Here is a 57,671-nt window from a genome sequence, read left to right as displayed (position 1 = left end):
GGCATGTGCCGTCTGCCGCACCGCGCCCGCCACCGTCCTCGACCACTGCCACGAACACGGCTACGCCCGCGCTCCCGTCTGCCAGTCCTGCAACACACAAGAACGCCCCGACCACCTCTACAGCAACGACATCCGCGTGGCGAACCGCTACACACGCCTCTTCCACACCGACACCGACAACTGGCTCCGCCACTGGCACCGCTGCCCCGGCTGCCGCGCACGCACCACCCTGCCCCTGCCGCACCTCGCCGCATGGACCGCTCACGTAGCCTGCCGGCCGCTGCGCCCGACCCACCCCGCCTCCCGCGGACGCAAGCCCTGCGGCATGCTGCGCGTGTCCTGGACGGGCAGTCAGCAGGCGCCCCGTTCCTGCCTGCTCACGGTCGCCGTCGACTTCTGCCCCTCCGGCGAACACCGCGTCCTGGCACAAGTCCCCTACCGCGAAGCCGCCGAACGGTTTCGCACCTGGCTGGCTGAAACCGCCCCTGCCGTGGCCGCCGCGGCCGGCCCCGACCGCCTGGACGGCCTCCCCACCCAGCCCCGGCCAGTCATCGCGGACACCAGCGGCGAGGGCCTGGCACTGTTCTGACCGGACACCGGGAGACCCGACACCCCAACGCCACCTCGCAGCCGGCCCCCGACACGGGCACCCCGCACGCTCCATCGGAATGCGCAGCAGAGTTACCCCGGACCGCAGGCCGTTGCCGTTCCCTCAGGAGGCCCCAGGGCAGCCGCACGGCTTCGATCTCCGTATCGCCGACCAAGGCGTTGATCAGCGCCGCGGGTCCGACGATCTTGGTTTCCCACAGGTCGTAGTCGGTGTAGACGATCCACGAGCGATCCTCGGGCCACAGGTTGGACGGGCTGAAGTCGGGCCTCCGGGTGCCCGCCTCGGCCTGCCGGGCGTGGGCGGAGACCGGGGACAGCAGCTTCCAGGCGTCCCAGCCGCCGCCCGATGCCGACTGGTAGACCTCCCACGTGCGGTCCCTGTTCCACTCGCGGGCGGTCAGACGGAGCCTCCCGTCCGCGAGTTGCTCCACGGTGCTCGGCTGGCTCAGCCCTGCGTTCGGGTCCGGGACCCGCCCGGTGGATCGGACCGGGCCCCAGCCGTCGTCGGCGTTCCCGCTGGTGACGCAGCTCCATCGCGTTGCCGTTTCCCGGCCCCGAGGCGAAGGCGTCGATGCTGCCGTCCCGTTCCTTGAACAGCACGACTCCACCGTGGTACGGCGACGGTGCGAGGCCGAACGTCTCCGGGGTGCTCCAGCCTCCTTCACTGTTGTCCTCCACCACGTGGCAGAACGTGCCGAAGGTGGGGAACAGCAGTTCCAGCTCGCCCGCGGAATTCTCGATCGCGGCGACCGAGTAGTTCTTCGGGCCCACGGTCGTCGTGCCCACCCGCTGCCAGGGCCCGTACGCGCCGCCCGGCGCGTCCTGCTCACGGTGCCGGACGAAGGGTAGGCCCCTGGTCGCCGTGGCGTCGTAGATGAGCTGGAACTGGGCTATCCGGCCGTCCGCACGGGCCACAGAGACCAGGCTGCCGGAAACCGCACTGCTGGCCAGGCCCTTGGCGCCGGTGTCCGTGGAGCACGCCGTCCCGGAGACCGCTCCGGACGGTGCCGCCGGTGCGGGCGTGCTCGCCGCTGCGGGGGCGGTCACGGCCCCGGCGCAGGCGAGCGCCAGCGCGACCGCGCCATGCGACAGTGCCCCAACCCGTCCGCCTCGCAGCCTTCTTCGTCCTAAAGCCGTCCGTTTCCCACCCCTCAGACCGGCCCCATACGGCAGGGGAGCATCTTCGTAGCGCGAGGTGGCCGCCGCCAGCCTGTGATTCCGGCCAGATGTCCACCGGCCGGTCGCTGCGCGGATTCCGAGCGCGGATTCCGAAGAGGCAACCCATGTCCGAAATAAGAGGACATCGTTAGATGTGGTGGAGCCAACAAGCCCAACTCTGCCGAAAGAGAGCCCCATGAGCGCTGTCACCCAGCCCCGGCCCGCGGTCCGCGAACTGCGCTACGCCGCGGACCTCACACTTGCCGACGTGGACGCCCTGGAAGCGTTCCTCACGTCGCAGACCGACGACGTGCGGCGTGCCCACGGCTTCGGCAATGGCGTCTACTGCACCGTCGTGTCCTTCCAGCATGCTCTCTTCCTCCTGTGCCTGGAACTCCGGGACGTATTCGAGTGCGACGACGGTTCACGCAGTGCGCTGCGCGCGAAGTTCCGCCTGTGGAACCAGCTGTGCGGAATCGCCGGACCCTGGGCCGACACCATCGGTTACGACAATGCCCGTTGGCGCCGCGTCGACGGTTACGACGCGGTGGGGGAGACCGGGAGCGTGAGGTACCGGCGCAAGCGGCTGTGGTGACGCGCCCCCGGTCAGAGCCGGGGCGGGCCCAGTTCGGCGCGGCGGTCGTCGGGACGGCATCGGCGGAAGTAGGCCACCAGGTCGCGCACCTCGTCCACCGGCGGTGTGCGGCCGTGCTTCGCGGACTCGAAGGGCGGCACCGCGCCGTCCTCATGGGCGGCACGCCGCATGGGCCTGCGGGTCGGCCGGAAACCGGCGACCCACACCGGCGGGCGCGGGTGCTGCACGGGCCGGGGCGGCAGTGCCACGTCCTCCGTGTGGAAGTGGCCGCCTCGGCGGGTGACCCGCTCGCCCGTCCAGCACCGCTCCAGCAGGCCCAGCCCCTCGTCGAGACGCTCGGCCGGCACGACCTCGTCGATGGGCTCGCCGAAGCCGCCGTACTCGTCCTCGACCGGCCCGCCCAGGCCCGCGTGGGCCGCGAGGCGCTGCACCGCAATGGTTCCGCAGCCGGGCCACTGTGGGTGCGAAGTCCTCCATATACAAGGATTCCCCTATGGGCAAGATCGACATCATCCCTATGCAGCTGTCCCAGCTGAACGGCGGTAGCCAGCAGTCATGGGTGAAGGCCTCGTAGGCGGGCTCGTCGAAGAGGACGAAGCGGACCTCTTCCACGGCTGTGTCCGTGGTGCGGACCGCCTCGACGGCGATGCGGGCCGCGTCCTCCAGGGGCCAGCGGTAGATGCCGGTGGAGATCGCCGGAAAGGCCACCGTCTTGGCTCCCAGTTCGTCCGCTACCCGCAGGGATTCGCGGTAGCGGGAGGCCAGAAGGTCGGCTCGGGGTGGGGCAACGCACCACACCGGGCCCACGGTCTGAAGCGTTGACCCACTCCTGAGTCCCCGTTCATGGTCCTGCGCCCGTCGCCCCCGTGCGCTGCACATTCAGCGTCGCCGCGCCGGTCATCGGCGTCCTGCTGATCGTCTTCGGCCTCACCCTGCCGGCACTGGCCTGGCCCATCAGCCAGCTGGCCCGCAAATGCTGGGAAAACCCGCTCCTACAAGGCTCTCGCACCCCTGTGGAGCGAGCTCGTCGACGTCAGCCCCGACATCGTGCTCGCCCCCACCAGCTCCGGCGAAGTTGCCGAAGACGACGCGGACTTCTTCCTCCACCGCCGCGTCATCGAGATCAACGACGGTATCCTGACCCTGCGGGCCTACCGCTCCGGACGCGTCCAGCAGGCCACCCGACACGCCCTGACCCAGCTCGGTGAAGCCGACACCCTCCGCAGGCATGCCGCGGTGGAAGCGGCTGTGCTCAAAGACGCCGTCAGAGCCAAGCACCGCGGCCTGAAGCCCAACGCTGACATCGCCCGGCCCGCCCCCGGCACCGACGAACGCGATGGCAACCTCAAGGCCGAGACCGAGTGGCTGCCGCTCGTCGCCCAGGCATACGCCAACAGTGACGTCGTCCGCGCGACCACTCACTAGAACGCACACGCAAAGGAAGCCGTCCCTACACCATGAGCGATCCGCTGTCCTGCCCCGAGTTCCTCCAGAACCCCTACCCCATCTACGACGAACTCCGGGCGGCAGCCCCCGTCACCCCGGTGCCCACCGGTTCCGCGGGCAGGCCCAGCTACCTGGTGACCGGCTACGCCGAGGCGAAGGCGGCGTTCACGGACCCGCGACTGTCCAAGGACACCGCACGGTTCTTCGCCGACCGCCCCTCCGACCGCAACCTGCACCCCGCGGTCGCGCACACCATGCTCGCCACCGACCCACCCCAGCACACCCGGCTGCGCCGCCTGGTGACCAAGGCGTTCACCACCGGAGCCGTCGACCGCCTGCGCCCGTACATCGAGCACACTGTCGACCAGCTCCTCGACGGCATCCCGAAGACCGGCGAGGCCGACCTCGTCGCCGCTCTCGCCATCCCGCTGCCGGTCACGGTGATCTGCCAGATGCTCGGAGTACCCGAGGCCGACCGCGCGCAGGTCCGCACCTGGTCGAATGACCTCTTCTCTGCCGGACAGCCCCAACGGATCGACGCTGCCTCCCACGCTGTGGCCGACTACATGGCCGACCTCATCGCGGCCAAGCGCCGCGCCCCGGACGACAGCCTCCTGCACGACCTCATCACCGTCCACGATGAAGGAGAGCAGCTCAGCGAAGACGAACTCGTCTCCCTCGCCGTCCTCCTGCTCATCGCCGGCCACGAAACCACCACCAACTTCATCGGCAACGCCATCCTGGCGCTCCTCCAGCACCCCGAGCTCCTCGACCGCGTCCGCGCCGCCCCTGGTCAGATCAACAGCATGCTGGGCGAACTGCTGCGCTACGACTCACCGGTCGGCATCGCCACCTTCCGGTACAGCACCCAGGCACTCACCCTCGGCGAGACCGAGATCCCCGCCGGAGTCCCGGTGCTCATCTCGCCCGGAGCCGCCAACCGAGACCCCGCCCAGTACCCGGGCCCCGACCAACCCGACGCAGACCGCGACGCCAGGGGCCACCTGGCGTTCGGCCACGGCATCCACCGTTGCCTGGGCGCGCCACTGGCCTTCGCCGAGGCGGAGGCCGCCCTCCGCGCGCTCCTGGCCCGGTTCCCTGAACTTCGCCTCTCGGTGCCGTCCGGAGAGCTTCGGTGGCGGCATACGCGACTCATGCGAGGGCTGGAGTCCTTGCCGGTGTTCGCGCTGTGACCGCGATTCCTCCGTCACAGCATTGCATGCGCTCTTTTGAGGTTTTCTGGCGTGTCGATGGCGATTCCTTTATCTGACCCGGGAAGCGTTCGCACCCTGTATCCGTGCTCGATGAGCCGAATCATCTCTATGCCTTCGGCGCGCTCCACCGGCCCCTGTCTGAGCTGTCGAAACAGATCGAGTCCGTTGCGCGTGAAGCCATAGAGACCGAGCTGCCGGAAGTAAGTGGGGTGCTCATTCCGCGGGTACGGGATCGGCTGGCGGGAGAACATCAGGGCGTTGTCGTTTTCGCCGATCACGACCTTGACGACGTTGTGGTCGAGGACCGCAGCCGCGTTGTTCAGCGCTGTGTACGCGTTGACCGCCAAGGGTGTCGGCGTCAAGGTGGGTGAGCGCCTCCGATACTGTGTCGATCGCCGCAGGATTGATGAACGGCTCGTCGCCCTGAACATTGATGTAGGCGTCGGCCTGAAGGCGCTGTGCGCACTCGGCGACCCGGTCGGTCTCGGTGAGGTGTTTGCCGGTCATGATGCAGGGGATGTCGAGTCGGCGGCAGGTGGCTTCGTCTGTCGCGACGACGGCATTGGCGAGCTGATGTGCCTCCTGACAGCGTCGGTGGACGTGCCAGAGCAGTGGCATGTCGCCGAGTACGGCGAGGGGTTTTCCGGGAAATCGGGAGGCACTCCAGCGGCAGGGGGATCACCGCTACGTGGCGGCGTGTGGCCCGTGGGGGCCTTGAAGGCGTGGTGCAGCAGCTGGCCCATGCGGAAGCTGCCGGAAAAGCCCAGGGCGTAGGGGCCGTTGCGGAATACTTTCGGGTTTTTGCGGACGGTGAGCCTGCATCTGGAGATGCCGACGGAGTCTCCGCCGATGTGTACGCGGCCTTCGTCGATGAGCCCGACGATCACGGTCACGATGTGCTCTCCTGTCAGTCCTGGTCGAGTTCGTACAACTCTGCGCTGATCATTCGCCGCAGAGCATCGTGGTGAGGGCGGAGGGCGTGGTGCTCGTCCGCCCACAACATGCTGTCTCCCCTGTGTCTCTTGGCGTCAGGCGTCTGCGGGTTTCCCCTTCCTGGGTGCGGGCACGGACCCGTTCCCGTACTGGGCCGCCTGGAGTTCGTACAGCTCCCGGTAGTGGCCGCCGGTGAGGGCTGTCAGCTCGGCGTGCGATCCGGATTCGAGGAGTCGTCCCTGGTTGAGGACGTGGATCACGTCCGCGGTGGCGGTGGCGGCGAGCCGGTGGGTGATGAGCAGCACGGTGGTGATGCCGTCGTCGGTGAAGGAGCGCAGCGACTCGAACATGTCGATTTCGGCTTTTGGGTCGAGGGCGGCCGTCGGTTCGTCGATGATCAGCAGGTCGCGTTGCCGGTAGACGGCGCGTGAGACGCCGATGCGCTGCCACTGGCCTCCCGAGAGCCGTACGCCGCGTTCGAAGTCCTTGACCGCGATGGAGTTCCACCCGTGGGGGAGTTCTTCGACTACGGTGCGGATGTCGGCTCGTTCGGCTGCGGCTTCGATTTTCTCCTGGTCCAGTGGCCGGCCGACGTCGCCGATGTGGATGTTGGCCCGGACGGTCATCGGCCAGCAGTCGACGTCCTGGGGGAGCAGGGCGACCCGGTCGAAGACGCTTTCACGGTCGGCCTCGCGGACGTCGGTGCCGTTGTAGGAGACCGTCCCCGCGGTGGGGAAGTAGAGGCCGGCGATGAGGCTGGCGAGCGTGGTCTTGCCGGAGCCGTTCTCACCGACCAGGGCCACCACCTTGCCCTTCGGAAGGGTGAGCGACACCCCATGGAGTGCGTCACGTTCGGCACCCGGGTATCGGAACGTGACGTCCTGGAGGACGACGTCGACGCCTTCGCCCTCGACGCTGGCGCCGTGGTGGGGGATGGCGTGCTGGGCGCCGAGCTGGATGGCGTTGTTCGTACGACTACCCCGCGGCATCCCGGCTGCTGATCACCGCGGACGCCGGAGGCTCCAACAGCTACCGTTACCGGGTATGGAAGGCCGAACTGGCCGCGTTCGCCGCCGATGCCGGCCTGACGGTGATGGTTTGTCACTTTCCGCCGGGTACGTCGAAATGGAATAAAATCGAGCACCGGCTGTTCTCCCACATCACTATGAACTGGCGCGGACGTCCTCTCACCAGCCACGAGGTCGTCCTCAAGACAATCGCCGCGACCACGACCCGCACCGGCCTGCGCGTCGAGGCCTCCTATCCGACCGGGCTTGCGGTCAGCCGTGAGCAGGTGCAGGCCCTGCCGATCACCGCGCATGACCAGCACGGCCGGTGGAACTACAGCATCGCCCCGACCGGCACCGCCGCCCCCGCACCGCGCGCCGACGAACGGGCAAAGGCCCGCGCACAAGTCCTGCAGATGCTCGCCGACCCCCGTCTGACCGGCATGAGCACGAACGAACTGAACGCACTACGCGCCGAGTTGGCCCCGGCCCAGGCGGCAGCGGCCGAACAACACCGAGGGCGTGATGGCGGTGCGCTCGGCGGTGTTCGGCCAGGGCATCCGCCGAGCACCAGCGCCGTGTTCGTCGCGCTCTCCGAGCTTCAGGCAGGTGCATGCGGGGCAGGCCTGCGCACGAGGCCATCGCGTCCAGCAGTCACTCCGCGAGTAATTCTCTCAGCACTTCGCCCAGATCCTCCTTGTTGCGAAGGAAGTTGTGCCGCTACTTAGGACGTGGTCATGTCTGGCGATCCGCCTGGACCAGTGACGCAGAGGGGAGGAAAGGCGCTATGCATAGTCGGCAGCGAGGGTGCTGCGAGACGTCTTTACGGATTGATATATAGTCAATTCTTTAACCGGCAAGGAAGGGGATCTGGTCGGCGGATTGGTGGGGCGGCACCGTGAAACGGCGGCCCTTCCAGCCTCCACTCGATCGATGAACGCGGTAAGGGTGCACCGCTGTGCGGTCGCCATCGCCCGGCCCAGGCGTGAGGCCTGGGCAGCGAGGAGGGTGATCAGTTCGTCGCGCCGGCGGCGGACAGTGAACTCGGGCACGTTGTCGCCGCTGGCTGTATCGGCCAGATGCTGGTCGTAGCGCAGCGAGTTCGATCTTGTGTTTGTCGAAGTGCTTCTCGAACTCGCGCTACTCGCAGTCGGCGACGGGGCAGTATTTTCCTTGCGGCCGCATCGTGCGGCGGTGAGCGAGGTGGTCTTGGTAATGACGTATGACGTACTTGTCACAGACCCCTAATTGAGCAGGCGGAGGTCAAGTGTGTCTACATGACCGTCATGATCCTGATGCTAATCCCCCTAACGACTCCAGAAAAACCGTTCACTGGCCCCTGTCTCTCTTTCGGGATGCTGTTGGCGATCCTTACTTGATCAACTGCTAGTCGGGGGTGCGGTGTTCTGACGGTCCGTTGGAACGGTGTGACTGTCCGTCGCGGGTCTGAGGTGTGGTGCCGTGAGGGAAGCACTCGCTGAGACGGACGATGTTGACGCCAGCGGCGGTGAGGACGTGCTGGATGTATGTCTTCGCCAGCCCGCGATAGCAGCAATTATAGATTCTCGCTTCAGCGTCACACTGACGCCTCATTGGAATGTCCTCGGATCAATATCTCTATGGGTTGGTTAGTGCCGGTGAGTGAAATCCTGATTGCTGTCAAATGAGACCTTCCAGCGCATTGGGTTGAGAATTCCAATAGGAAGTGGCACTTGACCTGCGGGTTTGTGGTCCCCAGGTTGATCAGCCTCGTGGACTGGAGCCGGGATGCGGGTGTTGTCGTGAATCGCCGTCCACGGCCGCCCGGTCCGGGCCCCTTCCCCGAGACCGTGACCGAGCTGGGCACCACCTACACCGGGCCCCTCAGCACGATCATCTCCCGGGCCCCGCCGCCCCACGGCAGACCGGCTGAAGCAAGTCCCAGGCGCCGCCTCACCTCCGAATTCGTTCACGCCCTGTCCTACGGCTGCGACCCCTCCGCGTCGATGAAGCGGGCCCTGAAGGGCAACAGCCGTGACCTGCAGATCCACTTCGGCGAACGCAGAACCCTCGAAGAGGAAGGCTTCGAGCTGACCCTGCTGTGGACCCGGAGCGAACCCGTGGCTGCCGCCCGCGCCCGGCTCGCCGCCCTCACCCCTGATCCCGCAGCGGTTCGCGCCCCGCGCGACCATATGATCGAGGCCTTCGACGGCATCGACCGCTGGGTCCCGCGCCCGGTCCGCATCGATCTCACCGACCTGGTCGACCGTAAGGCCGCCACCATTCGGCAACTCCAGCTGGCTGACGCCCACCCGAGCCATCCCGCAGCCCTTGAGGCGCTCGCCCGCTGGAGTCACACCAGCCCGCTGCGCCGCGCCGCGGCAGCCGTCCTGGCCCATTTCGAAGCCAGTGCCCGGCCTCTCGACTCCGTCTACCTCCACGGCGAGCTGGTCATCGGCAGCCGGTACCGCGACACGGTGTGGCGGACTGGTGTCGGATTCGGCTGGCGTTACTACCGCGGCATCGTCCACCACCTGCAACAGGGCACTGACTGGTTCGAGGTCGTCCGCCCGACCCGCACTCAGGCGCTGCACATGCTCCACATCACCGTCCAGGACCGCACTGCCCTTCCCCGCTGGTGACAGGCACGTCCACTCGTGTGGTGTCCTATCCCCATCCCGGTCGCGGGTCGGGGGGTGACGTGCTTGTCGGCCGCCACTGCATTCCCCACTCTGAGCGAGCAGACGTCCTTGCGGGGTAGTGGGGACGGCCTGCGTCTTGATCCGGCCCTGGCGGAGGTTCTCGGCGGCTTTGTCGTTATCACATTCCTTACATGAATGTTTATGCGTGCTCAGTCATGAAAGGGGGCGCGAGGGCCGCAGGGTATGGTCCAGCAGGCGTTCCATGGCGTGGCGATCAGGCCCCGGGGTGAAGTGCCGCAGTGCAGCCCGTGCCTGTTCGGCGTACTGGGACGCCAAAGTTCGTGCCGTTGTGTCGCCGTGACCCTCTTTGACGAGCCGGATGACGGTCCGGATGTCTTGGTTCGTGCCGGGGCATCTGACGATCAAGGACTTCAGTCGCGTGCCGAGTTTGCTGTTGTGGTGCAGTACATGCAGGACGGGGATCCCGAAAATTCCGGATGCCAGGTCCGAGGCCAGTGTCGTGCCCAGCCGCGTTGGCTGACCGGTTGCGCTGCGGGCTTCCTCGGTGAGCTGGAAGGCCAGACCGAGGTGGCGGCCGTAGGCCTCAAGGGCGGCTGCTTCGGCTGTCGTGGCGCCGGCGAGCAGGGCGCCCAGCTTGCAGGGAAGCGCGAATAGCGTAGCGGTTTGCTGGGTCAGGATGGCGGTGTGTTCAGCCTTGGTCAGGTGGAGGTCGTGTGCATGGCGCACGTGGCGGATTTGACCTTCGGTGGCGGTTGCGAGTGATTGGCTGAACATCTGGCTCACGGCGGTGCCTGCCTGGGCCGCAAGCTCGTTGGCTTTGCCAAGCAGGAAGTCACCGACCATCAGGGCCAGCATGTTGCCCCAATTCGCCAGCCTGCCATCATGCTTGGGATCTCCGTCACGGGATTCCTCGACGACGCTGAGCCCGGCCAGGGCAGCCAGGTAACCGAGCTCCACCGAAGCCGCGGCAAGGACGGCGGAGTCCGGCGCGCGCCCGGGGGCGATGAGCTGGCCGGCGAGCAGAACGAAGAGGGCCGGGCGCAGGGGAATGGTGGGCATGCTTCGCCCCATCGCAGTGATGCGGCCGAGGAACGGCCAGTCGGTGCGTACGGCGTTCAGGAGTACCTCGCTGACGGCGAGCAGATCTGTCCGCAGCCGGGGCGACTTGTCGGCAAGGATGCCTGTGGCGTCGTCCAGGACGCGGGTCACGCGGGCCTCGTCGAAGCTGTCCGGGAAGAGGAGTGCCTGCCGGCCCAGTGTGAAAAGGGGCCGCTCGCTGTCGAAGGTGCTGTGCAGCGTCCGCCAGACCAGCAGGTGGCGGCGGGCGGATCGGTTGCCGTCCTCGAAGTGGCCGACGTAGCTGCTTTTGAGGCTGCGGATGTAGTCCGAAAGATCCGGTGCAGACGGTTCCCCGGGCCGAAGCCGGGCGTGGATGGTGAGGGCTGCCAGGCGGCCGGATTCCATCGCCGGACCGATCCCCTGGCCGGTGAAGGGGGACGTCATCCCCGCGGCATCGCCCACAAGCAGCAGGCCGGGAGCGGCACACCGTTCAGGAACGAAGTCGAAGCGCATGGGAGCGCTCTGCGGGGAGCCTTCTTGGCGCAGTCCCGTGAACCGTGGGTCGGTGTCGCGCAGCGTACGGACGAAGGTGTCCCAGAGGGTGGTCAGGTGGCTGCCCGGGTATGGTCCGAGGACTCCGACGCCGGCGTTGGCGGTGGACGATCCGGTGGGGAAGACCCACCCGTAGGAAGGGGGAAGCCCGCATCCGTAGGGGGACGTGACGGGGGTGTAGATCTCCAGCATGTCGGTGAGCCCGGTCAGGCCGGACAGATGGCCCCGGACAGCTTGTCCGCGGCCCGCTGCGGCATGGTCGGACGCGGCGGGGATCAGCGCGTCGACTGCGGCCCCGCAGGCAACCACCACGACCGGGGCCTGCAGCCGTGTCCGTCGGCCGGCCCGCGATGCCTCCACGCCCACCACCGTGCCGTTGTCCCGCAGGAGGCGGACGGCTCGTGTGCGGGGCAGCATGGCGGCTCCGGCAGCCCCCGCCTGCTGCCGGATGGCCTCGTCCAGGATGATCCGTGGCACGAGCAGCCCTGAGCGCCCGCCTTCGTGAGTGAAGGTGCGCCATCGCTGGTGCATGCGCACCCGCATACCACGGATGTGCCGCAGATCCCCGTTCTCGTTCTGCAGGCGGTGCAGCACTCCCATCTCTTGCAAGAGGCTTACGGCCGACGGGCCGAGCGCGTTCCCGCAGGTTTTGGGCCGGGGAAACTGCTGTCGGTCCAGCAGCAGCACACGCCGGCCGTAGCGCGCCAGCCAGTACGCCGTGGTGGCTCCGGCCGGTCCCGCACCCACCACGATGACGTCTGCATCCATTCCGCGACCCGCCCGTCAGCTCGATCTGATGAGGACGTGCCGGGCCAGGTTCTCCATGGACTGGCGTGGTGGCCCCTCGGGAAGGACCTGGAGAGCCTCAAGGGCCCTCATCGCATAGGAGCGGGCCACTTCGAGTACTGCTGAGCCGGCGTCGGTGCTTTCCACCAGCCGGTACACCTCGGCCACCTGCTCTACGGTCATGTCCTCCCGGCCGAGCAGGTCTTTGAGCCGCACGGCGACGGCACCTCCGGTGCGTACAGCACGCAGCACCGCCAGACAGTAGACGCCCTCGCGGACATCGGTGCCGGCCGGCTTGCCCGACCTGCGGCCTCGCCCCGGCAGGTCCAGCACGTCGTCGGTGAGCTGGAACGCCAGGCCGAGGTGCTGTCCGTAGGCCTGGAGCGCGGTCGCACACCGCCGTGGTGCCTTGCTCAGCAGGGCACCCAACACGCAGGGCAGCTCGAACAGTGTGGCGGTCTTGCGCGCAAGGATCTCCAGGTGCGCCGCTTCGGTGAGGTCAGTGTTGTAGACGTTCTCCACCTCTTGGAGTTGTCCGGTGCACAGCTCCAAGAAGGCCCGGGCCGCCACGTGATGGGGCTCGTTGCCCAAGCTCACGAGCAGGCTGTTCGCCCGGGCGAACAGGTAGGTGCCGGTGAGAGCGGCCAGCTCGTTGCCCCAGCAGGCGTTGACGCTCTGCCCGTGTCGTCGCGTGGATGCCCGGTCCATCACATCGTCGTGATAGAGGGAAGCGATGTGCACCAGTTCGAGTGCCGCTGCCGCGCGCAGCAGCCGGGTCCACTGGTACGAGCCGTAGGAGGCGGAGAGCAGCAGCAGGGCCGGTCTGAGCCGTTTGCCGCCTCGCTGCACCAGATGGCCGGCCATCATGCGCAGCAGCGCGTCGTCCGCGGCGGTCGCCTCGCGCAGGATGCTGTCGAGCCCGGTGAGGGCCGCTCGGGTGCGTGCGCAGGCGAGCCAGTCCTCGCCGGTGGTCCGGCTGGTGGTCACGGTTCGGGCTGTTGAAGGAAGTCGATCTGGGAGACCAGTTGTTTCACCTGGTTGTACACCGCGGGGGCGTTGAGCGCCTGGAGGATCTCTCCGGGCTTTAGTCCCTGGGCGCGCTTGACAAGGTCGAAGAATCCGTCCGCGACCGCGGCTTCCTCTGTGGTCATGTGCTTCTTGGCGAGTTCCAGGGCCTGCCGCGCTTCGGTGAGGTGCTCGGCCGACAGGCGCGTGTCATCGGCGTAGGGCCGGGCCATGATCCGTGTGATCAGTTCGGAATAGCGGTCGTACAGACTGCGCGCATGAGCCCGGTCCTCTTCGCTCGGCCGGGCCTGCCGCGCCCGGTTCACCAGCCGTTCCTGGTTGGAGAAGAACACGTCGATCAGGTACTTGCCGACGCGGGTCTGACTGAGGTACCGCTCCCGGAACTCCTTCTCCAGTTGCTGGTGAACAGAGAGGTCCTCACCGAGCATGCTGGACGCCATGGAGATGAGGAAGCAGCTACCGCAATGGTCTTCGTTGCCGCCCGCACCGCCCTGGCAGACGAGGGACCCCGAGTCCCCGCCGTCGCTGAGCCAGGCGGTGGCGATCTGGCCGTCGAACGTCGCTTGGCCGAAGTTGTAACCGACCTTTGTGGTCACGTCGATCTCCAGGACGGTCGAGGTGGTGTACTCGGTGGTGCGCCCGACCTTCTCGACGTTCATCCCGAGCTCGGCGGTGACGGTCGAGTCGGCGCCGGCGGGAAAGGCGATGTTGAGCTTGGCCAAGACGTCCTGGATCGGGTTGAAGAACGTACGGTTGCAGCTGCCGGCGAAGAGCAGACCCACAGCCCGGTGACGAGGGCTCGGGACGGGCATCAGGTTGTTCATCATCTGGTCCACGACGTCGCCCGGGTTCGTCACCTGGGCGATGGCGGCGTCCACTCTGTTGCCGGACATGCCGATGGAGATGAAACGCTTGAGCGTGGCGATGGTGTCGCCGGGCGTGGCCGCGTTCTCGTTGGCCAGGACGTGGTTGTTGCTGAGGATGCACAGGCTTGAGTCGGTGTTGTCCCGTACCAGGCATCCCAGGGTTCCTGCGGTGACGAGGGTGTGCCCGATGCTGATCCCGGAGGGTGCCGGCCGGGTGCGTCCCGTGAACGCCAGCGGATAGACGGGCCCGGTCTCCACCACGTCGACCTCGATGTGCTCCCCTCCCACGGGCAGGCGCTGAGGCAGCTCACGGGAAGGGGGGAGGAAACGAGAGGAGATCTTCCGGGCTACGTAGATCAAGACGGCTGGTTCGTCGGTCCGCTGCCCGCCGCTGATCCGCTGCCCGAAAGCCATGCCCACGATGTTGGGGTCTTGCTCGTAGGCGGGCCAGTACGTCCTTCTCACGGCCTGGGACAAGGACCGGGCCTTTGCATAGCGCTCGTCCACGACGGGTCTTCTCTCGTTTCCGCCCACTACTACCGGCTTAAAGTATTCTATTCAGCGCATTTCGCGACTTCTTTTGATCGGCCGTGTCAGTGACGTCCTCGCATGTCCGCTACGTCCCAGCCATCCGGGCAGCACCACAGGGCGGCCGGTACGCTCGGAAGCCACGGTCCGCACGTCCGTCGCAGGCCAGGCCAGAGAGCCCCTCATGAGCGAGCCGAACACCCTTGACCACGTCCGCCGCGTCCTCGACCGACACAAGGTGCACATCCTGGCGACCTATCGGGCCGTCGGAGTCGGGATCGGAGTCGGAACCGGACAGGCGACCTCGCCCGGCACCGCATACGTCATCACCGTGTATCTGCAGTCGAGCACTGACCTTCCCCAGGAGCCGGTGGCCCTGGACGGAGTGCCCCTGCGGTTCACGGTCACCGGCCCCATTCGTCCACTGCACCCGGGCGAGGGCTTGGGATAGCCGGTAGCGCGCGGACAACTGTCCGCGCGCCCCGGGGTAGCCGGGTCATCGGCGGACGCCGTCGCGGCAGCGGCGAAGGCCGCCGACGCGGCCCGGGAGCGCGCTGCCGAGTACCTGCTGACGGTGCGGCTGGAGCAGTTGCGCGTGCAGACGGCGGCCCGCACCGAGCAGGCCGTGCCCGCGCCGTGGGCGGACCGGCTGCCCGGACTCGCCGCCCGCTCGCTGGACGACGACGTCACCGGGGCGGTGATCGCATGACCACCGAGTCGGAGCTGAGCGGCATGGACCTCGCGCGCCAGGCCCTGGTCGCGGCCCGGGAGGCGGCGAAGAAGAACGGCACCACCAGCCCGAAGCCGAAGCGGCGCACGGGCACCGTCGTACGCCATGACGGCCGCGAGCCGCTGGGGCTCGGCGCGGCGATCGGCATGATGATGACCGACAACCGCTCCGGCAAATCGAAACGGCCCGCCGAAGAAACCGACGGACCGTCACGAAAGATCGAGATTAGCCGCAAGACCAGTGACTTAACGGTCCCAGCTTCTGGGGATTTTGGTTGGCGGGTTGGTCGGGGTGGTGCGCCAGTGGGGTGCGATGGTGACGGCCTCGGCTGGGTCGCGGGTGGGCTGGGGGCTGTGCCGGTGTTCGTCGCGTTTCACGCCGAAGTTGGACATCTTGCGTTTGACGACACGGGGGTTGGAGCGCCTGCGGCGGGCGGGTAACGGGCGTGCGGCGATCTCCCGGATGCCGTCCGCGAGGGCTGCGGCCAGGTGGTCAGGGGGAAAAGGCCGCCTGCGCGGTGACCTGTCGGCGGGCGAGGCGGATGCTGCGGATGAAGGAGAGCCGGTCGGGATCGAGGCCGACCTGGCCGGCGGTGTCGTGCATGAGGGTGCGGATGGCGTGGTGGACCAGCAGGTGTCCCCAGACCTCGCGTCACAGCCCGTCCAGCCGGTCCTGCACCCATATCGCCGTCGTGCCGCCCGGGTTGCTCGCCCGCGCGACCTGCGCGGTCAGGGGCGGGACGTGGTCACCGGAACGGGGGCGCAGGAACAACGGGCACCTCGACAGCTTCATCGGTCGGCGGAACTACCCGAGTATGCCCGTCGACCATGCTGTCGCACCGGGAAACTCCAAGATCCCCGGCAGAGTCAAGCTAGGGCGTGTACCGGAAGTGGCTTGAGTGGCTGCTGGTTCATCAGTCCCGAGGCAGGGCTGCGAGCCAGCGGTCGTCCTGGAACTCGGCAGGGACTTCGTCCTCCCACGGCTCGATCCCACGGCGTTCCAGCTCGCCGAACCATCGGTCCCGCTGTGACTCGGGGAGACGTCGTCCGCACCAAGGGCAGAAGTCGATGGTGATGCTCGATGTACCGCCGTCGTGGATGATCAACCCGTACTCCTGGAACTTGGCGCTGAAATTGATCAGCGCGTCCGGGCAGGCGAAGGGGTCGTCGTGCTGGTCGCAGCGCACGTTCACGCGGCGGCTCATCTCCACGCAGCAGTGGTTGGTCATGACCTCGGCTTCTCGTTCATCGGCACCATGCCCAGAAGTAGATCACGGTCTGTGATGATCACCGGATGGCGCGTGGAGATCTGGCGGATACGCAGTGGGCACGGCTGGAGCTGTTGGTGCAGGCGAGCGACAGCCACATCCATTCCCACGACTCCTCGCCGTGGAACTTCGCCCCCGACCAGGATTCGTGGGGGTGGCTGGTTTTGTTTGGCCGGTGAAGATCTCGTGCGAGGGCCTGTTGAGATCAAAGAATCCGCTCATCCGTATGACAATGGGGGAGTTCTGATGAGATTGAACACCTGTGGACGACGTTCGGCTGCCGTGGTCGGTGCGGTGACCGCGGCCGTGCTCGCGCTACCGGCCTCGGCGCAGGCCGCACCGGCTGGCGACCATGCCGCCACCAAGGCGGTCCTCAGCGCCTATCAGGCGGAAAGCGGTCCGGGAGCGGGCCTCTACGCTGGTGACGGCAAGGGCACATGGAGCCTCTCCGTCGGCACCGGCGCGGTCAACGCCACCCAGCCTATTCAGCCCGCCGACCGCTTCCGCATCGGTAGCCAGACCAAGGCGTTCACCGCCTCCGTGGTCATGCAGCTGGCCGATGAGGGCAAGGTCTCCCTCGGAGCACCGATCGAGCAGTACCTGCCGGGCGTGGTCGCCAGTAACGGACACGACGGCAACGCCATCACCATCAGGCAGCTCCTCCAGCACACCAGTGGCATCCCCACGAACGACAAGCCGCAGGCGAAGGCCAACCCGGACGGGACCTACGCCCTGGCCGAGGTGGTGCGTGACGGCCTCCGCCTGCCCTCTGCCTCCAAGCCCGGGGTGGAGTTCCACTACTCGAACACCAATTACCAGATCCTCAGCATGCTCGTTGAGCGGGTTACCGGCGCGCCGTTGAGCAAGGCGGTCACCGACCGGATCATCGAGCCTCTCGGCTTGACCCGGACCATCTACCCCCTCGCGGGCGACCGCTCCCTGGCCACCCCCTACGTCCACGGATACAATGGCGGCCGCCTCGGCCCGTTCTTCTTCTGGACCGATGTCACTCCGAACTTCGAACCGTCCCAGTACAGCGGCGCGGGAGCCATAATCTCCACGCAGCAGGACCTGACCACCTTCTACCAGGCGCTTATTGGCGGCAAGGTCGTATCCGCCGCGAGTCTGGCCGAGATGCAGACCACCTTCCATGCCGGGCCGGGCTTCGACTTCGGCCTCGGCCTCACCAGCCGCGCCCTGTCCTGCGGTGGCACCGCCTGGGGAATCAGTGGCTCGGTGCTGGGTTACACCTCGCTGACCATGGTCACCGCCGACGGCCGCCACGCCACCGCCGTCACTAATGCGACGTCGCCGTCACTGAAGGTGTTCGACGCAGTCGACTCGGCCCTCTGCGAATAGGCTGTGGTGTGCGACATCCCGGGAGTTTCCCTGAGAGGCCATGCAGGAACCGAAGGGCACCGCAGCTCTCATCATCAATTCGGCCGGTGAGTACCTGCTGCACTTGCGGGACAACATCGAAGGTATTTGTGATCCGGGCACGTGGTCGCTGCTCGGAGGGGGCCGGGAGGGCGAGGAGACGCCCGAGACGGCTATTGCCCGGGAGCTGAAGGAGGAGGCGGGCCTGGTCCTGCCGGAGCTGAAGAAGTACGTCGTCGTCACGGCGCGTGGTCCGGATGGGACGAGCGGCGAAATCACGGTCTTCCTGGGGCACTGGGATGGTGAGGCCGATGCGCTGACCCTCACGGAGGGGATCATGTTGCATTGGTTCGCGGCCTCAGTGATCCCGCGTCTGGTCATGTGCCCGTGGGCGAATGCCGTCATCGAGCAGCACCAGCGAGACGGGGCCGTCTGAACGGCTCGTCGGAGGATCACCGGGGACGGGTTTTCAGACGTCGGTTTACCAGTCGTCGGTTCACCGGTCCCCGGTGAACCAGGCGTGATTACTAGCTTGACTCTGCCGGGGATCTTGGTGGTTGAGGTCAGGTGCCGAGGGTTCGCCAGGACTTCGAGCGGGGGATCCCGTGTTGGTCGAGGTAGGTCTGGAAGGCGGTCGGCGGTCTTGGTACGGGGGGCCTCGGTTGCTGGTTGGCCACTGAGCCGTTCGATGTTCACGGCGATGGCCGTGAGCACGTGCTGCAGATGGGCTTTGGGCTGTCCTCGGCAGCGGCGTATTCCGTGTCTATGGGCGAACTCGTTGGCGGTGCCCTCGACTCCGGAGCGGACCGCGTAGCGGGCCTTCCACTCGGGCGTCTGCTGTTCGGCGCGGACGCGCAGTTGCAGGTCGCGGAGTTCTCGCGGAGGAAAGCCCACGTTCCTGGCCGGGGCGCTGGTGCACCGGGGCCGGTCCGGACACGGCTGGCACTGGCTCTTGGCGAACCGGGCCACGATCAGGGGTGCGCCGGCGGGCTCGGAGGTCGGGTACGGGCCGTGCCAGCCGGCGCTGACCTGGCCGTTCGGGCAGGTGACCTGCTGGCGGTCGAAGCCGATGTGAAAATCGTCCCGGCCGAAGCCCTCGCCCAGGCGGTGCTGGCGGGTGGGGTTGATCGTCAGCGGTCCGCTGACGGTGACCTGATGTTCGCGTGCGGCTCGTTCCAGGTGGACCAGCGAGGTGTAGCCGCCGTCGACCAGGTGCTCGGCGGGCAGCAGCCCACGCCGCGCCAGCCGAGTGTGGAGGCCGGGCAGCACCTGGGCGTCGCTCGTGGCGGCCGAGGTGGTGGCCACATCCGTGATCACATTGACGCTGCCGGGAGCGCACGTCTTGGTGAGGTGGGCGGCGAACCCCTTCCAGCGGATGATGTGCCCATGGCGGACGTAGCGAGCGGTGGTGTCGTAGAGAGACGATCGCTCCTGATGAGGGCGGCAGCCCGCCGTCCTCGGCGGTGCGCCAGCGCAAGCGGCCTCCCGCATCACGGTAGTAGTTCTGCACCATGATCCGACGCAGGGTCTCGGCCTGCGGGCCGGGTCGGCAGCCCAGTCCGTGCCGGTGGAGGCGCTCCAGCAGTCGGCAGGGGTCGTCGCCGGTTGCGAGGATCCTGGTCTTGGGCCGGGTGGGGTTCTTGCCCAAACGGACCGGCCGGCCGTAGCGCCGCCCCCACTCCTCGTCGGCCAAGCCGATCAGCAGATGCCCGGCCGTGCGGGCCACTTCTTCCAGCGCGGCACGAACCGCTTCAGTGACCAGCTCCAGCCGGGTCAAGTCGCGCACCGCGGCCAGAACGTGGGTGGAATCGGTGCGCTGCGTGGTGCGATCGCGTACGAGTCCGGCCTCTTTCAGGCGGGCGAGCGCGAGGTCGAGGAGGCGGTCGGCGCGGTCGTCGTGGTGAGGCGCTCACGGAAGTCGGCCAGCACGCTGTGGTGGAAGCCGGGGTCGTCCAGTTCCATGGCCAGAGCGTACGTGAAATCGATGCGGCAGCGGACCGCTTCCGCTGCCTGCCGGTCCGGCAGGCCGAGCAGGAACTGCAGCACACAGACGGTGGCCGGCTGGGCGGGCGGGAGACCGGGGCGTCCGTCGCGCGGGTACCAGCCGGCGAAGTCCTCGTCGCACCACAGCCCGTCGAGGCGGTCTCTCACCCACATCGCCGTCGTACCGCCCGGGTTGCTCGCCCGCGCGATCTGCGCGGTCAGAGACGGGACTTGCTCACCGGAACGGGGGCGGAGGGACAACGAGCACCTCGGCGGAAGAATGCGGTCGAGCTCTACCTCACCGGCGCGGGCATCGCGAAGTCCTCCGCGTGGATCTGCCGGATCTCGCTGACGACATGGGGATGGATGCTCGCCGGCGAACCCGCGCCGACCGGGCCCGCCCGCCGGGGCGCAGAGCCGCCCGTCTTCTCCGTCGCCGCGATCGACGACCCGGCACTGCTGGAGACCCTGGCCGAACTGGCGGAAGAGCGGGCGGACGAGATGGACGCCGACACCGTCAACCGCGAACTGTCCATCGCCCGCAAGGCGATCGGCTGGTGGCAGCGCCAGGGCTGGATCGACTGCGACTCGACGATCGGCATCGAACGGCGGCCGGCACCGCCCGACCGCACCAAGGCCCTTGCCGAGAACCAGATCACCGCCCTGTGGCGCCTGGACGTCGCCCTGCGGGAGAAGACGTGCTGGAAGATGCTCTACGAGTCCGCCGCACGAGCCGACGAGGTGCTGTGCCTGAACGTGGAAGACCTGTACCCGCAGGACAAACGCGGGAAGACCACCGCGAAGGGCGGGGCCACGGAGTGGATCCACTGGCAGTCCGGCACCGCCCCAACTCCTGCCTCGCCTCACCTGAGGACATCGAGGATCTGGACGGCTGGACACTCCACCGGCTACGCCACAGCGCCCTGACACACGACGCCGAGGACGGCACCTCAACCCCAATGCTGCCGGCCCGCTCCCGCCACTCCTCGGTCCGTTCCCTGGAGCGATACGCCCGTCCCGGAGTCGACGCGGTCGCCCGTCACGTCTCGGAACGCGAACCCGCCGCGCGTCGCCGCACGTGACACTCGTTGTTTGCGGCTGGTGACAGCGTTCTTACCGGCACCCCGATATCGCCGAGATCGTCCGCCAGTTGCAGGACGAAGGAGAGAAGGTCGACCCGGAGGACCTGGCGCAGGTCTCGCCGTACCTGACCGAGCACATCCGCCGCTTCGGCGAATACTCCACCCGCGAGTTCGCCGACGAATCCGACGCCTACGCCCCGCACCTGGACGTCGACTTCACCCCGATCCGCGGCGACGGCCCGCCGACCGACGGATTTAGCCAGGCCGCGTGAGCCGGCCAAGGGCCGGATGCCTGAGCCGGCCGGGTGGGTGTCGGCGGGCACGGAGCCTTGGCACCGCGTCCGAGGGCTGATCCCGGGGATCGGGTTGAGGTCACAGCAATCGGTCGACCAGCCCGTCGACGTAGTCCGGGGTGAGCGGGACCATGCCGAACAAGACACGGATATACATCGGGGCCAGGATGTGGTCCAGCACGCCGAACGCGTCGGGTGCCTGCTCGCCACGTTCGCGGGCGCGATCGAGCATGACCTGCAGTTGCCGGGTGCGTTCGGCGCGGAGGTCGTCACCCGCCTGCAGGCCCTGCTGACCATTGCTCGACAGGGCGACGGCCAGGCGCACCACCATCAGACCGTCGGGTCCGGTGATCTCGCGGGCCACGTTGGCCGCGTAAGTGCGCAGGTCGCCGGCCAGGCTCCCGGTGTCGGGCATCGGCGACTGTGCGTTGAGGCGGGTGAGCGCCACGTCGGTGAGCAGGGTTTCCAGGCTGCCCCACCGGCGGTAGATGGTGCTGTCGGCTACGCCCGCGCGGGCTGCGACCTCGCCGACGGTGAAGTTGCCGTAGCCGCGCTCGCTGATCAGTTCGGTGACGGCCTGGTGCACCTCCGCGCCGACGCGGGCGCTGCGCCCGCCGGGCCGCCGGGCTCGCTGTCGTTCGTTCATGCCCCCATCTTAATGCAGTCGTGACTTGCGTTTGTGGTGCAACCCTCCTTACAGTCTCCTAACGCAGCCACCGACTGCTTTAGAGCGCCCAGAGGCTGACCACGTCGGCCGTGGAGAGGCGCAACTAACGATTGAGAGGAATCCCCATCGCTGCATCACGTGCGACCGCAGGCAGTCGACCAAACCTGGCCGTGCTGCTCACGGTGACCTGCCTGGGCCAATTCATGATCCTGCTCGACAACACGATTGTCGGAGCAGCGCTGCCCGACATGCAGCACCGGCTGCACACGCAGCTGACCGGTCTGCAATGGATCGTCGACGCGTACGTACTGCTGGTCGCCATGCTGCTGCTGTCCGGCGGCGTCTTCGCCGACCGGTTCGGCCGCAAGCGGGTGTATCTGACCGGCGTGGCGGTGTTCACCGCCGCGTCGGTGCTGTGCAGCCTCGCGCCCTCGGTCGGCTGGCTGGTCGCCGGCCGGGCGCTGCAGGGCATCGGGGCCGCGGCGCTGAGCCCTGCCTCGCTCGCCCTGCTCGCCGCCGCCTATCCCGTGCCGCAAGAACGAATCAAGGCGATCGGGCTGTGGGCCGGATTCAGCGGAATCGGTCTGGCCGCAGGCCCCGTGGCCGGCGGCGTGCTGACAGATGCCTTCGGCTGGCCCGCCATCTTCCTGGTCAATCTGCCCATCGGCGTGGTCCTTCTGCTGGTCGGTCTGCGCAGCCTTGAAGAGACCCGCAATCCGAGCGCCCCCGCGATCGACATCCCGGGGACGGTGCTGTCCGTTCTGGGGGTGGGGGCGCTGACCTACGGTCTGATCGAGGGTGGTGCCCGCGGCTGGACATCGCCGGTGATCCTGGGCAGCTTCACCGCCGCGGTGATCCTCCTCGCCGCTTTCGCCGCTGTCGAAGCGCGTCGTTCCGCTCCGATGCTGCCGCTGAGGCTGTTCCGGCAGCGCCTGTTCACTGTGTCCAACACCGCCATGGTCGTGGTGGGGTTCGCGCTCATGGGTTCGTCGTTCTTCTTCTCCCAGTTCTTCGTGTACGTCCAGGGCAGCTCGATCCTGCGCGCCGGCCTGCAGACCCTGCCGCTATCCCTCGCCATGGTGATCGTCAGCCCGTACGCGGGCCGGCTCGCCGCCCGGTACGGCTTCCGAATCGTGGTTACCACCGGCCTGGCCCTGGCCGGCCTGGGACTGCTGGCGCTCGGTATGGTGCACGCCGACACCGGCTACGGGAACGTGTGGTGGCGGCTGGGAGCCGTCGGCATCGGCTTCGCCTTGACCCTGTCCCCACTGACGGGAGCCGCCATCCAAGCAGTCAGCCCGCAGGAAGGCGGCCTCGCATCAGGCATCATCAGCACCACCCGGCAGATCGGCGCGGTGCTCGGCGTGGCGGTACTCGGAGCCATCGTCCGCACCCGGCAGTCCGGCGGCGCCTCCTTCGAGACCGGCCTCAACAGCGCCTTCCTCGCTGCCGGCACCGTCACTTTGGCCACCGCCGTGTTCACCGGCCTGTGGCTGGCGAGGTCCAAGCCCGCAGAAGGCTCCGCGGCGCCGCAACGTTCCACCGATCCAGGTGCGGTCACCACCTCGAAAGAGACATCCGCGAACAGCCGTTGACGGCGACACCGATCTGGTGGCGCAGGAGAACGGGGCCGACTACTGCCTGTCCGTGCATGCGTTCCGCGGGACCAAGTCGGCCGGGCTGAGTGCGGCCGATGCCACCCGCGCGCCGAGGTGAGACTGATGACCCCTGGGCCGCCGCTGTCCTGGATCTGGCCGCCGTGATGGTCCGTGACCGCGGAACCGTTGCCGACGAACAGCTGGCCGCGGCCCGGTGTGCCGGCCTGTCCGACGGGCAGATCGTCGAGGTCATCGCACATGTCGCTCTCAACGTGTTCACCGACTGCCTTGCCACGGCTGCCCGTGTCGACATCGACTGGCCGCTCGTGCGCCACACCGACCGAAAGAACGCGAACGCGATGACACGGTCAGAGCTGGATCGCCTGAACCGGGTTGCCCCAGCCCCCTCCAAGCCCCCTCCGCCGCGGTGCTTCGACCGACGAGAGCACGCCCTCACGCCATCGCGAATTACGACCGACCCGACCACGAAAGCCATCACTTTGCCCACATCAGTGCAAGTCAGTCCACTCCAGCGTGCTTCGGTCGCCGAGGCCGCCGCGTGGCACCAGGTCGTCGCGGCCTCGACGGCCCACGACCTGCCCGGAGTGCCGCCGCCTGCGCCAGGGCAGATCCACGCCCAGCTCACCCAGCCCGCTCTGGACAGCCGTCGGTTGGCCTGGCTGGCCACCGGTGCGGACGGCGTCCCGGTCGCAGTCGCCGGCCTGCGGGTGTTCACCTCCCCGGGCCAGCATCACCTGGCCGAACTGGAACTCCACGTCGCCCCCGCACACCGCCGCCTGGGAACCGGCTCCCTCCTGCTGTCGGCGGCCGTGGCAGCCTGCCGCACCGAGAACCGGCGCAGCCTGATCGCCACAGCCGCGGCCGACGGTCCGGGCGAAGCCTTCAGCGCACGGTGGGGCTTCCGCCGCGCACTGACGTTGAATCACCTCACGCTGCGCCTCGACGAGATGGGGCAGGCCGACCTGCTCCAGACCGCCGATGCCGAGCACCCCGGCTACCGGCTGACCGGATGGACCGGAGCGGTTCCCGACGGACTCGCCGACGCCTTCGCCACAGCCAAGAACGCGATGAACGACATGCCCGTCGGAGACCTGGACTACGGCAGCGTGGCATGGGACGCAGACCGCGTCCGCGCCATGGCCACCGTGGTCGCCGACCGCGGAGACACCCTGCTGACCGTCGCCGCCGTCCACGACGACGGCACCATGGCCGGCTACACCGAGATCGTCCTGCCCCATGGCGCGCCGTCGCGCGCCCAGCAGTACGACACGGCGGTCGTGCCCGAACACCGCGGCCACGGCCTGGGGTTGTGGGTCAAGGCCGCCATGGTGCGCCGCCTGCGAGCCGAACACCCGGGCGTTGTCGAGATCGAGACGGACAACGCCGACGACAACGTCCACATGCTGGCGGTCAACCACCGACTGGGCTTCCGCTCCTACCGGCGCACACGCGAATTCCAGCTCGACGTGCCCGCAGCCTGACCCGCAACCTCATCCTCCTCACAGAATCGACAGCCCATGCGCAAGCTGACCTATTACATAGCCACCACTCTCGACGGCTTCATCGCGGGCCCGGACGGCAGTGACCCCACCGGTCCGAACGGCTTCTGGCCCATAACGGAGGACTACATACAGCACCTCGTGGCCCAGTACCCGGAGACGCTGCCCGTCCAGGCCCGGCAGGCCCTGTCCGTCACGGCGGAGGGCACGCACTTCGACACTGTGCTCGAAGGGCGGCGCAGCTACGAGATCGGTCTCGCGGCCGGCATCACCGACGCCTACCCCCACCTGCGTCACCTGGTGTTCTCCAGGACCCTGACCGAGGCCCCGGACCCGGCCGTCGAACTGGTCGCCGACGACCCGATGGCGACCGTGCGCGAGCTCAAGCAGCAGGACGGCAAGGACATCTGGCTCCTCGGCGGCGCCGAGCTCGCGGGCTCTCTGTACGCCGAGATCGACACGCTGATCCTCAAGGTCGGCCCGCTGACCATCGGCGACGGGCTCCCGCTGTTCTCCCACAAGGCCGTCTTCGACCCGCGCACCTGGACACTCGCAGACCACACCGTTCTCAAGAGCGGCGCGATGTTCCTCACCTACACGCGCGTCAGCAGCTGAGTGAGCGGGCGGGCGGCGCTTGTGGAGGCCGGGCGCGGGCGCGCTCGGAGCGCCACACGGGCGCAGCGCGCCTGGGACTTGCGGCACGACCCGGGTCGTGCCGCAAGATCCCCAGCTAAGGCCAGAACCTGCGGAAATGGGAGAAACGAAGTGCGTGTTGACATCGACGACCGGGACGAGTTGGAACGCGGCGAAAGGTCGCGCGAGGAGGGGCCGGTGACGGACGCCGACGTGATCATCGTGGGCGCAGGGCCGGCCGGCTTGATGCTGGCCGGTGAGTTGCGGCTGGCCGGGGTGCGGCCGCTGGTGCTGGAGAGGCATCCGCAGCCCCGGGACACACCGAAGGCCAGCGGTATCGGCGGGCGGATCCTGGACCTGCTGCGGTACCGCGGCATTCTGGACCGGTTCGAAGCAGCCAGCAGTGACCCCAACATCGCTCCCCGATTCCCGTTCGGCAGTCTGCATCTGGACCTCACACGGCTTGCAGATCCTCCGATGCGGGCGATGCCGATCTCACAAGCAGAAATCGAGCGACTCCTCGGAGAACGCGCCCGCGAACTCGGCGCCGACATCCGCCGCGGGCACGAGGTGGTCGGGGTGGGCCAGGACGATGCCACCGTGACCGCGGAGGTGCACGGGCCGGATGGGCCGTGCCGGGTGACCGCCCGATACCTGGTGGGCTGCGACGGCGCGCGCAGCCGAGTCCGCGACCTGGCCGGCATCCCGTTCCCCGGCACCACGTACCCGGAGGTCAACCGGCTCGCCGTGGTCACCGTGCCCGATTCGCTGACCGTGCACGACAACGGCGACATCGCCGTCCCCGGGCTGGGCACGATCCATGCGGGTTTCACGCGAACAGACCGCGGCGTGTTCGCGTTCGCGGTCACCGACGGGGTTCTGTCCCTCATGACCACTGAAGACGAGTCCGCCGAATACGACGATGACGAGCCGATGGCCCTGGCTGAGCTCGGCGCCAGCATTCGCCGGGTACTCGGCGGGGATATCCCCTTGGGAGAGCCGATTCGGCTGTCGCGCTTCACCTTCAAGGACCGGCAGGCCGACCGGTACCGCGACGGGCGGATCCTGCTGGCCGGCGATGCGGCCCACCTGTTCCCCGCCACCGGTACCGCGCTCAATGTCGGCATGCTCGACACGGTCAATCTTGCCTGGAAGCTGGGCGCGGACATCCACGGCTGGGCGCCGACAGACCTGCTGGACACCTATCACGACGAACGCCAATTCGCCGGCGCACGTGCACTGCTGCAGACCCGGGCCCAGGCGGCACTGCGGCGCGGACACGACGCGGCCGACGAAGCGCTTCGGCAGGTCTTCCAGGAACTGCTCGCCGACGAGCCGGCATTGCGCCGCATGGGAGCCCTTGTCGCCCACAATGACATCCGCTATCCGGTGCCCGGACCCGAGTCCCATGCCTTGACCGGCGCCTTTGTACCCGACCTCACCCTGCACACCGACCAAGGAGTCACCAGCGTCGCAGAACTTATGCGCCCCGCACGGCCCATCCTCCTCGACCTCGCCGACCGCCCGTACCTTCGCGAGGCCGCCCGGGGCTGGCAGCACCGCGTCGACATCCACACCGCGAAGACCGATCACCCACCGGCCGACATCCTCCTGATCCGCCCGGACGCCCACATCGCCTGGGCCGCGGCCGTCGACGAACCCGCCGACACCGCCGTGCCCGCGCTGCGAGAAGCACTCGCCTGCTGGTTCGGCACACCCCTGGAGCGTGTCTGAAAGATCGTGTAAGTCTGTGATGTGACAGCCTGGCCCGGGGCTCGGCCTCGGGCTCCCGGGCCAGGTGGATCGGACGAGTCACGGCAGACAAGACGGAACCGGCCGCCTCGGCGGCCGGGGACGGTCGTGGTCACGCTGGCCGGATTACGCAACGGCTTCGGAGCAGGTACGCCGGAGTCTCGCCGTGCCGCAGGGAGCCGAGCAGCTCATGAACGCCGACCGGCTCGTGGAGCTCGGCGTCGCCCGCCGTGTGGACACCGCTGACGCCATTGCCGAGCCCCTTCGCGCGGCGCTGAATGACCTGGTCGCGGATCCGGAACGCGTCGACCGGCCCAAGCAGTTGCAGGCCGCCGCCCGGGCCGAGGGCGCACCCCGCGCGCCGGTGGTGCTCGGAGAGCCTGTGCTCACGGAGGCTGAGTGGCTTCAGCTGCAGGAGGTCGTGAACCTGGTCAAAAAGACACAGGGGCCTCGGCGGGTTTCGCCAGTACGGGGCTTTCTGTTCTGCGATGGCCCGGGGGAGGCGGTGGCTCCTCATGGCCTGTTCTGGGTCAAGGGTGGGGATGGTACGGCCCGGACTCGGAGCAGGACTGCGCGTATTCGATGCAATGGGCGTAGGGCCTGGGGGGTGAAGGTCCATGCCGGTACGCGGGGCTTGCGCTTCGAGTACGGCGAGGACTTCCCCGTTCGGGTACAGCTGGGCGAGATGAGGTTCGACGGTTCTCATGCCAGGCCAGGGCCTGGCACGGTCTCGGTCGTCATGGACCCCGATACGTGGTCTGCTGAGCTGATGACCCATGAAGGGGAGGTGACCAGGTTCCCTCTCCCTGGGGGGACTCAGGAGCTAGCGCTGGCCGCGTGAGCAGTCATGGGTGAATGCTTCCACCGGCCTTCCGCTCGGTATCAGTGCGCCTGCGCGGTGAAGGCCTCGTAGGCGGCCTCGTCGAAGAGGACGAAGCGGATCTCTTCCACGGTCGTGTCCGTGGTGCGGACCGCCTCGACGGCGATGCGGGCCGCGTCCTCCAGAGGCCAGCGGTAGATGCCGGTGGAGATCGCTGGAAATGCGACCGTCTTGGCTCCCAGCTCGTCCGCCACCCGAAGGGATTCGCGGTAGCAGGAGGCGTGGAGCTCCGAGCGGTCCTCGGTCGCGGACCATACCGGGCCCACCGTGTGGATGACCCATCGGGCCGGCAGGCGGCCCGCGGTCGTGGCGACGGCTTGGCCGGTGGGGAGGCCCTTGCCGTAGTGGGAGGCGCGCAGGTCGCGGCACGCGCTGAGGATCTCGGGGCCGCCCGCGCGGTGGATGGCGCCGTCCACGCCCCCGCCGCCGAGGAGGGAGGAGTTCGCCGCGTTGACGATGGCATCCACGTGCTGTTGCGTGATGTCGCCCCGCACGAAGGTGATGGTGGTCATGAAGCCATCTTCGCCGACTCGCGTTCGCAGGCGGAGCGGCTCTCCAGAGCTGGATGTCAGTGCCTCCCGCTAAGGTCGGCGCCACAACGATCAGCATGACGGAGAGCAACGGACGTAGGCATGGATGCGACGGACAGTCAGCACGGCGTGGCGGCAGGGGACGGTGAGGTGTGCCGGGTCGCCCCGGCGGCGCTGCCGGACGAGTTGAGGCACGGGCCCAGCCGGCGTTTCCTCGTGGACGAGGGGCTGCCGGGCAGCGCCGCGGACCTCGACTTCACCGTGCTGTGGGAGGACGGTGAGCTCAAGGCCTTCGACGACGACAGACGGCTGTTCGTCATCGGAGAGACCGACTACTGCGGCACTGCCGTGGTCCTCGACGGTGTGACGGGCGAGGTGTATCTCGCTCGCCGTGAGGCGGGGGAGCTCCGCCGTGATGTGCTCGCGACCGGCCTCTCCGCCCTTGCCGGGCTGATACGGGAGATGGAATCGCTGTCGGCGGGGCGGGACGACACCGCGTACGACGGGCGGTACGGGCCGGCGGTCGTCGCCGAGGTGGTCGAGGCGGCCGAACGGCGCATGCGGGCCGTCGACCCGGGGCTGTTCGAACCCGGCACGCCCGTCGCGCACTGGGGCACGTCGCTGCTGGTTCGTTCGCTGTGTTGGGGTGCCCGGCCGGGGGAGCCGGGCGGACTGGCCTACGCGTTCGGGTCGGAGCTGATCGAGGACCTGGCGGTGCTCGCCGGAGAGGGTCGGGTGCGGCGCTTCCGGACCGAGGAGCTTCCGGCCGGGCTCACGCACGGGCCGACCCGGCGGCTGCTCACCGAGCTCGGGCTTCCGCTCGACGGTGAGATCTTCGGTGCCTGCGAAGAACCGCTTCTCACTATGGGGGAGGCGCACCCCGAGACTTTCGCCGACGAGGTGTCGCCCGGAGCGGACGCCGTCCCCGCCGACCGCGCGTACCAGCGTGACTTCTTCGCCATCGGCTGGTGGCCCCATGACCTCGTGATAGCCCTCGACGGCGCCACCGGCCGACTGGAGCTCCCGGACTGGTACGACGACGGCGAACCCGACGCCTACCTCAACCGCGACCTTTCGGCGCTGCTCTACGCGCTGTGGACCTATGAGCGGATGCGGGCCGAGTGGTACCGGTGGGAGCGCGGCGGCAGCGGCGACCGGGAGGCGTGGCAGGTGTTCGACCCTCAGGCGTTGCTGCACAGCTGTGTCGACGCGATGGTGGAGGCTGTCGATCCGCAGGCTTTCGACACTCCCGAGCACTCCTGGCGGTCGCTCGCCGAGGACGGGCACACCGGAGGTCTGCTCGCCTGAGGGTTGCGCGCCCGGCCCGCACGTACACCGATCCGGCCATGAGCCATGAGCCATGAGCCATGAGCCATGAGCCATGAGCCATGAGACCGGGCCCGGTGTGCCCGCGGACCGCGCCGCGGGCACACCCCCCGACCCACCAGCAGAACCGACCACGGCTCAACTTCCGGAAGCCGGACCGGAACTCACTCCGCCGCGCGGAGCGCCAGCGAGGCCCGCTTCACCGCCGAGGCCACCGCCTCCGTGGCTCCCGCATGGAAGACGCTGGGGATGATGTAGTTGGCGTTGAGTTCGTCTTCGGCGACGACGTCGGCGAGGGCTCCGGCGGCGGCGAGCATCATTTCGGTGTTGACGGTGCGGGACTGTGCGTCGAGCAGGCCGCGGAAGACGCCGGGGAAGACCAGGACGTTGTTGATCTGGTTGGGGAAGTCCGAGCGGCCGGTGGCGACCACGGCGGCGGACTGGCGGGCGATGGCGGGGTCGACCTCGGGGTCGGGGTTGGCGAGTGCGAAGACGATCGCGCCGTCGGCCATGCCGGCCACGTCCTGGCCGGTCAGGACGTTGGGGGCGGAGACGCCGATGAAGACGTCGGCGCCGGCCACGGCTTCCTTGAGGGTGCCCGTGATGCCGTCGGGGTTGGTGTTGTCCGCGATCCAGCGCAGCGCGGATTCGGGGCTCGCGGCGACGAGGTCCTCGCGGCCGGCGTGGACGACGCCGTGGATGTCGGCGACGACGGCGTGCTTGACGCCGGCGGCGATGAGGAGCTTGAGGATGGCGGTGCCGGCGGCGCCCGCGCCGGACATGACGACGCGTACGTCGCCGATGGCCTTGTCGACCACGCGCAGGGCGTTGGTGAGGGCGGCGAGGACGACGATGGCGGTGCCGTGCTGGTCGTCGTGGAAGACGGGGATGTCGAGGGCTTCGCGCAGGCGGGCTTCGATCTCGAAGCAGCGGGGGGCGGAGATGTCCTCGAGGTTGATGCCGGCGAAGCCGGGGGCGATGGCCTTGACGATCTCGACGATGGCGTCGGAGTCCTGGGTGTCGAGGCAGATGGGCCAGGCGTCGATGCCGGCGAAGCGCTTGAAGAGGGCGGCCTTGCCCTCCATGACGGGCAGGGCGGCCTTGGGGCCGATGTTGCCCAGGCCCAGGACGGCGGAGCCGTCGGTGACCACGGCGACGCTGTTGCGCTTGATGGTCAGGCGGCGGGCGTCCTCGGGGTTCTCGGCGATGGCCATGCAGACGCGGGCGACGCCGGGGGTGTAGATCATGGAGAGGTCGTCGCGGTTGCGGATGGGGTGCTTGGACGCCATCTCGATCTTGCCGCCGAGGTGCATCAGGAAGGTGCGGTCGGAGACCTTGCCGAGGACGACGCCTTCGATGCCGCGGAGTTTCTCCACGATCTCGTCGGCGTGGTCGGTGGAGGTCGCGGCGACGGTCACGTCGATCCGCAGCTTCTCGTGGCCGGAGGCGGTGACGTCGAGGCCGGTCACCGATCCGCCGGAGGACTCCACGGCCGTGGTGAGCTGGCTGACCGCGGTCCCGCTCGCGGGGACCTCCAGCCGGACCGTCATCGAGTACGAGACGCTTGGCGCCGTTGCCATCGGGGTGCTTCTTCTTTCTGGTGTGCGGTGCTGGATCTGCTGCTGAATGGGGGCTCCGTCAGGAGCCGTTCGTGACCGTCGCCGGGGCGTGCGGGCGGGCGAGGCTGTCCGGGTGGAGGACCTGCCGGAGCCGCTCCGGGGTGAGCAGGCCCTTGGCCAGGACGAGGTCCTGCACCGAGGCGCCCGTGGTCAGCGCCTCCTGGGCGACGGCGGTGGCCTGCTCGTAGCCGATGTGCGGGTTGAGCGCGGTGGCCAGGCCGATGGACTCTCCGACGAGCTGGGCCAGATGATCGCGATTGGCGGTGATGCCGCTGACGCACCGCTCGGCGAGGGTCAGGCAGCCTGCCCGCAGATGCGTGAGGCTCTTGAGCAGGCTGTGCGCGATGACCGGCTCGAAGGCGTTGAGCTGGAGCTGGCCGGCCTCGGCGGCGAAGGTGACGGTCACGTCGTTGCCGATGACCTCGAAGGCGATCTGGTTGACCACCTCGGGGATCACCGGGTTCACCTTGCCGGGCATGATGCTCGAACCCGCCTGCACGGGCGGCAGGTTGATCTCGGCGAGGCCGGCGCGGGGCCCGCACGAGAGCAGGCGCAGGTCGTTGCAGGTCTTGGAGAGCTTGACGGCGATCCGCTTGAGCACGCCGGAGAGCTGGACGAACGCGCCCACGTCCTGGGTGGCCTCGACGAGGTCTCCGGCGACGGTGAGCGGGATGCCGGTGATCCTGCCCAGGTGGGCGCAGGCCACCTCGGCGTACCTCGGGTGGCTGTTGAGGCCGGTGCCGATGGCGGTGCCGCCGAGGTTGATCTCGCGCAGCAGCACGCAGGCCTCGTCCAGGCGTGCCCGGTCCTCGGCCAGCATGACGGCGTACGTCGCGAACTCCTGGCCCAGCGTCATGGGCACCGCGTCCTGGAGCTGGGTGCGGCCCATCTTGAGGACGTCCGCGAACTCCTCCGCCTTGGCCGCGAACGCCTGCCGCAGCACCTCCATGGCCTCCAGCAGACGGCCGGCGGCGAGCTGCAGGGAGAGGCCGACGGCGGTGGGGTAGACGTCGTTGGTGCTCTGCCCGGCGTTGACGTCCTCCAGCGGGTGCAGGTGCCGGTAGTCGCCCTTGTCGTGGCCGAGGAGTTCCAGCGCCCGGTTGGCGACGACCTCGTTGGCGTTCATGTTGGTGGAAGTGCCCGCGCCGCCCTGGATGACGTCGACGACGAACTGGTCGTGGAGCCGCCCGGCACGGATCTCTTCGCAGGCCCGCACGATGGCGTCCGCCTTGCGGCCGTCCAGCAGCCCCAGGTCGTGGTTGGCCTGGGCGGCGGCCTGCTTGACGGAGGCCAGGGCGATGACGAGGTCGGGATAGGCGGCGATCGGGGTCCCGGTGACGGGGAAGTTCTCCACGGCCCGCAGGGTGTGCACGCCGTAGTACGCGACCGCGGGGACGTCCCGGTCACCGAGCAGGTCGTGCTCGGTACGGACCGGCGGGTGGTCGTGGGCGGGGGCGGGAACGGGTGCCGACATGGGAATCCGATCAGGTGCGGGGGAGAGGGAGAAGGAGAGGACGTCAGGCCCGTGCGCCCGGCGCGGCGGCCACAGGGCTGCCGAGCACGTGGCGCAGTATTCGGGCGCGTTCGGCCGGGTCGGTGGAGGCGAGGGCCGCCGCGAGCACGGCGATCCGGGCCTGGCTGGCGCGCAGGGTGCCGGTCAGGACCGCTCCGGCGGCGGCGAGGTCCACCGCGCCGCCGTGGGTGTAGATCTCCGCGACCGGCCCGGTGGGCACACGTGTGGTCACGGCGACGAGCACACCGCGGGAGACCGCGGCTTCGACGGCGGTGCTGATCTCGGGGGTGGCGTTTCCCGCTCCCGTGGCCACCAGGACGATGCCCTGGGCGCCCGCCTCGACGGCGGTGTCGAGGAACAGCGGGTCCGCGTCGCAGTGGTGCATGACGATGTCGACCCGGGGCAGCGGTTCGGCGGACGACGGCAGGGGGAGCGGCGCCGGGCGTTCGGGGCGGCGGTGGATGACGACTCCGTCGGCTCCCACGTCCGCGACCCGGCTGCCGGAGGGGTCGGCGAACGCGTCGGCGGCCAGCGTCTGCACCTTCACCGTGCCGCGTGCGGCGTGCACCTGCCCGTCGAAGACCACCAGGACGCCGAGGTCACGCACCGAAGCCGCGGTCAGCAGCGCGTCGTGGAGGTTGCGCGGCCCGTCACCGTCCGGCGCTTCGAGCGGGCGCTGGGCGCCGGTGAAGACCACCGGCCGGGGGTCGTCGTGATGGAGGTCGAGGAGGAAGGCGGACTCCTCCAGCGTGTCCGTGCCGTGCGTGACGACGATGCCGTCCACACCGGGATCGGCCAGCACCTCGCGCACGGTGCGCAGGAGCGCCAGCTGGTGTGCGGTGGTGAGCCGGGCGCTGTTCACGCTCATCAGGTCGACGACCCGCACGGACACGCCCTCGGGCAGGACGGCCGTGGCCATGACGTCCGTGCCCCGGGCCTCCGCGGCGAACCCCGACCCCTGCCAGCGGCTGGCGATCGTCCCGCCCGTGCTGATGACGACGATCTGTCCCACGTCTGCGCGCTCCTCTGCCAGATGATCACTGCCGTGCGCGGCAACGTGTCGCACGGCTGGGTGCCTCCGGCCCGTTGTTGCTGCGGTCCGAGGCATGCCCTCGTACGCCGGTTCCTGCGGCGGTCGGGGCGGGAGCAACCATAGGACGAATCGCGCGCAATCGGGTCGCCAGATCGGGCGCGCTGAGCGCCACAGCGTGGTGGATAATTGCGCCGTGGATCAGATCGACAGAAATATCTTGCGCGAGCTCCAGGACGACGGCCGGCTGACCATCCAGGAGCTGGCCCAGCGGGTCGGCCTCACGTCCTCACCGTGCATGCGCCGTGTCCGCCAGCTCGAACAGGACGGCGTCATCCAGGGCTACCGGGCGATCATCGACCCCGAAGCCGTCGGCAGGAGCTTCGAGGTCCTGGTCTCCATCGAGGTCAAACGCGACCGGGAGGCGGTCGAGGCCTTCGAGGCGGCGCTCCAGGACATCCCCGACGTCATCGAGGCGTACCGCCTCTTCGGCAGCCCCGGCTGTCTGCTGCGCATCGCGGTCGCCGACATCACCGCCTACGAGCGGCTGTGGATCGAGCGCCTCACCACACTGACCGGCATCACCGAGGTCAACTCGCAGATCATCATGAAACGGATCAAGGAGCCGCGGGGCCTGCCGGTCGACGACTGAGTGCCCGGGCTTCGTGCCCGTCCCGCGGGACGGGCACGAAGCCCGGGAAGGACCGGCCGGTGGCGTCAGCCGCGCAGCGGCCCCTCGCAGCTGAAGTCCGCCGTCCCCGCGGGACGGCCGGACCAGATGTCGACCTTGCCGAAGGTGCAGTTCATGTCGGCGAGGTTGTTGGAACCCGCCTTCGCGCGGTCGAGGATGAAGTAGTCGACCGTCCCGGACATGTCCTTGAAGACCAGGTCGGAGTTGCCGGGGCTGCTCAGGTTCGCGGTGATCCGGCCCGTGCAGACGAACCGCGGACGGTCGGGCGACCCTCCGGCCTTGCAGTCGGGCGTCGCGCCGGTCGCGGCGGCGAACGACGAGCGGACCGCGGAGGCCGAGGCGTCCTGGAGCCGGTTCACCGGTGTGAAGGCGGTGCTGGGCACATACAGGTCCTGGACCTTGGCGATCTGCTTGTCGAGGAAGGCGTCGTACGCGCGCTGCAGGCCCGCGTCCCGGCCGAGGCGGTCGCGCCAGGCGTCGAAGCCGGCCGGGTCGTTCGCCCGCTCGTAGCCGTACATCTCGCGCAGCAGCGAGGGGTGTTCGGCCCAGAGGAACTCGAAGAACGTGCCCGCGTAGGAGTAGAAGCGGAAGCCGTCCCTTTCGTACTGCGCGTGCAGCAGCTGGTCGATGCTCATGCGCGGCTTGCCGTCCGCCGTGTCGTTGATGATGCTCTGCACCAGCGACTTGCGGACCTTGATGCCGTCCTCGCGGGTGGCGCCGTCGAAGAACTCCGCCGTTCCCTCGTCCATCGCGGTGGTCCGGTCGCCCTGGTACCAGGGGCCCTCGCCGAAGAGTCCGGGCACCGCCCAGCGGCCGTTGAGGTAGTGGGTGTACTCGTGGCGGAACAGCTCCTCCAGCGTGAGTGTGGAGTCCTGCGGGACGCGGCGCTGGTAGGTGTAGAAGGTGGCGCCGTTCTCGATGTAGATGCCGCCGTTATTGGTGCCCATGCCCGTCAGCAGCGGGTGGTAGATCTCGTAGTCCGAGCGCGAGGCGTACAGCACGATGTTCAGCGTGGTGTTGGTGTCGTCCGCCAGCGGCTGTTCGGTGCCGAGTACGCGGTGGAACTGCGCCTTGACCTGCTTGCTCGCGTAGTAGAGCTGGTCGACTGTGGCCCGGTCCAGCGCGGTGCGGACCTTGATCCCGCCGTTGTCGTATGTGTAGGTGTGCGGGAAGAGGCGGCGCTCGATGTCCGCCTTGCACACCCCGTACTGCTGACAGGCACCGAACTCGTTGAGCCAGGTGACGACCTTCGCCCACGGCTCGCTGCCCTCGCCGAAGTCGCGGGCCGTGGTGGTCAGCAGCCCGCCGAGGCCGGCGGTGATCTCGCTCTTCAACGCGTCGATCTGGCCGATCCGCCCGTACTCGCCGAGCGCGTCGCGGACCACCCAGGCGTTGGCCGTGCCCTTGAGGTGGGTGTAGCCGGCGAAGGCCTTGAAGGCGGCCCGGTAGGCGGAGTCGGCGGTGACGGCGTCGCGGAAGGCGGCGTCGTGGTTGCCGGAGTAGACGCCGAGGTAGTTCAGGGACAGCGCGGCGAATGCGGCACCGCCCCACGAGACGTCCTTCGCCGTCGCCGGGTGCGCGGCGTCCATGGTCGCGAGGACACGCTCGACCAGCGGCAGTTGATACTGGCGCAGGCCCGGGGCGCTCGCTGCGATGAGGGCCTCGCGCAGTGTCTCGGCGTTGGCGCGGGTGGCATCGAAGGTGCGGGCGGCCGTGCCGAAGGAGCTGATCGCGTGGCGCATGGCCTCGACGGTCGCCGGGTCGGTGATGTCGATCTCGCCGTGCGAGAAGTCGTGGTAGGCCACCGCGTGGAGGTAGGTGAACATCTCCAGCAGGTGGCCGCCGTTCTTCCCGTCGTGCGCGGCGGCCAGGCGCTCGATCCGCCGGGAGACGGCCTGGACGTGCGCCCTCGACATGACCGGGACCAGCCGCTGGTCCCAGGTCCACAGGACGGTGCGCAGACAGCCGTCGGCGGTGACGGCCGGGTCGGCGAGGAAGTCGGCGAGCTGCTCGGGGGCGAGCCGCGTGATGCCGTCGAGCGTGCACGGAACGGCGGTGTCGCCGAGCGTGGCGTGCGGGGCCGAGCCCTTCGTGGCCTTCGGCTTGTCCGTACGCGGGCCGGGCACGCGCCCGCCGGTCAGGCCGCCGGGCGCGGTGGGGGACTCGATCGCGGGCCGCGGGGCCTTCGCGAGCCGGGTGACCTCGTCGAAGGGGTTCGGTGTGGGGGTGTCCGGACGTACGGCGGCGGGTCCGGGGGACGAGGGGGAGTCCGCGTGAGCGGGCTGCACGGCGGTGGCGCAGAGCGCCGTCGCTATGGCGGTGGTGAGCAGGGACGCGCGCAGGGATCCGCGCAGGGTTCTGGAGCGATACACCGATGAACTCCTGTGTGGGAGGTGTGGGGTGATGCGCACATGGAGACGGCGTGCGTGTGGAAACGGTGGCGCGAGCGATGCTTCAACTGCCGTCCGGCGAGCGGTCCGTGGGGGACTGTTCCGCGCCATGTGATGTGTAACGTAGTAATGTGAAATTGCACTGACAAGGCGTCAGTCACACCGTTATCCACCTGTGTCCGAGGAGGAAGCCCCGTGGAAGAGGCCGCAGTTGCCGAGATCCGGACGGTAAGTCATGACCTGCCGGTTTCAGCGGAGTTCGAGGCGTTCATGGCGGACGGCTGGGCCGCGACGGCGCTGTCCGGCGACCTCCGGCTGCCGGTGGCCGACCTCGCCGCCGCGCGCCGGGCGAAGCTGTCCGCGCGCTTCCCCGGCGAACGCCTGATCGTGCCCGCGGGCGAGCTCAAGGTCCGCTCCAACGACTGCGATCACCGCTTCCGCCCCCACAGCGCCTACGTGTGGCTGACCGGGCTGACCGGCGAGGAGCAGGCCGGTCACGTGCTGGTCCTGGAGCCGGACGGCCCGCACCGGCACGAGGCGGTGCTGTACGTCCGGCCGCGCTCGCCGCGCACCGGTGAGGAGTTCTACCGGGACCGCCGCTACGGCGAGTTCTGGGTCGGCCGGCGCCCGGACCTCGCCGAGGCCGAGCGCATGACCGGCATCCGCTGCGCGCCCATCGACACCCGTGGTCAGCTGCCGCCCGGCCGCGACGCTTCCCGCGACGCCGAACTCGCCACCGTCCTGAGCGAGTTGCGGCTGGTCAAGGACGCCTGGGAGGTCGGTCAGCTGCAGCTGGCCGTGGACCACACGACCGTCGGCTTCGAGGACGTCGTACGGGCGCTGCCACGTGCCCTGGCCCACCCGCGCGGCGAGCGCTGGATCGAGGGCGTCTTCGGCCTGCGCGCCCGTGCGGAGGGCAACGGCACCGGCTACGAGACCATCGCCGCCTCCGGGGCGCACGCGTGCGTCCTGCACTGGATACGCAACGAAGGCCGCCTGGACGCCCGCGAACTCCTCCTGCTGGACGCCGGAGTGGAGACGGACACCCTCTACACCGCCGACATCACCCGCACCCTCCCGCTGTCGGGCCGCTTCTCACCCGTCCAGCGGCAGGTCTACGAACTCGTCCTCGCCGCCCAGGACGCGGGCATGGCCGCGCTCGAACCGGGGGCGAGCTTCCGCGACTTCCACCGGGCCGGCATGCGGGTCATCGCCGAGGGGCTCGCCGAATGGGGCGTCCTGAGGAGCGCCGAGGGCGACCTCCATCGCCGGTACACCCTGTGCAGCAGCGGCCACATGCTCGGCCTCGACGTGCACGACTGCGCGCAGGCGCGGGCGGACGCCTACCTCGACGGCGTCCTGGAGGAGGGGCAGGTGCTCACCGTGGAGCCCGGGCTCTACCTCCAGCCCGACGACGAGACGCTGCCGGCCGAACTCCGCGGCATCGGCGTGCGGATCGAGGACGACCTGGTCATCACCGCCGACGGGGCACGCCTGCTGTCGGGGGCGCTGCCGCGCACACCCGACGCGATCGAGGCGTGGATGGGTGAACTCCTCGCCGGGTAAGCGGAAGTTGGCGGCCGCCAAGTCTGGACCAGCTCTTGGCAGGCTCAGTGCAATGTGAAATATTACTGACGTGCCCATGAGTAACTCCTCGGACGTCATCGTCGTCGGAGCGGGCGTGATCGGCGCCGCCTGCGCCTACTACGCCGCCTGCTCCGGCCTCTCCGTCACCGTGGTCGACCGCGGCCCCGTCGCCGCCGGGACCACCGGCGCCGGAGAAGGCAACCTCCTGGTCTCCGACAAGGAACCCGGCCCCGAGCTCGAACTGGCCCTGCTCTCCGCGACGCTGTGGCGGGAGCTGGCCCAGGAGCTCCCGGCACGGATCGAGTACGAGGCCAAGGGCGGGCTCGTCGTCGCCTCCGACGCCACCGGCATGGCCGAGCTGCGGAAGTTCGCCGAGACCCAGGCCGGGGCCGGCGTCACGGCCGAGGAGATCCCGCCCGGCCGGCTGCACGACCTCGAACCGCACCTCGCCCCCGGCCTCGGGGGCGGCTTCCACTACCCGCAGGACGCCCAGGTCCAGCCCGCCCTCGCCACCGCACACCTGCTGCGCGCCTCCGGCGCCCGGGTGCGCACCGGCGAGGAGGTCACCGCAGTCCTCACCGGCCCGCACGGGAAGGTGCGGGGCGTCCGTACCGCGGCCGGTGACCTGCACGCCCCGTACGTGGTCAACGCGGCCGGCACCTGGGGCGGTGAAGTGGCCTGGCTCGCCGGCGCCCACCTGCCCGTGCTGCCCCGCCGCGGCTTCGTGCTCGTCACCGAACCGCTGCCACGCCTCGTGCGGCACAAGGTCTATGCCTCGGACTATGTCTCCGGCGTCGCCAGCGGCTCGGCGGCGCTGCAGACCTCCGTGGTGGTCGAGGGCACCCCGGCGGGCCCGGTGCTCATCGGCGGCAGCCGCGAACGGGTCGGCTTCGACCGCACCCTGTCGGTGGAGGCGCTCCGCCGCCTCGCCGCCCAGGCCACGATGCTGTTCCCGGTACTGGCCGGGGTGCGGGCCATGCGGACGTACGCGGGATTCCGTCCGTACCTGCCCGACCACCTGCCCGCCATCGGCACCGACCCCCGCGTGCCCGGGCTGCTGCACGCATGCGGGCACGAGGGCGCGGGCATCGGACTCGCCCCGGCCACCGGCCTCGTCGTCGCCCGGCTGCTGACGGGCGACCAACCGCCGCTCGACGTCGGCCCGTTCCGCCCCGGCCGCTTCGCCCCGGCAGCCTGACCTCCGCTTCCCGCTGCTCCCGAGAGGAGGCCCGCAGTGGCCCGTACCCCCGCCGACCTGGTCGAGGCGGAGCCCGACCCGCCCTTCGAGATCACCTTCGACGGCCGTACGGTCACCGCTCTGCCCGGCCAGTCCGTCGCCGCCGCGCTGTGGGGCGCGGGCATCCTCGCCTGGCGCACCACCCGGCACGGCGGCCGCCCGCGCGGCGCGTTCTGCGGCATCGGCCAGTGCTACGACTGCCTCGCCACCGTCAACGGTGAGCCCAACCGCCGGGCCTGCCTGGTGCCCGCCCGGCCCGGCGACGCGATCACCACCCAGGAGGGACACGGCCATGCCGACCTCGCCGTCTGAGCCGTACGACCTCGCGGTGATCGGCGCCGGACCCGCCGGGCTCGCCGGAGCCGTCACCGCCGGTGAACTCGGCCTGTCCGTCGCCCTCCTGGACGCCGCCGGGACCACCGGCGGCCAGTACTTCCGCCACCCCGCCCCCGGCCTGGGCGCCGCCCGGCCACAGGCCCTGCACCACGACTGGGCCGCCTTCGCCGCACTCCGCCGCCGCCTCGGAGCGAGCGGTGTCACGCACCTCGCCCACCACCACGTGTGGACCGTCCAGCGGCAGGACGACGGGCCGTGGACCGCGCACGCCCTCACTGGCGCCGAAGGGGACACCCCGGTCCGCGTCCGGGCCCGCGCGATCCTCCTCGCGGCCGGCGCGTACGAGCGGCAACTGCCCTTCCCCGGCTGGACCCTGCCCGGCGTCGTCGGCGCCGGCGGCGCCCAGGCCATGCTCAAGTCCGGGCTCGTCCTGCCCGGACAGCGGGTCGTCGTCGCCGGCAGCGGACCGCTCCTGCTCGCCGTCGCCTCCTCGCTCGCGACCGCCGGCGCCCACGTCCCCGCGGTGATCGAGGCGTCCGGCTACCTCGGCTACGCCCACCGGCCGCTCACCCTCGTCGCCAACCCGCACAAGCTTCTCGAAGCCGCCGTCCACGGCACCGCACTGCTGCGCCACCGCATACCGCTGCGCACCCGCAGTGCGGTCACCGAAGTGCACGGCACCGACCGCGTCGAGGCCGTCACCGTCTCCCGGCTCGACCGCGACTGGCGGCCCCTGCCCGGCACGGGCCGCCGCATCGCCTGCGACGCCCTCGCCGTCGGGCACGGACTCCTGCCCCGGACCGAGCTGGCCACCGGCCTCGGCTGTGCGACACGGCGCGCGCCCGACGGCACGCACGCCCTCGCCCTGGGCGACCTCCAGGAGACCTCGGTGCCCGGCCTGTGGGCCGCGGGCGAGACCGGTGGCATCGGTGGCTGGCAACTGGCCTGTGCCGAAGGCGAGCTGGCCGGCATCGCGGTGGCCGCCCGGCTGCGCGGGCTGCCCGCCCTCACCGGCAGCAGGCGCGTACGGGACCTGGCCCGGCGCCGCGACCGCATGCGCGCCTTCGCCGACACCATGGCCGCCGCCCACGCGCCCGGCCCCGGCTGGACCGGCTGGCTCACCGACGCCACCGACGTGTGCCGCTGCGAGGAGGTCACCGTCGGCGGCATCCGCGAGGCGGTCACCGGCCTCGGCGCCCGCGACACCCGGACCGTCAAGCTCCTCACCCGGGCCGGCATGGGCTGGTGCCAGGGCCGGATGTGCGGGACGGCCGTGGCCTGCCTCGCGGCGGCCGGTACGGAACAGGGGACCGTACCGCCGTCCGCCGAACGCCGTCCGCTCGCCGTGCCCGTACCGCTGGGGGCCCTGGCGGACCAGCCCGCAGAGAACGACCGCACGTCCTGACCCCACCGCACTGCAGAAAGGCCTACCGGAATGACCACCAACTCCTGGACCACCGACCGCCCCTGGCGCGGCATGATGGTCGCCACCGCGCTCCCGCTGCGCGAAGATCTCTCCGTCGACCACGACGCCTACGCCGAACACGTCCGCTGGCTCATCGACAACGGCTGCGACGGAATCGTCCCCAACGGCTCCCTCGGCGAGTACCAGACCCTCACCCCGCAGGAGCGCGCCCAACTGGTGCGCACCGCCGTCGAGGCGGCCGGCGACGGGGCGCGGGTGATGCCCGGCGTCTCCGCCTACGGCAGCGCCGAGGCCCGCCGCTGGGCCGAGCAGGCCGCCGAGGCCGGCTGCGGCTCCGTCCTGCTGCTGCCCCCCAACGCCTACCGCGCCGACGAGCGGTCGGTCCGCGCCCACTACGCGGAGGTCGCGCGGGCCGGGATACCTGTCGTCGCGTACAACAACCCCATCGACACCAAGGTCGACCTGACCCCCGGCCTGCTGGCCCGGCTGCACGCCGACGGCGCCATCGTCGCCGTCAAGGAGTTCAGCGGCGACGTACGGCGCGCCTACGAGATCGCCGAACTCGCCCCCGAACTCGACCTGCTGATCGGCGCCGACGACGTCCTCCTGGAGCTCGCCGCCGCCGGCGCCGTCGGCTGGGTCGCGGGCTACCCCAACGCCTTCCCCGCCACCTGCGCCGAGCTCTACCACGCCGCCGTCGCCGGGGACCTGCAGACGGCACTGCCTCTCTACCGGTCGCTGCACCCTCTGCTGCGCTGGGACTCCAAGACCGAGTTCGTGCAGTCCATCAAGCTCTCCATGGACATCGTCGGCCGCCACGGCGGACCCGCCCGCCCGCCGCGCCTCGCGCTCCTGGGCGAGACCGAGGCCGCGGTGCGCGCCGCCACCGAGAAGGCCGTCGCCGACGGACACCACTGACCACTCGACTGCACCCGCTCGACTGCACCCGCTCGACTGCACCCGCCGAGACGGCATCCGCTGAAAGGACGTCCGTGCGCACTCGTCATGTCTTCCATGCCGTCGACTCGCACACCGAGGGCATGCCCACACGCGTCATCACCGGTGGTGTCGGCGTGATACCCGGCGCCACCATGGCCGAGCGCCGGCTCCACTTCATCGAGCACCTGGACCACCTCCGCACGCTCCTGATGTACGAGCCGCGCGGCCACGCCTCCATGAGCGGCGCGATCCTCCAGCCGCCCACCCGCCCCGACGCCGACTACGGGGTCCTCTACATCGAGGTCTCCGGACTGCTGCCCATGTGCGGGCACGGCACCATCGGCGTCGCGACCGTCCTCGTGGAGACCGGCATGGTGCCGGTCACCGAGCCGGTCACCACCGTGCGCCTGGACACCCCGGCCGGTCTGATCACCGCCGACGTCCAGGTCGAGGGCGGAGCGGCCAAGTCCGTCACGCTCACCAACGTGCCCGCCTTCTGCGTCGGCCTCGACCGCAAGACCGACGTCCCCGGCCACGGCACGGTCACCTACGACCTCGCCTTCGGCGGCAACTTCTACGCCTTCGTCGAACTCGACGCCCTGGGGCTGCCCTTCGACCGGGCCCGCAAGGACGACCTGCTCGCCGCCGGGCTCGCCATCATGGACGCGATCAACGCCTCGCCCGACCGGCCAGTCCACCCCGAACACCCCGAGATCAGCGGACTCAAGCACGTCTACCTCGCCGCCCCCGGCTCCGACGCCCACCGCTCACGGCACGCCATGGCCATCCACCCCGGCTGGTTCGACCGTTCCCCCTGCGGCACGGGAACCTCCGCACGCATGGCCCAGCTGCACGCCCGCGGGGCGCTCCTGCTCGACCGCGACTTTATCAACGAGTCCTTCATCGGCACCCGGTTCACCGGCCGCCTGGTGGGGGAGACGCGGGTCGGCGGGGTGCCGGCGGTCGTACCCGCCATCACCGGACGCGCCTGGATCACCGGCACCGCCCAGTACTTCCTCGACCCGGACGACCCCTTCCCCGGAGGCTTCCTCCTGTGACCGCCGACCAGACCCCCTTCATCTCGTACAACCCGGCCGACCCGTCCGACATCGTCACCGAGGTGCCCGCGCCCGGTGCCTCCCGCGCCGTCGCGTCCGTCGAGCGGGCCCGCGCCGCCCAGCCCGGCTGGCTGCTCACCGGCGCCGCCGCCCGCTCCTCGGCGCTCTCCGCCGTCGCCACGGCCGTCGAGGCCGCGGCCGAGGAGCTCGCCGCCCTGGCCGTACGCGAGGTGGGCAAACCGCTCGCCGAGGCACGGGCCGAAGTGGCCCGCACGGCCGCGATCTGGCGGTACTACGCCCAGGCCCCCTACGAGCCGTCAGGCGCGGTCCACGAGACGGCGGGCGGCCCCGGACTGCTGCTGACCCGGCGCCGCCCGCACGGCGCCGCCGGCCTGATCACCCCCTGGAACTTCCCCTTCGCCATCCCGTCCTGGAAGGCCGCACCCGCGCTCGCGGCCGGCAATACGGTCGTCCTCAAACCCGCGCCCGAGGCCACCGCGTGCGCCGGGCGCCTCGCCGAACTCGTCCAGCAGGCCCTGCCCGCCGACGTGTTCACCGTCGTGCCCGGCGGAGCGACCGAGGGCAACGCCGTCCTCTCGGCCGCCGACGTCGTCTCCTTCACCGGCTCCACCGCCGTCGGCGGCGCGGTCGTCCGGGCCGCCACCGCCCGGGGCATCCCGGTCCAGGCTGAGACGGGCGGGCTCAACGCCGCGATCGTCCTGCCCGACGCCGACATCGAGCGGGCCGCCGCGCACATCGCCGCGGCCGTCGCCGGATACGCCGGGCAGAAGTGCACCGCCACCAGCCGCGTGATCGCCGTCGGCGGCGCCCTCGGCCCCCTGCGCGAGGCCCTCGCCGAAGCACTGCGCACCCTGCCCGTGGGCGATCCCGCCGACCCGGCCACCGTGTGCGGGCCCCTCGTCTCGGCCCGGGCCCGCGACCGGTTCGAGGAGGCCCTGGGCGGTGCCGCCGTCCTCGCCGCCGGCACCGCTCCGGAGGGACCCGGCTGGTACGCGGCCCCCACAGTGGTCGAAAAGGTGCCGACCGGTCACCGGCTGCTCACCGAGGAGGTCTTCGCCCCCGTCGCCGCCCTGGTGCCCGCGGACGACCTGCCGCACGCCGTACGGATCAGCAACGCGGTCCCGTACGGGCTGGTCACCTCGGTCCACACCGCCGGGCTGGAGGCGGCGCTGCACGGTCTCGACCGCCTCGACACCGGAATGATCCGCGTCAACGCCCCGTCCACCGGCGTCGACTTCCACCTGCCGTTCGGCGGCACCAAGGCCTCCGGCCACGGGCCGCGCGAACAGGGGCGCGCGGCACTGGACTTCTACACCTCCAGCCGGACCTACACCCTGGCTCCCTGAGAACGATGTGACATTGTACGCTCGTTGGTCCGTCCAGGTACGGACCAGCCGGGCAGCGCGGCTGCGGACGTGCCGAGGACGAGGCGGCCGGACCCGGCCGCCGCACCGGCGACGCAAAGGACACGGGACACCATGGGCCACCTCAAGCAGCGCAACCTCATCACCGCCACCGAGCGGCTGCGCGACCAGGTCGCCCACGCCCTGCGGGCCGCGCTCATCTCCGGCGAACTCCGCCCCGGCGAGGTCTACTCCGCACCGCAGCTCGCGGAGGACTTCGGCATCTCCGCGACCCCGGTGCGCGAGGCCATGCTCGACCTCGCCCGCGAGGGCCTGGTCGAACCGGTCCGCAACAAGGGATTCCGGGTGACCGAGGTCAACGAGCGCGACCTGGACCAGTACACCGAGATCCGCACACTGATCGAGGTCCCCACGACCGGCCGGGTCGCGCGCACCGCCGCCCGGGAGGATCTCGAGGCACTGCGCCCGGTCGCCGAGGAGATCGTGCGGGCCGCACGCGACCACGACCTCATCGGCTACCTCGAGGCCGACCGGCAGTTCCACCTCACCCTGCTGGCCCTCTCCGGCAACGAACGCCTCGTCGAAACCGTCGGCGACCTGCGCAAGCGCTCGCGCCTGTACGGGCTGACCGCCCTCGACCAGCGCGGCGAGCTCATCCCCTCCGCCGAGGAACACCTCGAAATCCTGGACCTGATGCTCGCGGGCGACGCCAAGGGCGCCGAGAAGTGCATGGCACGCCACCTCGGCCACGTGCGCTCCCTGTGGGCGAAGGGCGGCGAACGGAAGTCGTGACGCTGTAGGTGATCTCCTCGGACGGCAGGCGTTCCAGCCGTACCACGCGCTGCGGACGCGGTCGGCGCACCGGACGGCAGGCCATGTGTCAGGGAACTGTCAATACCGGCACGTGGAGATCAAGGACGTGTCAAGAGATCTCGCCCCGCCCGCGGATGCGGAGCACCCTGAGCCCGCGACGGCCGGTCGTGGTAACGGGGGAGAGGCAAGCGAGATGGCACATGCAGTCGTCGGCGAGGAAACCGGGACGGTGCCGCCCGCCCCCGCGGTGCCACCGGTGCCGCCGGCCGTCGGCGGTGGCGGTCGACAGGCTCGGGCGCCGCGGCCGCCCGTACGCCGGTACACGCGGCGGATCCCGCGCCCCCGCCTGCCCACGAGCACCCCGGCCCGGCTTCGCTGGTCGGCCGGCGCCGTGGTGCTCTGCGCCACGGCGCTCGCCGCGTACCTGATGGTGTCCGGCGGCGCGTTCCGCGGTGCCTGGCAGGACATCGGCCGTCACGACGCACCTCGTGTGCAGAGCGCGACCCAGCTCTACTTCGCGCTCAACGACATGGACGCACAGGTCGCCAACCAGCTGATGGACGGCTCGTCCAAGGAACAGGCCGAACACCGTGCCCAGTCCGCCGGGATCTACGACCGGCGGCGCGCGGAGGCCGGCGGCGAACTGGAACACCTGGCGGAGGCGGCCGCCGGGGACGGGGCGGCGAAGGGCGCGGTGGCCAAGATGATCACCGATGTCGGCACCTACGAGGAGCGGGCCTCGGCGGCGCTCCTGCTCGGCGAGAAGTCCGGTGCCCCCACCGGCCGGCCGACGCGTGAGGTGGTCCTCGCCCACCGCGAGGCCACCGACTTCATGGCCCAGGTGCTGCTGCCCGAGGCCGACCGGCTCGTCGAGTCCAACAACGGGGCGTTCGAGACGCGTTACACCACCGTACGGTCCGATCTGGGCGAGACCGGGATCACCGCCGCCTCCCTCGGCCTGCTCCTGCTGGGTGTGCTGATCGCCTTCCAGGTCTTCCTCGCCCGCCGCTTCCACCGCATCGTCAACGTGCCGCTCGCCGCGGCCACCGTGCTCACCGCGCTCCTCCTCGGCCTCGGCCTGTCCTTCTTCGCCGGGCAGCGTGAGGACCTGAGAGTGGCGCGCCGGGATTCCTTCGACTCGGTCTTCGCGCTGAGCCGCGCCCGTGCCCTGTCGTACGAGGCGAACGCGGACGAGTCCCGCTATCTGCTCGACGCCGACCGCCGTACCCAGTACGAGCAGAGCTTCTTCGACAAGAGCCAGCGCCTGCTCCGGCTGCCCGGATCCGGCATCCACACCTACGACCGGAGCCTCGCGGACGCCCTCGCCGCCTACGGCGCCGACCACTCCGACCTGCGTTTCACCGGCTACTACGGCGATGAATTCCGCAACATCACCTTCTCCGGCGAGCGGACCGCCGCCGAGCGCACGGTCCGCGCGTACCAGGACTACGAGCGCGACGACCGGATGATCCGCGCCCTGGTCGAGAGCGGGAAGACCGTCGAGGCGGTCCGGCTGTGCAACAGCTACCGGCCCGGCGGCTCCAACTACCATCTCGAGCTCTACGACAAGGAACTGGGCAAGCTCATCGAGGTCAACGCGGCGGTCTTCCGGGCCAGGACCCACGACGGTGCCACCGCCGCCGGATACCAGCCATGGCTGCTGGGCACGGGCGCCCTCGCCGTTGCGGGACTCGCCGTCCTGGGCGTACGCGCCCGCCTGGCCGAGTTCCGCTGACCGGGCGGCCACCAGGGCTGAACTGCGGGAAGGCGGGAGACGGGTTCCGCCCCGGCGACGACACGGAGCCATGTCCAGGCCGTAGCCGGATTTCGCCGGCGTCGGGTAAGTTCCCCAGTGGAGTGCCGGGAAGACTGGTCGGCGGCAAGGCTCCATCAGCCGCGCCTCGGCACACTCTCGGGGGAACGACCACATGACCGGCCTGACTGCTGTGCTCTTTCTCGTGGCGCTGGCCACCGCGGTGGCCACCGGGGCGCGTCACTGGCGTATCCCGGCCCCCTCACTCCTGGTCGTCGCGGGAGTTGCGGTAGGCACGCTGCCCTGGATGCCGGACGTCCACGTCGACCCCGAAGTGATCAGCGTGCTGGTGTTGCCGCCCCTGCTGTACGCCTCCGCGGAGGAGATCTCCTGGCGGGATCTGTGCAAGGTGTGGCGGCCGGTCACCGTCCTCGCCTTCGGCCTGGTGCTGGCCTCGGCGGCGGCGGTGTGCATGGTGGCCTCGCTGGTGACTCCGCTGGCCGGGCCCATGGCCTTCGTGCTCGGCGCGGTGCTCGCCAGCACCGACCCGGTCGCGGTGACCGCCCTGGGCCGCCGTCTGGCCCTGCCGCCGCGGGTGCAGGTCATGGTGCAGGCGGAGAGCCTGTTCAACGACGCCACGAGCCTGGTGCTGTTCAAGGTGGCGGTGGGGTCGGCGGTGATCGGCGGCGCGGTCTCCCCTCCGGCCGCGGTGGGGAAGTTCGTGGTGCTGGGCGGCGGTGGCGCACTCGTCGGCGCCGCCGTCGCCGGCATGGTGGTGCTGATACGGAAGCGGACCGAGGACCCGGTGCTCGAGACCGTGATCGCCCTGGTCACCCCGTACGCGGCCTACGTACTGGCCGAAGACCTGCACACGTCCGGGGTGACAGCGGTCGTCCTCGCGGGCGTACTTCTCGGGAGCACCGGCCACAAGCTGGCCAACGCCCCGATACGCCTGCAGGTGCACGCCGTATACGCCACGGTGGTGTTCCTGCTGGAGAGCGTCGTCTTCGCCCTCATAGGGCTGGAGTTGCCGTCCCTGGTCCGCGCACTCGCACCGGACGAACGAGGCTGGCCGCTCGGCGTGCTCGCGGTGGCCGCCACCGTCATCGCGGTACGGCTGCTGTGGATCTTCCCGCTCTCGGCGGTGATGCAGCACCGGCGTGGCGAGGGCCGGATCTCCTGGCGTGTTCCCGCGGTGGCCTCATGGGCCGGCACCCGTGGTGTCATGCCGCTGGCCGCCGCGCTGTCCATCCCGCTGGTGACGAACGGTGGCGAATCGCTGCCGCACCGCTCGCTGGTCCTCACCCTCACGACCGGTGTCGTCGCGCTCACCCTCGTTGTACAGGGCTTCACCCTGGCACCCCTGGTCCGCCGGTCCGGCATCGCCCTGGAGCCCGAACACACCGCACGCGAAGAGGCGCGCGCCCGTGGGAGCCTCGCCCGTGCGGCCCTGCTCCACCTCGACGACCTCGTCGACCTCGAAGCGGTCCCCACCGCGGTGGCCGACCAATTGCGCCGCGACTTGGAGAACCGCCTCTGCGCCGAAGACGAAGCGGACGCGGCCACAGGTCCGCCTTCCGCCATCGCCGACCACCGGGTCATGCGGCGCGCCCTGATCGATGTCGAGTCCAATGAACTGCAACGCCTCTACGACACCCATGAGATCAGTGACACCACCAGGCGCCGCATTCAACGAGCACTGGACCTGGAAGACCTGGGGCTGGCGGACTGAGGAGTCGCTCCCGTGGGGTGATCCGGCCGGATTCCGGGATCAGAACAAGGCATCGAATGCCATAAAGAAGGCGTCAAAGTAGTGGGACGATGCGTCAGGATCGCGCCAAGAGCCCTCACTAGCCGCGCTGTTCGCGCTTTGCTACGAACGTCGGCCAGCAGCCGGTTCAAGCCAACCCCTCACTCCCGGTCCCGCATACCCCACGTCCACCCGCCAGGGCCGGGCGAACTTGTCTCCCCACTTCCTTACCCGACGGGGTGTTCTCCTCATGGCGGATTCGCTCGGTGGCCCAGGCGCGCGTCCGGGCAGGCTCAAGGTCTTCCTCGGGGCGGCACCCGGGGTCGGCAAGACCTACCGGATGCTCGACGAAGGGCGGCGGCGCACGGCCCGGGGCAAGGAAGTGGTGGTGGCCTTCGCCGAGGGCCACAGCCGTCCGCGCACCGACGCACTGCTCGAAGGGCTCGACATCATGCCCCGCGCGACACGCACCCACCGGGGGCTTGAGCTCACCGAACTCGATCTCGACGCGGTGCTGGAGCGGCGCCCCGAGGTCGTGCTCGTCGACGAGCTCGCGCACACCAACGTCCCCGGCGGCCGCAACGCCAAGCGCTGGCAGGACGTGGAGGAACTGCTCGCCGCCGGAATCGACGTGGTCACCACCGTCAACATCCAGCATCTGGAGTCCCTCAACGACGTCGTCGAGAAGATCACCGGGGTGCAGCAGCGCGAGACCGTGCCCGACAAATTCGTGCGCAGGGCCCATGAGATCGAACTCGTCGACATGCCGCCCGAAGGCCTGCGGCGGCGCATGGCACACGGCAACATCTACCCGCCCGAGAAGATCGACGCGGCCCTCTCGCACTACTTCCGGATCGGGAACCTCACGGCGCTGCGGGAGCTGGCGCTGCTGTGGGTGGCGGGCAGGGTCGACGAGGCATTGCAGAGCTATCGGTACGAGCACGGGATAGGGGGTGTCTGGGAAACCCGCGAGCGCGTCGTGGTCGCCATCACCGGAGGCCCCGAGAGCGAGGCCCTCATCCGCCGCGCCGCCCGCATCGTGGCCCGTTCCTCCGGCGGTGACCTGCTCGCCGTCCACATCGCCCGGAGCGACGGCCTGGTCGACGCCTCACCCGCCGCCCTGGCCGGACAGCGACAGCTGGTGGAGAGTCTCGGCGGCACCTTCCACTCCGTCGTGGGGGACCATGTGCCCACCGCGCTGATGGAGTTCGCCCGCGCCGAGAACGCCACACAGCTGGTCATCGGAACCCGTGTCCGCGGCTGGCTGCTCGGCTCGCTGACCATCCGCGGAGCGGGCGAGACCATCGTCGAGCTCTCCGGCGACATCGACGTGCACATGGTCACCCACGAACGCGCCAAGCGAGGACGCGTGCCCGCCACTCCGCCCAACCGCCTGCCACTCACCCGCCGGGTGGCAGGACCCGTGGCCGGTCTTGCCCTGCCCGTGCTTCTGACAGCGCTGCTGCGCGGCCTCTCCGGCCACCTCGACCTCAACCTCACCAGCGACACCCTGCTCTTCCTGCTGACCGTGCTGGGGGTCGCCTGTATCGGCGGCGTCGTCTCCGCACTGCTCGCAGCGGTGACGGCCTCCCTGCTGATGAACTACTACTTCATCCCGCCCATCGACCGGTTCACCATCGACGAGGGCAACAACGTCCTCGCGCTGATCGCCTTCGCGATAGTGGCCGCCACCGTCGCCGCCGTCGTGGACCGCTCCCTGCGCCTGGGCCGCCAGGCCGCCGCCGCGGCAGCGGAGGCCGAAACCCTGTCCTCACTCGCGAGCAGCATCCTGCGTGGTGACAAGGCCGTGCCCGCGCTGCTGGAACGCACCCGCGAAACATTCGGTATGGAGAGCGTCGAACTCTCCTACGACAAAAGGGAAATGGGGCACCGGGCAATGGCCGACGGCGACACGGAGCCACTCTACGAGACCAGGGTTCCGATCGGTACGGACAGCGTGCTGGTGCTGCGCGGCCGCCGGCTGCCCGCCTCCGAGCACCGCGTACTCACCGCCTTCGCCGCCCATCTCACCGCCGCCGTCGAGCGCGCCAGGCTCGCCGAGGTCGCGGCCGAGGTCGAACCGGTCAAGGCGGCGGACCGGATGCGCACCGCGCTCCTCGCCGCCGTCAGCCACGACCTGCGCACCCCACTGGCAGGCTGCTGGGCCGCGGTGAGCTCACTGCGCAGCCGGGACGTCGACTTCTCGCAGGAGGACCGCGAAGAACTCCTCATCACCGCGGAGGAGTCCCTCGCCAAGCTCAACCGCCTCGTGGACAACCTGCTCGACATGAGCAGGCTCCAGGCGGGCGCGCTGAACCTGCGGCTGGAACCCACGGCGCTCGCCGAAGTGCTGCCACTCGCCCTCGACGCCCTGCCAGAACCGGCCGTACCCGTGATCACCCAGCACCTGGAGAGCACACCCCAGGTGCTCGCGGACCCGCCGCTGCTGGAACGCGTCATCGCCAACCTCGTGGCCAACGCGGTACGGAACGCGCCTCCCGGTCATCCGGTGACCGTCAGCGCCAGCACCCTGGCCCCGTACGTCGAACTGCGGGTCATCGACCGCGGCCCGGGGCTTCGGTCAGCCGACAAGGAACGCGCGTTCCTGCCCTTCCAGCGCCTCAGCGACACCGACAACACCACCGGTCTCGGACTCGGGCTCGCCCTCTCCCGCGGCCTCACCGAGGCCATGGGCGGCACCCTCACCCCCGAGGACACCCCCGGAGGCGGCCTCACCATGGTCGTCTCCCTGCCCGCGGCACCGACCCCCGCGACGGAGGCCCTCGCATGAGGTGCCTCCCGAGCCGGGGCCGGGCCGTGGGGCCCGGGTCGCGGCACGCACTCTTGCGCCGGGCCGTCGGCATGTAGTCCGCTGACGCGCATGGGGAAAAAGAGCATTGCCATGCTGATGGCCGCCCTGGTCACGGGGTCTGTGTTCACAGGCGCACCGAATCCGCGCGCGGAAACCGCTGGGACCGGCGTCGGCAGTTCACCGCCGGGGCCGGGGGTCGATCTCGACACGGTGACGATCCCGGAGCTGCAGGCGCGCATGGCGGACGGTTCGCTGACCTCCTCGGCGCTGACCGCCGCGTACCTGTGGCGGATCAGGACCATCGACCCCAAGATCAACGCGGTGCTGCGCACCGACCCGACGGCCCTGCGCCAGGCGGCCGCCAGCGACGCCAGACACCGGCACGGCCGCTCCCGTGGCCCGCTCGACGGCATCCCCGTCCTGCTCAAGGACAACGTGAACACCCGCGACATGCCGACGACGGCCGGATCGCCGGCGCTGGCCGGGAGCCCGCCGGACACCGACGCCGTCCTGGTGACCCGGCTGCGGGACGCGGGGGCGGTGATCCTCGGCAAGACCAACCTGTCCGAGTGGGCGAACTTCCGCGCGGCGAAGCCGACATCAGGATGGTCGGCGGTGGGCGGGCAGACCAGAAATCCGTACGTACTGGACCGGAATCCGTGCGGATCGTCCTCCGGTTCGGCCGCCGCGCTCGCCGCGTCGCTGTCGCAGGTGGCGATCGGCACCGAGACGGACGGCTCGATCGTGTGTCCGGCGGGGACGAACGGGGTTGTCGGCCACAAGCCCAGCCTCGGGCTGGTCAGCCGGGCCGGCGTGGTGCCGATCTCCGCCGAGCAGGACACCGCGGGACCCATGGCACGCAATGTGACCGATGCCGCGCTCACCTTCGCGGTGCTCAGCGGTGGTGACACCCCGCGCCCTGGCGGTCTGCGCGGTAGACGGATCGGCCTGTGGCGGCTGCCCTCGCTCGGGCCGGAGGTGGACGCGGTGATGACCCGTACGAAGGAGAGACTGCGCACCGCGGGAGCAGAGGTCGTCGAGGTGACACCCCCGTACCAGAAGCGGATCGCCGAACTCGAGTTTCCCGCGCTGCTGAGCGAGTTCCACCGGGACATCGACGCCTACCTCGCCACCCGCGGCGGACCGCGGAACCTCGCCGAGCTGATCGAGTTCAACCGCACCCACCCGGCGGAACGGACCTGCTTCGCAGGCCAGGAACTCTTCGAGCAGGCGCTCGCCGCGCCTCCCGTCACCGACCCGGCATACCGGGCCATGCGCGCCGAACTGAAGGACCTCTCCCGGCGTTCCATCGATGAGACCATGGCCGCCCATCACCTGGACGCCATCGCCTCGCCGACGAACCCGCCCGCGTGGAAGACCGACTGCGTGCGGGGCGACAACGACGTGATCCCGTCCTCCACCCCCGCGGCCGTGGCCGGGTACCCGTCGTTGTCGGTGCCCGCCGGTTTCGTGAACGAGCTGCCCGTCGGCCTGCTCCTGATGGCCGGTGATCACCAGGACGCCGGGCTGCTGTCGCTGGGGGCCGCGGTGGAACACCGACTGGATGGCCGGCGAGCACCGCGCTACTTGCCGTCTGTGGGGCCCGGCGTCTTCCGGTGAACGTTGCCACGGCCAGGGCGGCAGCCATCGCCGCCACTGCCGCGGCGGCCCGCCGAGGCATGGACGGTGATGTCGCACGCGGGGCGGCTCGCCGCGTCGGCCCTGCCGAGTTCTCACGGCAGGACCCCGAGTGGACGATCGGGGGACGAGGAACCCGCCGATGCGGGGGCCGATCGGGGGACGGCCTTTGCGCGGGCAGGGCTCTGTACTGGTGGGAGAACCTCTGGCAGGCACCATGAACAGGGCCGCCATCCACCGGAACGGACAGGAGCCGGACATGACCCCCGACGAACTGATGAGCCGCTCCGCCACCCCGTTGTCCTCGCCCGCGTGGCCACCGGGGCCGTTCGTGTCCTACGGCGTCGACTCCCTCGACATCGTCTACCGCTCCGACCCGGAGGTGCTGCGCCGCCTGGTCCCCGAGCCGCTGACGGTGGTCGAGCCGCTGGTGCGCTTCTCGGTGACACGGATGCCGGACACCACCGGACTGGGCGACCACGCGGCGGCCGGCCAGTCCGTCGCGGTGGAGCTCGGCGGCGAGCGCGGGTACTACCTGGAATCGATGTACCTCGACAGCTTTCCCGCGCTCGCGCTCGGACGTGAGACGGCCGGCTTCCCCAAGAAGCTTGGCTGCCCACGGCTCTACCACGACAGCGACACACTCGTCGGCATCCTCGATTACGGATCACTGCGGATCGCCGTCGCCACGATGGGCTACAAGCACGCCCCTCTCGACCTGGACGCGGCCGAAGCCGAGGTCCGTACCCCGACCTTCATGGTCAAGATGGCCCGCGGCCACGACGGCACGCTCACCGCCTGTCGGCTCGTCCGCCTTCCGGTCCAGGACGTCACGATGACAGGGGCCTGGTCCGGGCCGGCCCGGCTGCAGTTGTCGGCGCACGCCATGGCCCCCATCGCCGACCTGCCTGTCCGGGAAGTCGTCGCCGCCCGGCACCTGGCTTTCACCGGTATGTGTTACGGGAAGGCGGAAGTGGCCCACGACTACCTCACATCGTGAGGACCGGTCAGATGTCATTCGCACGGCTGCCTGAATTCCTGGAACGGGCTGGTGATCAGGGCCACCTCGCACCGAGACGGCCGGGTGAATGTTCGCGAATTCCGAGTGCCTCGGTGCGCCCCCAGGCTCCTCGCCGCTCCCTTTACGTGGGCGCTCACGCATGCCTATTCTGCGAGTAACCCTTCTCTCATCGATCCGTTTTCCCGGCTTCCTTCCGCATTGACAGGACGGGGACCCGAATGCCGTGGCACTGGTGCGGGACAGGGAAAACCTCCACGGCGGTGGTCGCGCCGTGAGTCCCGAGCCGCCCCTGTCCGCCGAGCAGGCGCGGCGCCTGCCGGACTACCCTTTTCAGGGCCGCTGGTTCAACCACGGTGCCGCGCATCAGCATTACCTGGACGAGGGTGAGGGCAAGCCCGTGCTGATGGTGCACGGCAACCCCACGTGGAGCTATATGTGGCGCAGGCTCGTCCTCGGCCTGCGGGGGCGGTATCGCTGCATCGTCCCCGACCACCTGGGCATGGGCCTGTCCGACCGGGCACGTGACCTGCCCGGTTCCCTGCTCGCCGAGAGCCGGGCACAGGACCTGGGGCGTCTGGTGGAGCACCTCGTCGCCGAGCGGCGGGCGCCCGCCCGTGGCTGGACGCTCGTGGTGCACGACTGGGGCGGCCCCGTGGCCCTGTGGTGGGCCCATCTGCGCCCTGGCGTCGTCGACCGGCTCATCGTGCTGAACACCGCCGTGTTTCCCTGGCCACCGGGGTACCGGCCGCCGCGGAGCCTGCTCGCCCTGAGGCAGCCGTCCGTCGGCCGTATCGCCCACGCATCCAACGCCGTTGTCCACATGGCCCTGTCCCGGGGTGTGTGCCGCCCCCTGCCGCCCGCGGTGCGAGCCGCCTACGCCGCCCCCTACCGGCGGCAGCGCGACCGGTCGACGCTGGTGCGCTTCGTCCAGGACATCCCCCTGAGCCCCGCCGACGCCGGCTGGCCGCACGCCCAGCGCCTGGGTGAGGCCCTGGTGTGTTTCACCCAGGTGCCGGTGTTCCTGGGGTGGGGAATGCGCGATCCCCTCTACGGCGACCTGGTCCTCGCGGAATGGACGCGGCGACTGCCCGGGGCCGCGCTTCATCTGTACCCGTACGCCGGGCATTACGTGCTCGAGGACATGGCCTGGCAACTGGTCGAGGACATCCGGGATTTCCTCGCGGTCACTGATCACGGCCCGGGCTGAGGGCTCGCCGGGCAGAAGGAACCGTATCCGCTGCGTGCTTCCGGCGTGCAGCCCGTGCAGTCGCTTCGCGCATCAGAGACGAGAACACGGGGCAGCCTCCTCACAAGGCTGGCCGGAATAGGGAGGTTCAGCCATGGCCCAAGAAGTCACCCTGGCCAATTGGTCGGATGTCGCGCGATTGTTCGCCCTCGGTCTGGTTCCCAACCTCGCTCAAGGGGTGATCATCCGCCGTCCCCTTGCGGTCCGGCTGGCGGCCGGACTGGACACCAATGCCTGGGCCTGCCGGTCCCTGGACCGGCTGCGCGAGCGCTACGGTCCGGGGCCGGTGCTGGTCGGTGTCCCCGGCAGGCAGGGCCTCGTCCTCCTCTCGGTCGAGGACGTCCGCCGGGTGCTGGGCGAGACCGGCACGTCGTTCACAGCCGCCAACAAGGAGAAATCGGCTGCCCTTTCCCACTTCGAGCCGGACGGCGTGCTGATCACTCCGGGTGCCGCCCGTGCCCGGCGGCGCAGGTTCAACGAGACCGCGCTCGACTACCCCGCGGCCGAGCACCGGTTCCACGGGATCTTCCGGGAAGCCATCCGGGAAGAGGCCCGGCCGCTGTCGGCCGGCGGCACGCTCACCTGGAAGCGGTTCCACGCCGCGTACCAACGCATCGTGCGCCGGATCGTGTTCGGTGACGCCGCCCGCGACGACGAGCGCATCACCGAGCTCCGGGACAAGCTGCGCGGCGATGGCAACTGGCTCATGCTGCACCGTAAAAGGCACTCCCTGCGCAGGGAGCTGTTCGCCCGCACGCAGCGGTATCTCGACCTGCCCGAGCCGGGCGGCCTCGCCCGCGCGGTGTGCGACACCCCGGCCACGGCCGACGTCAAGCCCGTGGCCCAGATGCAGCACTGGTTCTTCGCTTTCGATGCCGCCCCGATCGGGGCCTACCTCGCGCTCGGCCTCCTCGTCGGCCGTCCGGCGGAGGCGACCAGGGCTCGCGCCGATCGTGCGTATCTCCAGGCCTGCGTCCTGGAGTCGCAGCGGCTGTGGCCCACGTCCCTGGCCCTCCTGCGTGACACCACGGTCGAGACGCACTGGCCGGGCGGCATGACGCTCCCTGCGGGCACGGCGGTGATCTTCTGCAGCTCGTACTTCCACCGTGACGCCCGGCGCCTGTCCTACGCCGACCGGTTCGAGCCCGAAGTGTGGCTCGACGGGCGAGCCGAGGCGGACTGGGCGATCGCACCGTTCAGCCGCGGTCCCGCCGAGTGCCCGGGCAGGAACCTCGTGCTTTTCACCAGCGCCACCCTGCTGACCGAACTGCTGCGTTGCGACTGGCGACTGTCCTCGTCGCACCGGCTCGGCCCCGGCCGTCCGCTGCCCCGCACCGTCGACCACACGTCGCTGCGACTGGCGGCAGG

48 protein-coding genes and 6 pseudogenes (2 of these 54 only partly in view) are annotated in these 57,671 nt (G+C 69.9%); 35 read left to right on the top strand and 19 right to left on the bottom strand.

All coding sequences use genetic code 11. From position 1 onward, the window contains the following. Positions 1-589 carry the 3' portion of an endonuclease domain-containing protein gene (locus DXZ73_RS04040; RefSeq protein WP_240351158.1) on the top strand. The gene continues 383 nt to the left of window position 1, outside the view, so only the last 589 of its 972 coding nucleotides appear in the window; its start codon lies beyond the left edge, outside the window; it ends in the stop codon at positions 587-589. Here the strand turns inward: DXZ73_RS04040 and DXZ73_RS04035 are convergent. Beyond that, the gene (locus DXZ73_RS04035) at positions 549-1,040 is read right to left on the bottom strand and encodes a hypothetical protein (protein WP_116209649.1); all 492 of its coding nucleotides are present in this window, start codon (positions 1,038-1,040) and stop codon (positions 549-551) included. The genes DXZ73_RS04040 and DXZ73_RS04035 overlap by 41 nt on opposite strands. Positions 1,041-1,963: 923 nt before the next feature. Between DXZ73_RS04035 and DXZ73_RS04030 the strand changes: the two genes are divergently transcribed. Continuing rightward, on the top strand, positions 1,964-2,362 hold the full coding sequence (locus DXZ73_RS04030; protein ID WP_116209648.1) for a hypothetical protein: 399 nt from the start codon (positions 1,964-1,966) through the stop codon (positions 2,360-2,362). An 11-nt stretch (positions 2,363-2,373) separates the two neighbouring features. Here DXZ73_RS04030 and DXZ73_RS04025 read toward each other — a convergent pair whose 3' ends face one another. Together DXZ73_RS04025 and DXZ73_RS04020 are read right to left on the bottom strand one after the other, a co-directional pair. Continuing rightward, on the bottom strand, positions 2,374-2,793 hold the full coding sequence (locus DXZ73_RS04025) for an LLM class flavin-dependent oxidoreductase (protein ID WP_240351156.1): 420 nt from the start codon (positions 2,791-2,793) through the stop codon (positions 2,374-2,376). A 130-nt stretch (positions 2,794-2,923) separates the two neighbouring features. After that, positions 2,924-3,175 (bottom strand): annotated as a pseudogene (locus DXZ73_RS04020) (macro domain-containing protein); the annotation flags it as partial. A gap of 156 nt (positions 3,176-3,331) precedes the next feature. On the opposite strand from DXZ73_RS04020, the pseudogene DXZ73_RS04015 reads away from it, so the two are divergent. Further along, positions 3,332-3,787, top strand: a pseudogene (locus DXZ73_RS04015) (MAB_1171c family putative transporter); the annotation flags it as partial. Between the two features lie 32 nt (positions 3,788-3,819). Continuing rightward, on the top strand, positions 3,820-5,001 hold the full coding sequence (locus tag DXZ73_RS04010) for a cytochrome P450 family protein (protein ID WP_116209645.1): 1,182 nt from the start codon (positions 3,820-3,822) through the stop codon (positions 4,999-5,001). Between the two features lie 14 nt (positions 5,002-5,015). On the opposite strand, the gene DXZ73_RS39230 is transcribed toward DXZ73_RS04010, so the two are convergent. Together DXZ73_RS39230 and DXZ73_RS39225 are read right to left on the bottom strand one after the other, a co-directional pair. Then, positions 5,016-5,369 carry a cytidylyltransferase domain-containing protein gene (locus tag DXZ73_RS39230; RefSeq protein WP_240351843.1) on the bottom strand — a complete coding sequence of 118 codons (354 nt, stop codon included), beginning with the start codon at positions 5,367-5,369 and terminating at the stop codon, positions 5,016-5,018. Between the two features lie 61 nt (positions 5,370-5,430). After that, a pseudogene (locus DXZ73_RS39225) lies at positions 5,431-5,640 on the bottom strand (cytidylyltransferase domain-containing protein); the annotation flags it as partial. A gap of 104 nt (positions 5,641-5,744) precedes the next feature. Here DXZ73_RS39225 and DXZ73_RS37875 point away from each other — a divergent pair. Beyond that, complete coding sequence (locus DXZ73_RS37875) at positions 5,745-5,990, top strand: hypothetical protein (RefSeq protein ID WP_162890015.1); 246 nt, start codon at positions 5,745-5,747, stop codon at positions 5,988-5,990. 60 nt (positions 5,991-6,050) lie between these two features. On the opposite strand, the gene DXZ73_RS03995 is transcribed toward DXZ73_RS37875, so the two are convergent. Continuing rightward, entirely contained in the window at positions 6,051-6,944 is an 894-nt protein-coding gene (locus DXZ73_RS03995) for an ATP-binding cassette domain-containing protein (protein WP_116209644.1), read from the bottom strand. Here DXZ73_RS03995 and DXZ73_RS40510 point away from each other — a divergent pair. Then, a pseudogene (locus DXZ73_RS40510) lies at positions 6,866-7,519 on the top strand (ISAzo13 family transposase); the annotation flags it as partial. The gene DXZ73_RS03995 and the pseudogene DXZ73_RS40510 overlap by 79 nt on opposite strands. A gap of 1,224 nt (positions 7,520-8,743) precedes the next feature. Beyond that, entirely contained in the window at positions 8,744-9,583 is an 840-nt protein-coding gene (locus DXZ73_RS03985) for a hypothetical protein (RefSeq protein ID WP_162890014.1), read from the top strand. A gap of 213 nt (positions 9,584-9,796) precedes the next feature. Here DXZ73_RS03985 and DXZ73_RS03980 read toward each other — a convergent pair whose 3' ends face one another. From DXZ73_RS03980 to DXZ73_RS03970, 3 genes are read right to left on the bottom strand one after another with little or no spacing between them, the layout of a single operon-like run. Then, positions 9,797-11,983, bottom strand: coding sequence for a geranylgeranyl reductase family protein (locus DXZ73_RS03980; protein ID WP_116209642.1), 2,187 nt, complete (start codon positions 11,981-11,983; stop codon positions 9,797-9,799). 15 nt (positions 11,984-11,998) lie between these two features. After that, positions 11,999-12,988 carry a polyprenyl synthetase family protein gene (locus DXZ73_RS03975; RefSeq protein WP_116209641.1) on the bottom strand — a complete coding sequence of 330 codons (990 nt, stop codon included), beginning with the start codon at positions 12,986-12,988 and terminating at the stop codon, positions 11,999-12,001. After that, positions 12,985-14,400: a hypothetical protein gene (locus tag DXZ73_RS03970; protein ID WP_116209640.1), complete on the bottom strand. Its 1,416-nt coding sequence runs from the start codon at positions 14,398-14,400 to the stop codon at positions 12,985-12,987. The genes DXZ73_RS03975 and DXZ73_RS03970 overlap by 4 nt, the downstream gene beginning before the upstream one ends. Before the next feature lie 205 nt (positions 14,401-14,605). On the opposite strand from DXZ73_RS03970, the gene DXZ73_RS03965 reads away from it, so the two are divergent. Beyond that, on the top strand, positions 14,606-14,872 hold the full coding sequence (locus DXZ73_RS03965) for a hypothetical protein (RefSeq protein ID WP_116209639.1): 267 nt from the start codon (positions 14,606-14,608) through the stop codon (positions 14,870-14,872). 254 nt (positions 14,873-15,126) lie between these two features. Continuing rightward, positions 15,127-15,591 (top strand): hypothetical protein, encoded by a 465-nt coding sequence (locus DXZ73_RS39220; protein WP_240351154.1) that lies wholly within the window; start codon positions 15,127-15,129, stop codon positions 15,589-15,591. Positions 15,592-15,802: 211 nt separating this feature from the next. Here DXZ73_RS39220 and DXZ73_RS38725 read toward each other — a convergent pair whose 3' ends face one another. Continuing rightward, entirely contained in the window at positions 15,803-15,943 is a 141-nt protein-coding gene (locus tag DXZ73_RS38725) for a hypothetical protein (protein ID WP_205519099.1), read from the bottom strand. A gap of 121 nt (positions 15,944-16,064) precedes the next feature. After that, entirely contained in the window at positions 16,065-16,379 is a 315-nt protein-coding gene (locus tag DXZ73_RS03945; protein WP_116209638.1) for a DUF6980 family protein, read from the bottom strand. Positions 16,380-16,664: 285 nt separating this feature from the next. On the opposite strand from DXZ73_RS03945, the gene DXZ73_RS03940 reads away from it, so the two are divergent. Both DXZ73_RS03940 and DXZ73_RS03935 read left to right on the top strand, forming a co-directional pair. Next, entirely contained in the window at positions 16,665-17,777 is a 1,113-nt protein-coding gene (locus DXZ73_RS03940) for a serine hydrolase domain-containing protein (protein ID WP_116209637.1), read from the top strand. A 40-nt stretch (positions 17,778-17,817) separates the two neighbouring features. Next, a complete protein-coding gene (locus tag DXZ73_RS03935; protein ID WP_116209636.1) occupies positions 17,818-18,231 on the top strand; it encodes an NUDIX domain-containing protein in 414 nt (137 codons plus the stop codon). Positions 18,232-18,533: 302 nt separating this feature from the next. On the opposite strand, the pseudogene DXZ73_RS39215 reads toward DXZ73_RS03935, so the two are convergent. Next, a pseudogene (locus DXZ73_RS39215) lies at positions 18,534-19,286 on the bottom strand (transposase); the annotation flags it as partial. Positions 19,287-19,646: 360 nt separating this feature from the next. Continuing rightward, a complete protein-coding gene (locus DXZ73_RS39210; RefSeq protein ID WP_240351152.1) occupies positions 19,647-19,946 on the bottom strand; it encodes a transposase in 300 nt (99 codons plus the stop codon). A 63-nt stretch (positions 19,947-20,009) separates the two neighbouring features. Here DXZ73_RS39210 and DXZ73_RS39205 point away from each other — a divergent pair, with 63 nt between their 5' ends. After that, entirely contained in the window at positions 20,010-20,705 is a 696-nt protein-coding gene (locus DXZ73_RS39205) for a hypothetical protein (protein ID WP_240351151.1), read from the top strand. A gap of 202 nt (positions 20,706-20,907) precedes the next feature. Continuing rightward, positions 20,908-21,132: a Tn3 family transposase gene (locus DXZ73_RS03920; RefSeq protein ID WP_116209635.1), complete on the top strand. Its 225-nt coding sequence runs from the start codon at positions 20,908-20,910 to the stop codon at positions 21,130-21,132. Between the two features lie 100 nt (positions 21,133-21,232). Here the strand turns inward: DXZ73_RS03920 and DXZ73_RS03915 are convergent, their stop codons facing one another. Further along, the gene (locus DXZ73_RS03915) at positions 21,233-21,799 is read right to left on the bottom strand and encodes a TetR/AcrR family transcriptional regulator (RefSeq protein WP_116209634.1); all 567 of its coding nucleotides are present in this window, start codon (positions 21,797-21,799) and stop codon (positions 21,233-21,235) included. 146 nt (positions 21,800-21,945) lie between these two features. On the opposite strand from DXZ73_RS03915, the gene DXZ73_RS03910 reads away from it, so the two are divergent. The 5 genes and pseudogenes from DXZ73_RS03910 to DXZ73_RS03890 all read left to right on the top strand — a co-directional run. Then, the gene (locus DXZ73_RS03910) at positions 21,946-23,415 is read left to right on the top strand and encodes an MFS transporter (RefSeq protein WP_116215397.1); all 1,470 of its coding nucleotides are present in this window, start codon (positions 21,946-21,948) and stop codon (positions 23,413-23,415) included. 515 nt (positions 23,416-23,930) lie between these two features. After that, positions 23,931-24,920 (top strand): GNAT family N-acetyltransferase, encoded by a 990-nt coding sequence (locus tag DXZ73_RS03905; protein WP_240351149.1) that lies wholly within the window; start codon positions 23,931-23,933, stop codon positions 24,918-24,920. A 36-nt stretch (positions 24,921-24,956) separates the two neighbouring features. Continuing rightward, positions 24,957-25,553 carry a dihydrofolate reductase family protein gene (locus tag DXZ73_RS03900; RefSeq protein WP_116209633.1) on the top strand — a complete coding sequence of 199 codons (597 nt, stop codon included), beginning with the start codon at positions 24,957-24,959 and terminating at the stop codon, positions 25,551-25,553. 150 nt (positions 25,554-25,703) lie between these two features. Further along, the gene (locus DXZ73_RS03895; protein WP_205519097.1) at positions 25,704-27,305 is read left to right on the top strand and encodes an FAD-dependent monooxygenase; all 1,602 of its coding nucleotides are present in this window, start codon (positions 25,704-25,706) and stop codon (positions 27,303-27,305) included. Positions 27,306-27,483: 178 nt separating this feature from the next. After that, a pseudogene (locus DXZ73_RS03890) lies at positions 27,484-27,684 on the top strand (glycosyl transferase); the annotation flags it as partial. 521 nt (positions 27,685-28,205) lie between these two features. On the opposite strand, the gene DXZ73_RS03885 reads toward DXZ73_RS03890, so the two are convergent. Then, positions 28,206-28,715, bottom strand: coding sequence for an O-acetyl-ADP-ribose deacetylase (locus DXZ73_RS03885; RefSeq protein ID WP_116209632.1), 510 nt, complete (start codon positions 28,713-28,715; stop codon positions 28,206-28,208). Positions 28,716-28,835: 120 nt separating this feature from the next. Between DXZ73_RS03885 and DXZ73_RS03880 the strand changes: the two genes are divergently transcribed. After that, on the top strand, positions 28,836-30,041 hold the full coding sequence (locus DXZ73_RS03880; protein ID WP_116209631.1) for an SUKH-4 family immunity protein: 1,206 nt from the start codon (positions 28,836-28,838) through the stop codon (positions 30,039-30,041). Positions 30,042-30,223: 182 nt separating this feature from the next. Here DXZ73_RS03880 and DXZ73_RS03875 read toward each other — a convergent pair whose 3' ends face one another. Genes DXZ73_RS03875 through DXZ73_RS03865 form a run of 3 tightly spaced genes read right to left on the bottom strand, consistent with a single transcriptional unit; the run spans position 30,224 to position 34,203 of the window. Next, positions 30,224-31,639: an NAD-dependent malic enzyme gene (locus DXZ73_RS03875; RefSeq protein ID WP_116209630.1), complete on the bottom strand. Its 1,416-nt coding sequence runs from the start codon at positions 31,637-31,639 to the stop codon at positions 30,224-30,226. A 58-nt stretch (positions 31,640-31,697) separates the two neighbouring features. Then, positions 31,698-33,152, bottom strand: a complete 1,455-nt coding sequence (locus DXZ73_RS03870) for an aspartate ammonia-lyase (RefSeq protein WP_116209629.1) — start codon at positions 33,150-33,152, stop codon at positions 31,698-31,700. 43 nt (positions 33,153-33,195) lie between these two features. Beyond that, on the bottom strand, positions 33,196-34,203 hold the full coding sequence (locus DXZ73_RS03865; protein ID WP_116209628.1) for an asparaginase: 1,008 nt from the start codon (positions 34,201-34,203) through the stop codon (positions 33,196-33,198). A gap of 214 nt (positions 34,204-34,417) precedes the next feature. Between DXZ73_RS03865 and DXZ73_RS03860 the strand changes: the two genes are divergently transcribed. After that, positions 34,418-34,873, top strand: coding sequence for an Lrp/AsnC family transcriptional regulator (locus DXZ73_RS03860; RefSeq protein WP_116209627.1), 456 nt, complete (start codon positions 34,418-34,420; stop codon positions 34,871-34,873). Between the two features lie 65 nt (positions 34,874-34,938). Here DXZ73_RS03860 and DXZ73_RS03855 read toward each other — a convergent pair whose 3' ends face one another. Continuing rightward, a complete protein-coding gene (locus DXZ73_RS03855) occupies positions 34,939-37,284 on the bottom strand; it encodes a collagenase (protein ID WP_240351147.1) in 2,346 nt (781 codons plus the stop codon). 213 nt (positions 37,285-37,497) lie between these two features. On the opposite strand from DXZ73_RS03855, the gene DXZ73_RS03850 reads away from it, so the two are divergent. The 15 genes from DXZ73_RS03850 to DXZ73_RS03780 form a co-directional block, all read left to right on the top strand. After that, on the top strand, positions 37,498-38,868 hold the full coding sequence (locus DXZ73_RS03850; RefSeq protein WP_240351145.1) for an aminopeptidase P family protein: 1,371 nt from the start codon (positions 37,498-37,500) through the stop codon (positions 38,866-38,868). Between the two features lie 76 nt (positions 38,869-38,944). Further along, the gene (locus DXZ73_RS03845; protein WP_425315815.1) at positions 38,945-40,087 is read left to right on the top strand and encodes an NAD(P)/FAD-dependent oxidoreductase; all 1,143 of its coding nucleotides are present in this window, start codon (positions 38,945-38,947) and stop codon (positions 40,085-40,087) included. Between the two features lie 36 nt (positions 40,088-40,123). Next, positions 40,124-40,438 (top strand): (2Fe-2S)-binding protein, encoded by a 315-nt coding sequence (locus DXZ73_RS03840; protein WP_116209623.1) that lies wholly within the window; start codon positions 40,124-40,126, stop codon positions 40,436-40,438. Further along, positions 40,419-41,867, top strand: a complete 1,449-nt coding sequence (locus DXZ73_RS03835; RefSeq protein WP_116209622.1) for an NAD(P)/FAD-dependent oxidoreductase — start codon at positions 40,419-40,421, stop codon at positions 41,865-41,867. The genes DXZ73_RS03840 and DXZ73_RS03835 overlap by 20 nt, the downstream gene beginning before the upstream one ends. Positions 41,868-41,897: 30 nt before the next feature. After that, entirely contained in the window at positions 41,898-42,806 is a 909-nt protein-coding gene (locus tag DXZ73_RS03830; protein ID WP_116209621.1) for a dihydrodipicolinate synthase family protein, read from the top strand. 74 nt (positions 42,807-42,880) lie between these two features. Then, the gene (locus tag DXZ73_RS03825; protein ID WP_116209620.1) at positions 42,881-43,885 is read left to right on the top strand and encodes a proline racemase family protein; all 1,005 of its coding nucleotides are present in this window, start codon (positions 42,881-42,883) and stop codon (positions 43,883-43,885) included. Then, the gene (locus DXZ73_RS03820) at positions 43,882-45,252 is read left to right on the top strand and encodes an aldehyde dehydrogenase family protein (RefSeq protein WP_116209619.1); all 1,371 of its coding nucleotides are present in this window, start codon (positions 43,882-43,884) and stop codon (positions 45,250-45,252) included. The genes DXZ73_RS03825 and DXZ73_RS03820 overlap by 4 nt, the downstream gene beginning before the upstream one ends. A 132-nt stretch (positions 45,253-45,384) precedes the next feature. Beyond that, positions 45,385-46,062 (top strand): GntR family transcriptional regulator, encoded by a 678-nt coding sequence (locus DXZ73_RS03815; RefSeq protein ID WP_116209618.1) that lies wholly within the window; start codon positions 45,385-45,387, stop codon positions 46,060-46,062. Positions 46,063-46,276: 214 nt separating this feature from the next. Beyond that, positions 46,277-47,818: a hypothetical protein gene (locus DXZ73_RS03810; RefSeq protein WP_162890013.1), complete on the top strand. Its 1,542-nt coding sequence runs from the start codon at positions 46,277-46,279 to the stop codon at positions 47,816-47,818. A gap of 193 nt (positions 47,819-48,011) precedes the next feature. Continuing rightward, positions 48,012-49,568: a Na+/H+ antiporter gene (locus tag DXZ73_RS03805; RefSeq protein ID WP_116209616.1), complete on the top strand. Its 1,557-nt coding sequence runs from the start codon at positions 48,012-48,014 to the stop codon at positions 49,566-49,568. A 268-nt stretch (positions 49,569-49,836) separates the two neighbouring features. Then, positions 49,837-52,377 carry an ATP-binding protein gene (locus DXZ73_RS03800; protein ID WP_116209615.1) on the top strand — a complete coding sequence of 847 codons (2,541 nt, stop codon included), beginning with the start codon at positions 49,837-49,839 and terminating at the stop codon, positions 52,375-52,377. A 90-nt stretch (positions 52,378-52,467) separates the two neighbouring features. Then, complete coding sequence (locus DXZ73_RS03795; RefSeq protein WP_116209614.1) at positions 52,468-54,018, top strand: amidase family protein; 1,551 nt, start codon at positions 52,468-52,470, stop codon at positions 54,016-54,018. Between the two features lie 277 nt (positions 54,019-54,295). Further along, complete coding sequence (locus DXZ73_RS03790; protein WP_116209613.1) at positions 54,296-55,036, top strand: acetoacetate decarboxylase; 741 nt, start codon at positions 54,296-54,298, stop codon at positions 55,034-55,036. Positions 55,037-55,289: 253 nt separating this feature from the next. Then, complete coding sequence (locus DXZ73_RS03785; RefSeq protein ID WP_162890012.1) at positions 55,290-56,264, top strand: alpha/beta fold hydrolase; 975 nt, start codon at positions 55,290-55,292, stop codon at positions 56,262-56,264. Between the two features lie 133 nt (positions 56,265-56,397). Further along, on the top strand, positions 56,398-57,671 hold the 5' portion of the coding sequence (locus DXZ73_RS03780; protein ID WP_116209611.1) for a cytochrome P450. The gene runs 52 nt beyond the window's last position; only the first 1,274 of its 1,326 coding nucleotides appear in the window; the start codon lies at positions 56,398-56,400; the stop codon falls past the right edge of the window.

It is taken from the genome of Streptoverticillium olivoreticuli subsp. olivoreticuli, assembly GCF_003391135.1.
GTDB lineage: Bacteria > Actinomycetota > Actinomycetes > Streptomycetales > Streptomycetaceae > Streptomyces > Streptomyces blastmyceticus.
The sequence above is the reverse complement of the archived record's forward strand: the minus strand, read 5'-3'. Positions and strand labels throughout refer to the sequence as shown.

Excerpts from the sequence above, each read along its gene's own strand:
- DXZ73_RS03815 (WP_116209618.1), top strand. The coding sequence starts at position 45,385 with ATGGGCCACCTCAAGCAGCGCAACCTCATCACCGCCACCGAGCGGCTG.
- DXZ73_RS03795 (WP_116209614.1), top strand. The coding sequence starts at position 52,468 with ATGGGGAAAAAGAGCATTGCCATGCTGATGGCCGCCCTGGTCACGGGG.
- DXZ73_RS03800 (WP_116209615.1), top strand. The coding sequence starts at position 49,837 with ATGGCGGATTCGCTCGGTGGCCCAGGCGCGCGTCCGGGCAGGCTCAAG.
- DXZ73_RS04030 (WP_116209648.1), top strand. The coding sequence starts at position 1,964 with ATGAGCGCTGTCACCCAGCCCCGGCCCGCGGTCCGCGAACTGCGCTAC.
- DXZ73_RS03875 (WP_116209630.1), bottom strand. The coding sequence starts at position 31,639 with ATGGCAACGGCGCCAAGCGTCTCGTACTCGATGACGGTCCGGCTGGAG.
- DXZ73_RS03835 (WP_116209622.1), top strand. The coding sequence starts at position 40,419 with ATGCCGACCTCGCCGTCTGAGCCGTACGACCTCGCGGTGATCGGCGCC.
- DXZ73_RS39220 (WP_240351154.1), top strand. The coding sequence starts at position 15,127 with ATGACCACCGAGTCGGAGCTGAGCGGCATGGACCTCGCGCGCCAGGCC.
- DXZ73_RS03995 (WP_116209644.1), bottom strand. The coding sequence starts at position 6,944 with ATGCCGCGGGGTAGTCGTACGAACAACGCCATCCAGCTCGGCGCCCAG.
- DXZ73_RS03810 (WP_162890013.1), top strand. The coding sequence starts at position 46,277 with ATGGCACATGCAGTCGTCGGCGAGGAAACCGGGACGGTGCCGCCCGCC.
- DXZ73_RS03965 (WP_116209639.1), top strand. The coding sequence starts at position 14,606 with ATGAGCGAGCCGAACACCCTTGACCACGTCCGCCGCGTCCTCGACCGA.
- DXZ73_RS03790 (WP_116209613.1), top strand. The coding sequence starts at position 54,296 with ATGACCCCCGACGAACTGATGAGCCGCTCCGCCACCCCGTTGTCCTCG.
- DXZ73_RS03945 (WP_116209638.1), bottom strand. The coding sequence starts at position 16,379 with ATGACCAACCACTGCTGCGTGGAGATGAGCCGCCGCGTGAACGTGCGC.
- DXZ73_RS03805 (WP_116209616.1), top strand. The coding sequence starts at position 48,012 with ATGACCGGCCTGACTGCTGTGCTCTTTCTCGTGGCGCTGGCCACCGCG.
- DXZ73_RS03880 (WP_116209631.1), top strand. The coding sequence starts at position 28,836 with ATGGATGCGACGGACAGTCAGCACGGCGTGGCGGCAGGGGACGGTGAG.
- DXZ73_RS03915 (WP_116209634.1), bottom strand. The coding sequence starts at position 21,799 with ATGAACGAACGACAGCGAGCCCGGCGGCCCGGCGGGCGCAGCGCCCGC.
- DXZ73_RS03935 (WP_116209636.1), top strand. The coding sequence starts at position 17,818 with ATGCAGGAACCGAAGGGCACCGCAGCTCTCATCATCAATTCGGCCGGT.
- DXZ73_RS04010 (WP_116209645.1), top strand. The coding sequence starts at position 3,820 with ATGAGCGATCCGCTGTCCTGCCCCGAGTTCCTCCAGAACCCCTACCCC.
- DXZ73_RS03940 (WP_116209637.1), top strand. The coding sequence starts at position 16,665 with ATGAGATTGAACACCTGTGGACGACGTTCGGCTGCCGTGGTCGGTGCG.
- DXZ73_RS03830 (WP_116209621.1), top strand. The coding sequence starts at position 41,898 with ATGACCACCAACTCCTGGACCACCGACCGCCCCTGGCGCGGCATGATG.
- DXZ73_RS03980 (WP_116209642.1), bottom strand. The coding sequence starts at position 11,983 with ATGGATGCAGACGTCATCGTGGTGGGTGCGGGACCGGCCGGAGCCACC.
- DXZ73_RS03900 (WP_116209633.1), top strand. The coding sequence starts at position 24,957 with ATGCGCAAGCTGACCTATTACATAGCCACCACTCTCGACGGCTTCATC.
- DXZ73_RS03870 (WP_116209629.1), bottom strand. The coding sequence starts at position 33,152 with ATGTCGGCACCCGTTCCCGCCCCCGCCCACGACCACCCGCCGGTCCGT.
- DXZ73_RS38725 (WP_205519099.1), bottom strand. The coding sequence starts at position 15,943 with ATGAAGCTGTCGAGGTGCCCGTTGTTCCTGCGCCCCCGTTCCGGTGAC.
- DXZ73_RS03885 (WP_116209632.1), bottom strand. The coding sequence starts at position 28,715 with ATGACCACCATCACCTTCGTGCGGGGCGACATCACGCAACAGCACGTG.
- DXZ73_RS03845 (WP_425315815.1), top strand. The coding sequence starts at position 38,945 with ATGAGTAACTCCTCGGACGTCATCGTCGTCGGAGCGGGCGTGATCGGC.